Source organism: Herbaspirillum chlorophenolicum, from assembly GCF_001189955.1.
Taxonomy (GTDB): Bacteria; Pseudomonadota; Gammaproteobacteria; order Burkholderiales; family Burkholderiaceae_D; genus Herbaspirillum; species Herbaspirillum chlorophenolicum.
Genome location: NZ_LFLT01000035.1, coordinates 1 through 44,979 on the forward strand (window position 1 = coordinate 1; position 44,979 = coordinate 44,979).

The 44,979-nt window shown below is 61.5% G+C and carries 45 protein-coding genes and 1 pseudogene; 12 read left to right on the plus strand and 34 right to left on the minus strand.

Translation table 11 applies throughout. The features are described from left to right. The 3 genes and pseudogenes from AKL28_RS24580 to AKL28_RS18055 form a co-directional block, all read right to left on the minus strand. Positions 1–108: pseudogene (locus AKL28_RS24580) on the minus strand (branched-chain amino acid ABC transporter permease); the annotation flags it as partial. 577 nt (positions 109–685) lie between these two features. After that, positions 686–1,651, minus strand: coding sequence for a 4-hydroxy-3-methylbut-2-enyl diphosphate reductase (gene ispH, locus AKL28_RS18050; RefSeq protein ID WP_050469546.1), 966 nt, complete (start codon positions 1,649–1,651; stop codon positions 686–688). A 56-nt stretch (positions 1,652–1,707) separates the two neighbouring features. Then, complete coding sequence (locus tag AKL28_RS18055; protein ID WP_050469547.1) at positions 1,708–2,163, minus strand: FKBP-type peptidyl-prolyl cis-trans isomerase; 456 nt, start codon at positions 2,161–2,163, stop codon at positions 1,708–1,710. A gap of 162 nt (positions 2,164–2,325) precedes the next feature. On the opposite strand from AKL28_RS18055, the gene radC reads away from it, so the two are divergent. From radC to rpmG, 3 genes are all read left to right on the plus strand, one after another. Beyond that, a complete protein-coding gene (gene radC / locus AKL28_RS18060; RefSeq protein ID WP_050469548.1) occupies positions 2,326–3,000 on the plus strand; it encodes a RadC family protein in 675 nt (224 codons plus the stop codon). A gap of 208 nt (positions 3,001–3,208) precedes the next feature. After that, positions 3,209–3,445, plus strand: coding sequence for a 50S ribosomal protein L28 (gene rpmB, locus AKL28_RS18065; RefSeq protein WP_006463730.1), 237 nt, complete (start codon positions 3,209–3,211; stop codon positions 3,443–3,445). Between the two features lie 24 nt (positions 3,446–3,469). Beyond that, positions 3,470–3,637, plus strand: a complete 168-nt coding sequence (gene rpmG, locus AKL28_RS18070) for a 50S ribosomal protein L33 (RefSeq protein WP_006463731.1) — start codon at positions 3,470–3,472, stop codon at positions 3,635–3,637. A gap of 273 nt (positions 3,638–3,910) precedes the next feature. Here rpmG and AKL28_RS18075 read toward each other — a convergent pair whose 3' ends face one another. The 16 genes from AKL28_RS18075 to AKL28_RS18150 all read right to left on the minus strand — a co-directional run bounded on the left by AKL28_RS18075 (position 3,911) and on the right by AKL28_RS18150 (position 18,892). Further along, positions 3,911–5,107 carry a DesA family fatty acid desaturase gene (locus AKL28_RS18075; RefSeq protein ID WP_050469549.1) on the minus strand — a complete coding sequence of 399 codons (1,197 nt, stop codon included), beginning with the start codon at positions 5,105–5,107 and terminating at the stop codon, positions 3,911–3,913. 67 nt (positions 5,108–5,174) lie between these two features. Further along, positions 5,175–6,539 (minus strand): mechanosensitive ion channel family protein, encoded by a 1,365-nt coding sequence (locus AKL28_RS18080; RefSeq protein WP_050469550.1) that lies wholly within the window; start codon positions 6,537–6,539, stop codon positions 5,175–5,177. Between the two features lie 56 nt (positions 6,540–6,595). Further along, on the minus strand, positions 6,596–7,153 hold the full coding sequence (locus AKL28_RS18085; RefSeq protein ID WP_050469588.1) for a phospholipase D family nuclease: 558 nt from the start codon (positions 7,151–7,153) through the stop codon (positions 6,596–6,598). Positions 7,154–7,170: 17 nt separating this feature from the next. Beyond that, entirely contained in the window at positions 7,171–8,427 is a 1,257-nt protein-coding gene (locus AKL28_RS18090; protein ID WP_050469551.1) for an RsmB/NOP family class I SAM-dependent RNA methyltransferase, read from the minus strand. Between the two features lie 42 nt (positions 8,428–8,469). Continuing rightward, entirely contained in the window at positions 8,470–9,117 is a 648-nt protein-coding gene (gene purN, locus AKL28_RS18095) for a phosphoribosylglycinamide formyltransferase (protein WP_050469552.1), read from the minus strand. Between the two features lie 89 nt (positions 9,118–9,206). After that, positions 9,207–9,695, minus strand: a complete 489-nt coding sequence (locus AKL28_RS18100) for a barstar family protein (protein WP_414735703.1) — start codon at positions 9,693–9,695, stop codon at positions 9,207–9,209. A 4-nt stretch (positions 9,696–9,699) separates the two neighbouring features. After that, on the minus strand, positions 9,700–10,095 hold the full coding sequence (locus AKL28_RS18105; protein WP_050469554.1) for a guanyl-specific ribonuclease: 396 nt from the start codon (positions 10,093–10,095) through the stop codon (positions 9,700–9,702). A 201-nt stretch (positions 10,096–10,296) separates the two neighbouring features. Next, complete coding sequence (locus AKL28_RS18110) at positions 10,297–11,496, minus strand: patatin-like phospholipase family protein (protein ID WP_050469555.1); 1,200 nt, start codon at positions 11,494–11,496, stop codon at positions 10,297–10,299. Positions 11,497–11,584: 88 nt separating this feature from the next. Continuing rightward, positions 11,585–12,343 (minus strand): SDR family NAD(P)-dependent oxidoreductase, encoded by a 759-nt coding sequence (locus AKL28_RS18115; protein WP_050469556.1) that lies wholly within the window; start codon positions 12,341–12,343, stop codon positions 11,585–11,587. Positions 12,344–12,475: 132 nt separating this feature from the next. Then, positions 12,476–14,518 (minus strand): sodium-translocating pyrophosphatase, encoded by a 2,043-nt coding sequence (locus AKL28_RS18120; protein WP_050469557.1) that lies wholly within the window; start codon positions 14,516–14,518, stop codon positions 12,476–12,478. Positions 14,519–14,804: 286 nt separating this feature from the next. Next, entirely contained in the window at positions 14,805–15,461 is a 657-nt protein-coding gene (adk, locus tag AKL28_RS18125) for an adenylate kinase (protein WP_050469558.1), read from the minus strand. 281 nt (positions 15,462–15,742) lie between these two features. After that, positions 15,743–16,546, minus strand: coding sequence for a 3-deoxy-manno-octulosonate cytidylyltransferase (kdsB, locus tag AKL28_RS18130; RefSeq protein WP_050469559.1), 804 nt, complete (start codon positions 16,544–16,546; stop codon positions 15,743–15,745). Positions 16,547–16,604: 58 nt separating this feature from the next. Next, a complete protein-coding gene (locus AKL28_RS18135) occupies positions 16,605–16,793 on the minus strand; it encodes a Trm112 family protein (RefSeq protein WP_050469560.1) in 189 nt (62 codons plus the stop codon). Beyond that, positions 16,774–17,805 carry a tetraacyldisaccharide 4'-kinase gene (gene lpxK, locus AKL28_RS18140; RefSeq protein WP_050469561.1) on the minus strand — a complete coding sequence of 344 codons (1,032 nt, stop codon included), beginning with the start codon at positions 17,803–17,805 and terminating at the stop codon, positions 16,774–16,776. The genes AKL28_RS18135 and lpxK overlap by 20 nt, the downstream gene beginning before the upstream one ends. A gap of 43 nt (positions 17,806–17,848) precedes the next feature. After that, positions 17,849–18,274 carry an ExbD/TolR family protein gene (locus AKL28_RS18145; protein WP_050469562.1) on the minus strand — a complete coding sequence of 142 codons (426 nt, stop codon included), beginning with the start codon at positions 18,272–18,274 and terminating at the stop codon, positions 17,849–17,851. Between the two features lie 12 nt (positions 18,275–18,286). Further along, the gene (locus AKL28_RS18150; RefSeq protein WP_050469563.1) at positions 18,287–18,892 is read right to left on the minus strand and encodes a MotA/TolQ/ExbB proton channel family protein; all 606 of its coding nucleotides are present in this window, start codon (positions 18,890–18,892) and stop codon (positions 18,287–18,289) included. 148 nt (positions 18,893–19,040) lie between these two features. On the opposite strand from AKL28_RS18150, the gene xseA reads away from it, so the two are divergent. After that, positions 19,041–20,423 carry an exodeoxyribonuclease VII large subunit gene (xseA, locus tag AKL28_RS18155; protein ID WP_050469564.1) on the plus strand — a complete coding sequence of 461 codons (1,383 nt, stop codon included), beginning with the start codon at positions 19,041–19,043 and terminating at the stop codon, positions 20,421–20,423. A 94-nt stretch (positions 20,424–20,517) separates the two neighbouring features. Here the strand turns inward: xseA and AKL28_RS18160 are convergent, their stop codons facing one another. Next, entirely contained in the window at positions 20,518–21,198 is a 681-nt protein-coding gene (locus AKL28_RS18160) for a GntR family transcriptional regulator (protein ID WP_050469565.1), read from the minus strand. A gap of 101 nt (positions 21,199–21,299) precedes the next feature. On the opposite strand from AKL28_RS18160, the gene AKL28_RS18165 reads away from it, so the two are divergent. From AKL28_RS18165 to AKL28_RS18185, 5 genes are all read left to right on the plus strand, one after another. Further along, positions 21,300–22,025, plus strand: a complete 726-nt coding sequence (locus AKL28_RS18165; RefSeq protein WP_050469566.1) for an HAD family hydrolase — start codon at positions 21,300–21,302, stop codon at positions 22,023–22,025. 56 nt (positions 22,026–22,081) lie between these two features. After that, entirely contained in the window at positions 22,082–22,972 is an 891-nt protein-coding gene (locus AKL28_RS18170; RefSeq protein WP_050469567.1) for an amino acid ABC transporter substrate-binding protein, read from the plus strand. Positions 22,973–23,026: 54 nt separating this feature from the next. Next, positions 23,027–24,046: a threonine ammonia-lyase gene (locus AKL28_RS18175; RefSeq protein ID WP_197091066.1), complete on the plus strand. Its 1,020-nt coding sequence runs from the start codon at positions 23,027–23,029 to the stop codon at positions 24,044–24,046. 281 nt (positions 24,047–24,327) lie between these two features. Beyond that, entirely contained in the window at positions 24,328–24,906 is a 579-nt protein-coding gene (gene sodB / locus AKL28_RS18180) for a superoxide dismutase [Fe] (protein WP_050469569.1), read from the plus strand. A 167-nt stretch (positions 24,907–25,073) separates the two neighbouring features. Then, positions 25,074–25,985: a LysR family transcriptional regulator gene (locus AKL28_RS18185; RefSeq protein ID WP_050469570.1), complete on the plus strand. Its 912-nt coding sequence runs from the start codon at positions 25,074–25,076 to the stop codon at positions 25,983–25,985. Positions 25,986–26,059: 74 nt separating this feature from the next. On the opposite strand, the gene AKL28_RS18190 is transcribed toward AKL28_RS18185, so the two are convergent. Further along, positions 26,060–27,361, minus strand: coding sequence for an MFS transporter (locus tag AKL28_RS18190; RefSeq protein WP_050469571.1), 1,302 nt, complete (start codon positions 27,359–27,361; stop codon positions 26,060–26,062). A gap of 150 nt (positions 27,362–27,511) precedes the next feature. Then, positions 27,512–28,354 (minus strand): class II aldolase/adducin family protein, encoded by an 843-nt coding sequence (locus AKL28_RS18195; RefSeq protein ID WP_050469572.1) that lies wholly within the window; start codon positions 28,352–28,354, stop codon positions 27,512–27,514. A 195-nt stretch (positions 28,355–28,549) separates the two neighbouring features. Between AKL28_RS18195 and AKL28_RS18200 the strand changes: the two genes are divergently transcribed. Next, a complete protein-coding gene (locus AKL28_RS18200; protein WP_050469573.1) occupies positions 28,550–28,936 on the plus strand; it encodes an OsmC family protein in 387 nt (128 codons plus the stop codon). Here the strand turns inward: AKL28_RS18200 and AKL28_RS18205 are convergent. From AKL28_RS18205 to AKL28_RS18225, 5 genes are all read right to left on the minus strand, one after another. Then, positions 28,918–29,841: a DedA family protein/thiosulfate sulfurtransferase GlpE gene (locus tag AKL28_RS18205; protein ID WP_050469589.1), complete on the minus strand. Its 924-nt coding sequence runs from the start codon at positions 29,839–29,841 to the stop codon at positions 28,918–28,920. The two genes, AKL28_RS18200 and AKL28_RS18205, sit on opposite strands and share 19 nt — an antisense overlap. Before the next feature lie 263 nt (positions 29,842–30,104). Beyond that, positions 30,105–31,466 carry an MFS transporter gene (locus tag AKL28_RS18210; RefSeq protein ID WP_050469574.1) on the minus strand — a complete coding sequence of 454 codons (1,362 nt, stop codon included), beginning with the start codon at positions 31,464–31,466 and terminating at the stop codon, positions 30,105–30,107. Positions 31,467–31,639: 173 nt separating this feature from the next. Then, a complete protein-coding gene (gudD, locus tag AKL28_RS18215) occupies positions 31,640–32,995 on the minus strand; it encodes a glucarate dehydratase (RefSeq protein ID WP_050469575.1) in 1,356 nt (451 codons plus the stop codon). Between the two features lie 281 nt (positions 32,996–33,276). Next, positions 33,277–34,398: a sterol desaturase family protein gene (locus AKL28_RS18220; RefSeq protein ID WP_050469576.1), complete on the minus strand. Its 1,122-nt coding sequence runs from the start codon at positions 34,396–34,398 to the stop codon at positions 33,277–33,279. A gap of 171 nt (positions 34,399–34,569) precedes the next feature. After that, positions 34,570–35,667: a LacI family DNA-binding transcriptional regulator gene (locus tag AKL28_RS18225; RefSeq protein ID WP_050469577.1), complete on the minus strand. Its 1,098-nt coding sequence runs from the start codon at positions 35,665–35,667 to the stop codon at positions 34,570–34,572. Positions 35,668–35,900: 233 nt separating this feature from the next. Between AKL28_RS18225 and dkgB the strand changes: the two genes are divergently transcribed. Further along, entirely contained in the window at positions 35,901–36,710 is an 810-nt protein-coding gene (dkgB, locus tag AKL28_RS18235) for a 2,5-didehydrogluconate reductase DkgB (protein ID WP_050469579.1), read from the plus strand. A 69-nt stretch (positions 36,711–36,779) separates the two neighbouring features. Here dkgB and AKL28_RS18240 read toward each other — a convergent pair whose 3' ends face one another. The 3 genes from AKL28_RS18240 to AKL28_RS18250 form a co-directional block, all read right to left on the minus strand. Then, positions 36,780–38,072 carry an MFS transporter gene (locus tag AKL28_RS18240; protein ID WP_050469580.1) on the minus strand — a complete coding sequence of 431 codons (1,293 nt, stop codon included), beginning with the start codon at positions 38,070–38,072 and terminating at the stop codon, positions 36,780–36,782. A gap of 76 nt (positions 38,073–38,148) precedes the next feature. Then, positions 38,149–38,586, minus strand: a complete 438-nt coding sequence (locus tag AKL28_RS18245; protein WP_050469581.1) for a MarR family winged helix-turn-helix transcriptional regulator — start codon at positions 38,584–38,586, stop codon at positions 38,149–38,151. Between the two features lie 243 nt (positions 38,587–38,829). Next, positions 38,830–39,477, minus strand: a complete 648-nt coding sequence (locus tag AKL28_RS18250; protein ID WP_050469582.1) for a winged helix-turn-helix transcriptional regulator — start codon at positions 39,475–39,477, stop codon at positions 38,830–38,832. A gap of 105 nt (positions 39,478–39,582) precedes the next feature. On the opposite strand from AKL28_RS18250, the gene AKL28_RS18255 reads away from it, so the two are divergent. After that, positions 39,583–40,023, plus strand: a complete 441-nt coding sequence (locus AKL28_RS18255) for a MaoC family dehydratase (RefSeq protein ID WP_050469583.1) — start codon at positions 39,583–39,585, stop codon at positions 40,021–40,023. Positions 40,024–40,039: 16 nt separating this feature from the next. On the opposite strand, the gene maiA is transcribed toward AKL28_RS18255, so the two are convergent. From maiA to AKL28_RS18275, 4 genes are read right to left on the minus strand one after another with little or no spacing between them, the layout of a single operon-like run. Continuing rightward, positions 40,040–40,687 (minus strand): maleylacetoacetate isomerase, encoded by a 648-nt coding sequence (gene maiA / locus AKL28_RS18260; RefSeq protein WP_050469584.1) that lies wholly within the window; start codon positions 40,685–40,687, stop codon positions 40,040–40,042. Between the two features lie 33 nt (positions 40,688–40,720). Next, positions 40,721–42,067 (minus strand): fumarylacetoacetase, encoded by a 1,347-nt coding sequence (fahA, locus tag AKL28_RS18265; RefSeq protein ID WP_050469585.1) that lies wholly within the window; start codon positions 42,065–42,067, stop codon positions 40,721–40,723. Continuing rightward, complete coding sequence (gene hmgA / locus AKL28_RS18270; protein ID WP_050469586.1) at positions 42,064–43,386, minus strand: homogentisate 1,2-dioxygenase; 1,323 nt, start codon at positions 43,384–43,386, stop codon at positions 42,064–42,066. Before hmgA ends, fahA begins: the two co-directional genes overlap by 4 nt. 20 nt (positions 43,387–43,406) lie before the next feature. Continuing rightward, a complete protein-coding gene (locus AKL28_RS18275; RefSeq protein WP_050469587.1) occupies positions 43,407–44,735 on the minus strand; it encodes an MFS transporter in 1,329 nt (442 codons plus the stop codon). Positions 44,736–44,979 lie beyond the last annotated feature (244 nt).

Below are 44,979 nucleotides of genomic sequence, written 5' to 3' on the forward strand. Positions count from 1 at the left end.
GTTGATCAGGTTCAGTACCCCGTACACCATCGTGTAACCCAAGGCAATCAGCGCGTACATGCTCCCTAGCACCAAACCGTTGATGATCTGCTGGATGAATATGTCCATGAATAACTCTTCAATCTGAAATGACGAAAAACGCAAATGCCCACGAGATTGTCGGCACTTCGCGAAAGCATGCGGATGAGCAAAATCCGTTCCCGCTTGCCGGGTGGAATTCATGCGTCTCTGCACAAGACGATGCGGCCTTCATAAAAACGCCAGCATCAGCCACTGTGCAGGGCACTGAATTCTTTGCGCGGGGGATATTGCGATAGGGTCAGCCGCTGCCGCCTCGGATGCGCGAGCTTCGACTCAGTCTAGAATGCCGGATGTGCCGGCACATGCCGACGGGCATATGGATATGCATGGTGGGGTCTCCCTTGTCTCCTGTTTGCGCCATTGTTTGGCGTCGTGCCCTACCTGTTGGGTGGGCCTTGCGCGAGCCTGCCTGTTGGGTGGCCCGTCGATATTGGTGCGGAATTATACGCAGAAGCTGCGCACAATCCAGTCAAAAAACAGTGCTGTTACATAAGAAATTGCGGTAAGACCAGTGAACCTCATCACTTTGATGCAAGAAATATCCCCAAAATGAAAAAGGCTTGCATCGGCAAGCCTTTTTCCGGTTCTTTCATTGCCGCGCCGCTCAGGCGCTTTCCTCTGCAGGCGTCTTGCGGGCATTCAGCCCCTTGGGCAGCGGGAAGGTGACGTGTTCTTCGATGCCCTCCAGCACGCGCACGCTGCGCGCGCCGATTTCCTTGATGCGCTCGATCACGGCCCGCACCAGCACCTCGGGTGCCGACGCTCCGGCCGTCACGCCGATGCGCAACTTGCCCTCTACCCACTCGGGCTTGATCAGCGCAGCGTTATCGACCATGAAGGCAGGCACGCCCTTCTTCTCCGCCAGTTCGCGCAAGCGGTTGGAGTTGGAGCTGTTGGGGCTGCCGACCACGATCACCACATCGACCTGCGGCGCCATGAATTTCACGGCCTCCTGGCGGTTGGTGGTGGCATAGCAGATGTCGGCCTTCTTGGGTTCGGAAATCGCCGGGAAACGTTCGCGCAGGGCAGCGATGATCTCGGCGGTGTCGTCCACCGACAGCGTAGTTTGCGAGACATAGGCCAGCAATTCCGGATCGGCCACCTGCAGGCGCACCACGTCTTCCACGGTTTCCACCAGATGCATGCCTTCTTCGGTCTGGCCCATGGTGCCTTCCACCTCGGGGTGGCCGGCGTGGCCGATCATGATGATCTCGCGGCCTTCGCGGCGCATCTTGGCCACTTCCATGTGGACCTTGGTGACCAGCGGGCAAGTGGCATCAAACACGGTCAGCCCGCGCTCAGCGGCTTCCGTCTGGACCACCTTGGGCACACCGTGGGCGGAGAAGATCACAGTGCTGCCGGCCGGGACATCGGCCAGCTCTTCAATGAACACGGCGCCCTTGGCGCGCAGGTCCGCCACCACATAGGCGTTGTGGACGATCTCGTGGCGCACGTAGATCGGTGCGCCGAACTGCTGCAATGCGCGTTCGACGATTTCGATCGCACGATCGACGCCGGCGCAAAAACCGCGGGGCTGGGCGAGCAGGATTTCGGATTCCGCTTTATCCATGGTGGCTTCCTTGATTCAAAACTTGTCTACTGCCATGTAGCCGATATTGGCTCGGCTTACAGAATTCCAATGATTTTCACTTCAAACTTCAGCGTTTGGCCGGCCAGCGGATGATTGAAATCGAAGATGGCCCCATCATCGTCAATCGCACGCAGGATGCCGGCAAAACGGCCGCCGCCGGGTGCGGCGAAATCGACCAGGTCGCCGATGCGGTAATCCTCGTCCATCGCCGAGTTTTCTTTCAGCGTAGCGCGCGAGATGCGCTGGATCAGTTCGTCGCTGCGCTCGCCGAAAGCTTGCTCGGGCGCCAGCTCGAAAGTCTGGTGCGCGCCTTCCGGCAGGCCCAGCAGGCAGGCTTCCAGGAATGGCGCCAATTGCCCTTGGCCGAACTGCAGCGTCGCCGGGTTTTCCTTGAAGGTGCTGACGATATCTTCGCCATCCAGCGAAGCCAGGCGGTAATGCAGGGTGAGGTAGGCGTTGTCGGTGACGACCGGGACAGATGGGCTGGACATGAAAGGAAATCAGAGATGCATAAGAACCCGTTATTGTAAGCCACGTTTGCTTCCAGCGCCGCGCCGGACAAAGCGTGTAGCGCTGCCATCGGCCCGATGTCGCGGAAAAGTGCCGATCCGCCTCAAGCGCCGCCCCCTATTCCCTGTTTATTGATTTCAAAGATGGCAATCACTGATTGGCCCGAAGACCAGCGGCCGCGAGAACGGCTGATCCGCCAAGGCGCGGCTGCCCTGTCGGATGCGGAGTTGCTGGCCGTGTTCCTGCGTGTAGGCGTGACCGGCAAAAGTGCCGTAGACCTGGCGCGCGAGATGCTTCAGTGTTTCGGCTCTCTGGACGCATTGTTTGGCGCCGGGCTGAAAGACTTTTCCCGGATCAACGGCCTGGGCCCGGCCAAATATGCCCAGTTGCAGGCGGTCATGGAGCTCGCCAGGCGGGCGCTGGGCGAGGAACTGAAGGATGGCGCCCTGCTGAACTCGACCCAGGCGGTAGGCCAGTATCTGCGGCTCCTGTTCAAGAACAAGGCCCATGAATCCTTCGTGGTGATGTTTGTCGACATCCGCAACCGCCTGATCGCGGTGGAAGAATTGTTTCGCGGCACACTGAGCCAGGCCAGCGTCTACCCCCGCGAAGTGGTGAAGGCGGCGCTTGGACACAATGCGGCCTCAGTGATCCTGGCGCACAACCATCCCTCCGGCGATCCTGAACCCAGCCAGGCCGACCTGGTGCTCACCCGGGCATTGAAAGACGCGCTGGCGCTGGTCGATGTGCGGGTGCTGGACCATTTCGTGGTGGCTGGAACACGCACCCATTCCTTTGCCGAGCATGGGCAGATATGAGTTTTCCAAGCTTATCGGCTTGCACAAACCTTTGCCAATCAAGGGCTTACGGCTGAAAGCGATGTCACTTGTGACGATATACAACCAAATTGTTAAATATTAAAATAAACAATAGACACAATTGTTTTCTGCAAGTCATTGAAAAATCAATGTTTTTTCCCTATACTCACGTTTTTCCCAAATTCGGAAATTTTTAAGGAGCATTAACATGGCACGTGTCTGCCAAGTCACCGGGAAGGGGCCGATGGTCGGCAACAACGTTTCCCATGCAAACAACAAGACTAAGCGTCGCTTCCTGCCCAACCTGCAGAACCGCCGCATTTTCGTCGAATCCGAAAATCGCTGGGTTTCCCTGCGTTTGTCCAACGCTGGCCTGCGCGTGATCGACAAGATCGGCATCGATGCCGTTCTGGCTGATCTGCGTGCTCGCGGCGAAAAAGTCTAACTAGCAGAGTAAAGGAAATCTATCATGGCGAAATCCGGCCGCGACAAAATCAAACTGGAGTCGACCGCAGGTACTGGTCACTTCTACACCACCACCAAGAACAAGCGTACTACGCCCGAAAAGATCTCGATCATGAAGTTCGATCCGAAGGCACGTAAGCACGTCGAGTACAAAGAGACCAAGATCAAGTAATTGATCCGCTCTTGATGAAGAACCCCGCCAAGGCGGGGTTTTTTATTGCCTGCGCGATTCATGCCGCGTCAATGCGGCAAGCTGTCGCTGCACGCATGTATGTGGCGCCACACGTCAAATGACGGCACACTGCATGCCGCTTTCGACAATCGCTCTGCCGCCCTCCTTCGGATTGGACGGAAAGCCGAAAAACAAAACCCCGCGGACTTTCGTCGGCGGGGTTTTGTTGTGAGAGGCAGCAGCCGTCAGGCTTGCCAACCCCTCAGCGTCGGATCACGCGTAGCTGCGCAGGCGCAATGCAAAATCGCGCAGGGCCTTGATGCCGGATGCTTCAGCACGGGCACACCAGTCTTGCAATTGGTGCAGCAGTTGCTCGCGGGTCGAGTGCGAACGCTCCCAGATCGCGCCCAGTTCGATGCGCATTTCATGCATGGTCTGCAGCGCCTTGCTGTGCGTGAACAACTCGGACAGCTGTTGCTTCTGGCCATCTTCCAGCTTGGCCGGCTCGCGCTGCAGCAGCTTCTTGGAAGACTTCAGGAAGCGCGATTCCAGCTTGGCCTTCTCGATCAGGTGATCCAGTTCATCCTTCCAGGCATGCTTGAGCGAGCTGGCGTACTTGGCGGTAACGTCGTAACGGTTGGAAATGACCGATTGCAGCGTATCGAGGTCGACGGCAGCCTTCTTGCTGTCGAACTTGGGCACCGGCGCCACTTTCTTCACCTTGGCCAGGCCAAAGGTTTCGAGGATGCGGATATACATCCAGCCGATGTCGAACTCATACCACTTGGACGAGAACTTGGCCGAGGTGCCGAAGGTGTGGTGGTTGTTGTGCATTTCTTCGCCGCCGATGATGATGCCAATCGGAAACAGGTTGGTCGCGGCGTCGTTGCAGTCGTAATTGCGGTAACCCCAATAATGGCCGATGCCATTGACCACGCCGGCAGCCCAGAACGGGATCCATGCCATCTGGACCGCCCAGATGGCCAGGCCGATGGCGCCGAACAGCAGCACGTCGATGATCAGCATGATGCCCACACCTTGCCAGCCGTACTTGCTGTAGATGTTGTGCTCGATCCAGTCGTCGGGCGTGCCGTGGCCGAATTTCTCCATGGTCTCGGCATTCTTGGACTCGTTACGGTAGAGCTCGGCGCCTTCCCACATCACCTTCTTGATGCCGCGGGTCTGCGGGCTGTGCGGATCCTCTTCGGTTTCGCACTTCGCATGGTGCTTGCGGTGGATGGCGGCCCATTCCTTGGTCACCATGCCGGTGGTCAGCCACAGCCACAAACGGAAGAAGTGGCTGGGGATCGCGTGCAATTCGAGTGCGCGGTGCGCCTGGCAACGATGCAGGTAGAGAGTCACGCCCACAATCGTGATATGCGTCATCACCAATGTGTAAATGACAATCTGCCAACCGCTCGCGTGCAGCAAGCCGTTGGCAACAAAGTCGAGGATCGCATCTAAGGTCATCACTACTCCAAATAAGAAACTACTATCGGATAACGAACTTGTTCCGTGAAAATGTTTTTATTTTCTTTTAATTTCGCTGCATTGTACGCGAATTCTTCTCGTCTGGGCTATCAGGAGATTCCGGAACAACAGTTGCGGCGCTCTGGTTGAAACTGCGCTCGTCCATGATCCGGATGTCGCGCTTGGCGTGCGCAACCGCGATTCCATGCTGCTTGAATGCCTTCCATATTGCCCTGTTGACATCGGAAAGCACATTCAGGCGGCCATTTTCCGGATCGGTGATCCAAAAACCCAATTCCAGCTCCAGGCCGTCCGCCCCGATCTTGATCAGCAAGGCCTGCGGCGCGGTCTGTTGAGATACCCGCTGCACTCCAAGTGCGGCCTGCTCCATGATAGACAAGACTGTTTCCACATCGTCCTGATACAAAATTGTAAGCTGTGTGGACAAACGTACAATGCGGTGGGTCAAGGAATAGTTCTGGACCGGATTGGCCATGAACATTTCGTTGGGCAACACCGACTCGATGCCGTCCAGGCCCTCCAGGATCGTATACCGGGTATTGATCTGGGTGACTTTGCCGAAATATTTATCCACAGCAACCATGTCGCCGATCACCATGCTCCGCTCCAACAGGATGACGAAGCCGGACACGTAGCTGCTGGCGATCTTCTGCAAACCCAAACCGATACCCACGCCAAGCGCACCGCCGAACACCGACAGCACGGTCAGGTCGATGCCCACCAGCGACAGGCTGACCAGGAAGGCGATCAGGATCAGCACCGCCTTGGTCAGGCGCGCCACCACCGTGCGCAGCGAGGAATGCATGGTGCTGACCTTCATCAGCCGGTTTTCCAGCACCGCGCCTATCCACAGGGCGATGATCAGGGTCACCAGTACCGACGCGCCGGCTTGCAAGATCGTCAACAACGATGCCTTATGGCGTCCCAGCGGCAGTTCGGTACGATCCAGATACTCGACGAAATCAGGCCACAGTCCGGTGATATAGAGCAGCACGCAGATCCACACCAGCGCCGCGATGGCCTTTTCCGACAGGTGCAGCAAGGCGCCTACGGTGGCGTCCTTGACGAAGATGCCGCGCAGCACATAGAACACGAAGCGCATCGATACCTGGGCAACGGCCAGCGGGAACATGATTTCCCACAGCGATACCGGATGGCCGATGCGTTTGAGGCAGAAATAGGCAGCTACCAGCAACCCCAGCGCCAGCAGCGGCGACAGCACGCGGGAAAAGCTCTTGACGCCGATCTGCATCATCCGCGACTGCTCGTCGCCGCGGTCCAGTCCAAGGATCTTGCGCAGCCAGCGCGAGAGCGCTATCCCGCCCAGCACGCACAGCAGGATGACTGCCAATTGGCGCAGCAGGTCCAGCGGCTGGTAGTCGGTAAAAAGAGAAAGGAAATGGTCGGTCATGGCTGGCCGGCGCAATCAGGAAAAGACAAGATGAAGCCTGGTCATCATCACCGCACTCATGGCGCCTGCTCCGCATCCTGGCGGTGGCGCTCCCAGTTGGTCGCATAACGCGCCGCCAGCGGTGGATTCTTGCCCAGCACCAGGATGTTCTCGGCGTTCTTGTGCTGCGCCGACCAGGTGAAATTGAAACTGCCGGTAATCACCGTCGCCGATGGCAAGGCGGCATCGATCACGATCACCTTGTTGTGGGCGTTGCGATAACGCGTCTCCAGCCAAACCGGCACGCCGGCATCGCGCAATTGCCTCAAGCGCTCGGTGGAATTCTTGTCGAGCTGGCCGCCATCCATCAGCACGCGCACATCGACGCCGCGCTTGCGGGCCGCCACCAGCGCATCCACGATGGGCCGGTTGGTCAACAGGTAAGCCTGCATCAGCACCTGCTTGCGCGCCCCGGTCAGTTGGTCGACGATCAGGCCTTCGATATCGTCCCAAGGCGCAAAAGCAGCCTGCACCGTACCTTGCGCGGCCACGGCCGGCACCGCCGCCTCTCTGGCCAAGGCGGACGAAGCCGCCACCAGGCACGACAGCAACACCGGCACCGCATGCCGGCACAGGCGATGAGATGCCAGGATCAAGCGCGGCGCTCCAGTACGGCGGCGAAGAAGCCATCGGTCTGATGCAGGTGCGGCAGCAGCTTCAGATAGTCGCCCATCTCCAGCACGACCTTCTGCTCGGCCAGTACCTCGCTCATGGGACGCAGCATGAAATCGGGATGCGCTTGCAGGAAGTCGGCGATCACCTCGTCGTTCTCCTCTTCCAGGAAACTGCAGGTGCCGTACACCAGGCGTCCGCCCGGACGGACCAGACGCGCGGCGCTGGCCAGGATACTGCTCTGCTTGGCACGCATTTCGGTCAGGGTTTCAACGCTCTGGCGCCATTTCATGTCGGGATTGCGGCGCAACGTGCCCAGGCCGCTACACGGTGCATCGACCAGCACGCGGTCGATCTTGCCGGCCAGGCGCTTGACCTTGGCATCGTTCTCGTGGGCGATCACCACCGGATGTACATTGGACAAGCCGCTGCGCGCCAGGCGCGGCTTGAGCTTGGCCAAGCGCTTCTCGGAAACGTCGAAGGCATACAGGCGGCCGGTATTGCGCATCAATGCGCCCAGCGCCAGCGTCTTGCCGCCGGCGCCGGCGCAAAAGTCCACCACCATCTCGCCGCGCTTGGCGCCGACGATCTGGGCCAGCAACTGGCTGCCCTCATCCTGCACTTCGATCGCGCCATCCTTGAACAGCGGCAGGTTCTGCAGCGCCGGCTTTTTCAGCACGCGCAGGCCCAGCGACGAATACGGCGTGGGTTCGCAAGCCACCGGCGCCTTGGCCAGTTCGGCGATCACGGTGTCGCGGTCGGCCTTGAGCGCGTTGACGCGCAAGTCGAGCGGCGCCGGACGGTTCATGGCATCGGCCATTTCCAGCGTGGCGGCTTCGCCCACGCGCGCCACCAGCTTTTCATACAGCCAGGGCGGCAGGTTGCTGCGCATCTGCGGCGCCAGCTGGCTGCGGTCGATCTGCGCCACGCGCGCCAGCCACTCGCCTTCGCCCTCCTGCAAGCCGCCCAGCGACTCGGCGCCGACAGCATCGGCCAGGCCCAGCAGCGCCATGCGGCGCATCATCGGACCCGCGCCGGATTCGGCAAAGTTGGTCAGCACCGTCTTGTTGCGCAACAGGCCATACACTGCCTCGGCGATCACGCCGCGTTCGCGGCTGCCCAGCTTGGGGTGGTCGCGGAAATAGCGCGACAGCGTCACGTCGGCCGGGCCGGTGAAGCGCAATACCTCACGCAGCAGTTCTTCGGTATGGGGGATGATCGCGGGAGGCAATCTCATGCTCGGTCCTTCAGATTCAAAAATGGGTAAGCTTGCAACGGCTCAGATTGCAATAACGGATGCGGCTTCGGTCGCGCCGACAGCGGCTGGCGTCAAACGCACGCGGGCGCCTTCCAGCAAAAGACGCCCTTCGACGAACCAGCGCACGGCGCGCGGGTAGATGACATGTTCCTGTTCCAGCACACGCTCGGACAGCGCTTCTTCGCTGTCGCCTTCCAGCACCGGCACGCAAGCCTGGGCCACGATGGGTCCATGGTCCAGGTCGGGGGTGACGAAATGCACGGTCGCGCCATGCAGCTTCACTCCCACGGCCAACGCCTGGTGATGCGTCGCCAGGCCAGGGAAACTGGGCAGGAGCGACGGATGGATATTCAGCATGCGCCCCCTGTAATGGTCCACAAAAGGCGTGGTCAGGATGCGCATGAAGCCGGCCAGCACCACCAGATCAGGCGCATAGGCGTCGATCTTGGCGCGCAGGGCAGCATCGAACTGGTCGCGTGTGGCGTAATCGCGATTTGGGATGACCTCGGTCGGGATGCCGTGTGCCGCGGCAAACTCCAGGCCGCTGGCGTCGGCGCGGTTACTGATGACGGCGGAAATTCTGGCGGGCCACTGTTCGGCCTGGGCGGCACGGACGATGGCTTCCATATTGCTGCCTCGTCCGGAAATCAGGATGACAATGCTTCTCATGGTGTGCGCATTGTACCTGCTGGCGGCGTCCTGGCCGCCGATTTTCGCGAGGCGGACCGGCGACCGTGGCGGAAATGATTTACCCGGATTTACTGGAAAGAATAAAAAACCCGGAACGCGATTTTCTTGTCGGCCCAGTAGTCGGCCGCGTCGCGGAAGACGTCGAGCAGGGTTTCGCGGGCTTCCTTGTCGAACTTCTGGGTATTGGGAAGTTGTTCCAGCACCACGACAAAACCGGGCTGCTTGCCGGCCTTGTGCGTCAGATCGGTCAGGCAATCAGCGAGCGCATCGAAATTCTTGCCGAAGTGCCTGGGAAAGTGGAATGCGCTGGCGATGGTCGTCAGCACCTGCTGTTTGGTGGTTGCCTCGGCGCAATAGGCATAGAGAAAGTGCTGCTCAAGACGAGCAGCCTCTTCCTGCAACTCGGTCACGCGGAAAGCGCGGATCGACTGCACTATATTTGGCGGCACCGTTTTAAACAAACTCATTCTCCCTTCCCATCCATGACGAGGTAGTGTAGTGGTATCCCTGGCTGGCAGCCGGGCTTGCCTACCCGGCCTGCTTGCGTTGCTTGAAATCCGATCAGTCGCGAATCCGGCGGAACGTCTTGTAGTGGTCGCTCGTGTAATAGTATTCGCCGGATGTTGTCGGATCACCGCCGCTGATGATCCTGCGGGCCCCGCGGTTGCGCGCATGCGGGGTTTTTACCGTGAATTCGTGATAATACCCGCGCTTTTGCTTGGGTAAAACCCCCTCATAATTGCCGAAAACCACACCATCCTTGGCGTACGGGAAAGGGCCGCCCTGACGGATCAGCCCCATGGTCTGCTGGGCTTCGCGCGGCAACTGGTCAAGCGTGACATCGGCCATGCCGCCCGGCTGCGGACCGCGCGCCTGGACCGGCGCAGCCAGCACCAGTGCGGCCAGGAAGACCAGCCAGTACTTCAGGAAAAAGGATGAAATGACTCGGGCTCGCATTTTATTGATTGCAATAATATTAATTTTCAGCAATACGACATCGTAGATTAACGTTTTGCTTTCGGCTAAGCAACCATGACATTCACTACTGTATTGCTCTGGAGCAAAACGGCGACGCAATGCGGCATTGCAACCTGGCCTCAAGCGTTCTTCTCACCAGCAGGTTAAATGGGAACAAACCCGTGATACCTCGACCAAAGCTCAGGCTTGGAGCGCTTGCGCCGTTTCCGGTTCAAAAAAAGCCAGAACTTCATCGCGCTTGCTATAGGTATCGCTCTCGCCCAGCGCAATCAGCTCGCGTGTAAAGCTTTGCTCAAACAGGAGATACGACGCCAGCGCCGAACCGCGCGCCTCGGTGGCGCCGATGCCGCCCAGCAAGGTACGTATCGGCCGGGGCAAACTGTCCACATGGCGGCTGGCGATGCTGTCGATGCGCTGCGACGGCGAAATCACCAGTGTCTCGATCGGCTTGAGCGGCGTGCGGGCGCACTGCTCGGGGGTAAGCACCGACAGCGTCTGGTTGACGCGATGGGTGCGCTCGATATCGGCCGACAAACCGTCGAGGAAGATGCTCGACATCGCATGGCCGGCCACTTGCGCCAGGCTGGGATATTGCGGCGTGTTGGTGGGCGCATTTTCGCCCTCCTCGCCCATGCGCCCGGCGCCGATCACCAGCACCTTGGTAGCGCCCAGGTGGATGGCCGGCGAGATCGGTGCGATCTGGCGCATGGAGCCATCGCCGCAATATTCGCAGCGGCCGTTGATATAGACCGGGATGGCAGGAAAGATGAACGGAATGGCCGACGACGCCAACAGATGATCGATGCCGATCTGGTCGCGGATCGCCAGCCGCTGCGTGCGGCGCCACGGCTCGATTTCGTCCTGGCACTGGTAAAAAGTGATGTGCTGGCCGCTGGTGTAGGAAGACGCCGTCACCGCCAGCGCATGCAGCTTGCCCTCGGCCATCGCCTCGTCCAGCCGCGGCAAATCGAGCAAGCGGTGCAGCATGCTCACCAGAGGCGTGTTGTCCAGCAGCGAGTTAGGCGGATGGGCGCGCCATTTGCGCAACAGCCAGCCGAAAGAAAACAGCGACAGCCAGCGCGCACCCGAACGCAAGATCCCCAGCGAATCGGCGCGGTAGACCTGCTCGACCTTGAAATTAGCCCAGACCGCCATCAGCTCGCGCACCGCTTCCCCGAAATCGTCGGCACGGCAAGCCAGCGCGGTGGCATTGATCGCCCCCGCTGACGTGCCGCAGATAATGGAAAAGGGATTGCGGTGAACCGGCCAGCCGGATTCCAGCAAAATCAAAGAAAGGGCGTTGAGCACACCCACTTGATAGGCCGCCCGCGCCCCCCCTCCGGTCAGGATCAGTCCTGTTTTATGTTCTGTTGACTCCATGCTAACAGCTTAGCAGCAGCCCCCTGCCGGTGGCGAAAAATATTGAGATGCAATGCACAAATGACGGCCCGTATTACCTCCCGCCGCGCTATTTCGGCGGCATGCGGATGGCGCCATCCAGGCGGATGGTTTCGCCGTTGAGCATCACGTTTTCGATGATGCTCTTGGCCAGTTGCGCGTATTCGGTCGCACGGCCCAGGCGCGGCGGAAAAGGCACGGCCTGGCCCAGCGAATCGAGCACCTCCTGCGGCATGGCCAGCATCATCGGCGTTTCGAAAATGCCGGGGGCGATGGTCATCACGCGTATGCCGGTGCGCGACAGGTCGCGCGCCATCGGCAGCGTCATGGCAACGATGGCGCCCTTGGATGCGGAATAGGCGGTCTGGCCGATCTGGCCATCGTAGGCGGCGACCGATGCGGTGTTGATGATCACGCCACGCTCGCCCTCTTCCGCCGGTTCCGTTTTGGACATTGCGTCGGCGGCAAAGCGCGCCATGTTGAAGCTGCCCACCAGATTGATGTTGAGCGTTTTCATGAACAGCGCCATGGTATGCGGCCCGTTCTTGCCGATCAGTTTTTCGGCCGGCGCAATGCCGGCACAGTTGATCAGCCCACGCACGGTGCCCAATTGCTGCGCGGCGGGCACCACTGCCTGCGCATCCTCTTCGGCGCTGACATCGCAGCGCACGAAAACACCCTTCAATTCCTGCGCCAGCTTGCCGCCCACTTCTTCATTCAGGTCGGCCAGCACCGGCTTGCCGCCCGCAGCGGCGATCATGCGTGCGGTAGCCGCGCCCAGTCCTGACGCGGCGCCGGTCACGATGAAAACATTTCCTTCGATACGCATTGTGTCTCCTTGATGGCAGTGCTGATTCAGCACTGCCTTATTTGCCCAGATTGTTGCGTTCGGAGATTATGCAGGAAACGCCGCACGGCGGACTATCCGTGCGGCGACAATCGAGGCAGCGCTGCCTTAGCCTCAAGTCGGTAACGCCGGCAGCACCGGCACCAGCAGCAAGGCCACGATATTGATGATCTTGATCAGCGGATTGATGGCTGGCCCAGCCGTGTCCTTGTATGGATCGCCCACGGTGTCGCCAGTCACGGCCGCCTTGTGCGCGTCCGAGCCCTTGCCGCCGTGATGGCCATCTTCGATGTACTTCTTGGCGTTGTCCCAAGCGCCGCCGCCGGTGGTCATCGAAATCGCCACGAACAAGCCGGTCACGATGGTTCCCATCAGCAGCCCTCCCAGCGCTGCCGCGCCCAGCAGCATGCCGACCACGATCGGCACGATCACAGGCAGCAACGAAGGCAGGATCATTTCGCGGATGGCCGACGAGGTCAGCATGTCCACCGCGCGGTCATATTGCGGCCGGCCGGTGCCATCCATGATCCCCGGGATCTCGTTGAACTGGCGCCGCACTTCGACCACCACGGCGCCGGCCGCACGGCCCACCGCTTCCATTGCCATGGCGCCGAACAGGTAAGGGATCAGGCCGCCGATGAACAGGCCGATGATCACCGCCGGGCTGGACAAGTCGAAGGAAGTGCTCTTGCCGACGCTATCGAGCGCATGGGTATAGTCGGCAAACAGCACCAGTGCCGCCAGTCCGGCCGAACCGATCGCATAGCCTTTGGTGACGGCCTTGGTGGTATTACCCACCGCATCGAGCGGATCGGTGATGGCGCGTACCGAATCCGGCATGCCCGACATCTCCGCAATGCCGCCGGCGTTGTCGGTGATGGGTCCATAAGCATCCAGCGCGACGACGATGCCGGCCATCGACAGCATCGACGTGGCCGCGATGGCGATGCCGTACAAGCCGGCCAGCCAGTAGGCAGCGATGATGGCCACGCACACCGCCAGCACCGGATACGCGGTGGACTTCATCGATACCCCAAGGCCGGCGATGATGTTGGTGCCGTGGCCGGTGGTCGATGCCTGGGCGATGTGGCGCACCGGCTTGAAGTCGGTGCCGGTGTAGTACTCGGTGATGTAGACCATCAGCCCGGTCAGCACGATGCCCACTACTGCCGAGCCGATCAGCGGCAGGCGCAGCTCGGGTGGCAGCATCAGCCAGCTGACGATCACAAAGCCGACCAGCGAAAGCCCGGCCGACCACCATAGCCCGGTATAGAGCGCCGACATGATCTTCTTGCCCGGCGACGCCTTGACCATCGAGCAGCCGACGATGGAAGCCAGGATCGATACGCCGCCCAACACCAGCGGATAAAGGATGGCCAGCACTTCCATGCCTTTCAACATCAGGCTGCCCAGCAGCATGGTCGCCACCAGCGTGACCACATAGGTCTCGAACAAGTCGGCCGCCATGCCGGCGCAGTCGCCTACGTTATCGCCCACGTTGTCGGCAATCACGGCCGGATTGCGAGGGTCATCTTCGGGAATGCCGGCCTCGACCTTCCCCACCAGGTCGGCGCCGACATCCGCGCCTTTGGTGAAGATGCCGCCGCCCAAGCGGGCGAAGATGGAGATGAGCGAAGCGCCGAAGGCCAGCCCGATCAATGGTTTTATGGCGTCATGCAGGCTGGGTGCGCGCCCTTGCCCATATTCGAAGAGGAACCAGAAGAACAGCGTCACGCCCAGCAGGCCCAGCCCCACCACCAGCATGCCGGTGATCGCCCCGCCGCGAAACGCTACATTGAGCGCCTCGTTCATGCCGCGCGTGGCGGCTTGTGCGGTGCGCACGTTGGCCCGCACCGACACGTTCATGCCGATGAAGCCGCAAGCGCCCGAAAGCACCGCGCCCAACAGGAAACCGAGCGCGGTCGGCCAGCCCAGTCCGGGAATGAACGCGATCACGATCAGCAGCACCACCCCGACCATGGCGATGGTGCGGTATTGCCGCGCAAGGTAGGCGGACGCGCCCTGCTGGATCGCGCTGGCGATGTCCTGCATGCGTTCGTTGCCGGGGTCCTGCTTGAGAATCCAACTGCGAGATACGAGGCCATAGATCACTGCGACGACGCCGCAGGCAATGGCAAACCAAAGGGCTGTAGCCATGCATGTCTCCTTTATTATCACGACTCATCAACAATCACGAACATCTGCCGCTGCTGCCGGCACAGGAACATTCCTGTCGCCGTCAGCAGCCACCGATACTGCGCCTGCAAATTGCGTCGCCCTTTTTCTTGGATTTCTTATGGTGTTGCCGGGGCTGCCGCCGCCGTGCATGAACCTGCACGGCGGTGGTTGAAAATTCAGTCCATCACTGACCTTGCCTGCCTTGCCGCTTCGCGATCTCTACGCCGCGCAGGCATGAAAAAAGCGGACCGCAGTCCGCTTTACTTTACTCCGCCAGGGCGGCAAATGCACGATCCCGGATTTCTTCCACCGGTCCCACGCCGGCGATCTTGCGATACTTCGGCGCGCCCGGTTGACCGGACTTGGCCCAATCGCCGTAGTAGCCGAGCAGCACTTCGGTCTGGTCGTGGTACACGGCCAGGCGCTTCTTGACGGTTTCTTCCTTGTCGTCGTCGCGCTGGATCAGGGCTTCGCCAGTAGCGTCGTCACGGCCTTCGGCCTTGGGAGGGTTGAACTTCACATGGTAGGTGCGGCCCGAACCCGGGTGCACGCGGCGGCCGCTCATGCGCTCGACGATGGCGCTGTCGGGCACGTCGATTTCCAGCACGTAGTCGATGGCCACGCCGGCTTCCTTCATGGCGTCAGCCTGGCGCGTGGTGCGCGGGAAACCGTCGAACAGGTAACCGTTGGCGCAGTCGGATTGCTGCAGGCGATCCTTGACCAGGCCGATGATGATGTCATCCGAAACCAATCCGCCTGCGTCCATCACCTTCTTGGCAGCGATGCCCAGTTCAGTTCCCGCAGCCACGGCAGCGCGCAGCATGTCGCCGGTAGAGATTTGCGGGATGTTGAATTTTTCCTTGATAAAAGTGGCTTGCGTACCTTTACCGGCACCAGGCGCTCCTAAAAGGATGAGGCGCATATCGTTTCCTAAATTGAGGTTTCTGAAATATTGAATGCTTGAATTCTTTTGCGATGGGATGGCGATCGATACCAACCGTCTGGGCAGTTGTGTCTCTTTTTGAGGCGCCGTTTGCATCAGCTCTTGACGAAACTTACCACAAAATCTTACCGAACCATGACAAACGCCCGATTTTTAAGCAGTCTCCAGCCTGTGATTGTGTCGCGCAAGTTTGACAAAAAACTTACAAAACGGCCGCCTGCCAAGACTTTCAGCAGCAGTCGTTTTTGACCTCGCGCAAACTACAAGGAAGAAATGGTCTTCACCAGGGGGCTGTCCGGCGGCGCCTCGAAATGTTTGCGCACACGCAACAAATCTTCCGGCGTATCCACGCCCGCTTCCGGCACCACCGAAGTCACATGCACCGCGATCGAATGCCCGTGCCACAGCACGCGCAATTGCTCCAGGGCCTCGATGCGTTCCACCGGCGACGCGGAGAGCGTCGGGTACAACTGCAAGAACTTGTTGCTGTACGCGTACAGGCCGATATGGCGCAGCGGCGCGTAATCATGGGCGTGGTCCTCGGGCAGCACCTCGCGCGACCTGGCGAAGGCATCGCGGTGCCACGGAATCGTGGCGCGCGAGAAATACATGGCGCAGCCGTCCTTGTTCAAGACCACTTTCACCACGTTGGGATTGAATGCATCGGCGGCCGTCTCGATCGCATGGGCGGCAGTGGCCATCGGCACGCCGGCCTTGATATGGCCGGCAGTGGCGGCGATCAGGCCCGGATCGATCAGCGGCTCGTCGCCCTGCACGTTGACCACGACCGCGTCATCGGCCAGATCCAGCGAAGCGGCTACCTCCGCGATGCGGTCGGTCCCGGAGGGATGGTCGGCGCGCGTCATCGCCACTTCCACACCGTGCTGCTGGCAGGCGGCATGGATATCGTGATGGTCGGTGGCGACGATGATGCGCGCAGCGCCCGACAGCGCGGCGCGCTCGGCCACGCGCACGATCATCGGCTTGCCGCCGAGATCGGCCAGCGGCTTGTTGGGCAGGCGCGTCGATGCCAGGCGCGCCGGGATGATGACGGTAAAGGACATGGGCTTGGAACGTGTTGTTTGCTACTTCAAACCCGCACAGGCGGCGGCTTGGATCGGTTCAGGCAGCAGGCGAGATCGGCGCGGCATTGATGTCGCGCGCTTCATCGGCCCACATGATGGGGATGCCATCGCGGATCGGATAAGCCAGCTTGTCGCCTTTGCAGATCAGTTCCTGCGCTTTCTTGTCGTAGTCCAACGGGCCCTTGCAGATTGGGCAAACCAGGATATCAAGCAGTCGGGCGTTCACGGAGTTTCTCCACTATATGTTCAGCCAGCGCGCCGTCGATGCGCGCCGATACGGGCACGACCCAGATGCGCGGGTCGTTTTGGATGGCCTCGATAGCCCTGCATTTTACTGCATCCTTCTCTGTCACCAGGATGACATCGGCCTGCAGGCCGGCGAAAGGATTATCGGAGAAGTCATAATGGTCCGGCAGCGGATGCTCGGCAAACGCCAGGCCGGCGCCACGCAGGGTGGCGAAAAAACGGCCGGGATTGCCGATACCGGCCACTGCAGCAATGCGTGCTCCACCTTCCCCCATGTTCGCCAGCGGACGACGCATGGACGGCGATGCCAACTGAACCGCCTCGCCCGCCTCCAGCCGCATCGCGTAACTGCCGGCCGGAGCCGCGCTGCCGGCAGGCAAATTGGACACGGAAAAATCCCGGCGGCGCGAAGCCGGCTCACGCAGCGGGCCGGCCGGCAACAGCCAGCCATTGCCCACACCGCGCGCATCCGACAGGACGATCTCGATGTCGCGCACCAGCGCATAGTGCTGCAAACCATCGTCGGACACCACCACATCCACCTCCGGGTGCGCTACCAACAATGCCCGGCCCGCCGCCACGCGGCGGCGCCCGACCACCAGCGGCACGCCGGTACGCTGCACGATCAGAAGCGGCTCATCGCCAACCTGCGCCGCGGCCGAACCGGCATGCACTTGCGCCACCGCCTCGGCGCCGCCCGCGCCATAGCCGCGCGATACCACCCCCGGCGTGTAGCCGGCGGCACGCAAGGCCTCGATTAGCCAGATCGAAAACGGCGTCTTGCCGGTGCCCCCGACAAACACGTTGCCCACCACGATGACCGGTACCGGCAGGCGTTCCGCGCGCTTGAATCCCAACGCGAACAGCGCACGCCGCAGCGCCGCCAGCGCGCCGAACAGCAGCGACAGCGGCCACAACAGGCAAGCCAGCGGCCCGCGGCCTTGCCAGGCGCGGGTCAGGATGGCTTCGGCATTGCGGTTGGAGTCGGCCATATTCGATGAGTTTGATGATTGCGGCAGGCGCCGCATCGCACGCTTACTTGCTGCTGGACTGCGCCGTGAACGTCACCTTGGGAAAGCCGGCGATGCGCGCAGCTTCCAGCACATTGATCACGGTCTGGTGCGTCGCCAGTGCATCGGCGTTGATGATGACCACCGGATCGCTCTTGCCGCTGCCCTTGAGCACGGCCTGCATCTCATCGGCCAGGCCTTGCGCGTCGCGTGCGGAAATACGGTTGTTGTTGATGGCGTAACGGCCCTGCGCATCCACCGCGACATTGATCTCGAACGGCTGCTCCAGCGCTTTCTGCGCATCGGCGGTGGGCAGCGTGATCTGCAGCGCGGTGAACTTGCTATAGGTGGTGGTCACCATCAGGAAAATCACGATCACCAGCAGCACGTCGATGAACGGGATCAGGTTGATCTCCAGGTCTTCGCGGGGGCGGCCTTTGCGGAAATTCATGGCAACATCCTCTTAGCGACGCACGTCATGCACGATGTCGACGAACTTGACCGCCTGCTGCTCCATGTCGACCACGAAGCTGTCGACCAGCGCGCGGAAATGGCGGTAGAACACCAGCGCAGGCATGGCGATGGCCAGGCCGAAGCCGGTGTTGTACAGCGCGATGGAAATGCCGTGCGCCAGTTGCGCCGGATTGGTGCCGGCGGCGTTCTGCGACGCGAAAATCTCGATCATGCCGACCACCGTGCCGAACAGGCCCATCAGCGGCGCCAGCGAGGCAATCGTGCCCAGCGTGGTGAGGAAGCGCTCCAGCCGGTGCGCGGCGGCCTGGCCGGCCTCTTCGATGGCTTCCTTCATCACTTCGCGTGGGGAATCGACGTTGCGCAGGCCGGCCGCCAGCACATGGCCGAGCGGGGAATTCTGCTCCAGCTTGTCGATCACGTCGTCGTTGACGCGGCCGCTCTGGTAGACGCGCACCACTTCGCCCAGCAACTCCGGCGGCAAGACCCGGGCGCGGCGCAGATAGACCAGTCTTTCGATGATCAGCGCCAGGCCGATGATGGATGCGATCAGCAAAGGCCAGATCGGCCAGCCGGCGGCGAGGATGATGGCGAGCAAAACGAACTCCTGTAGGGGAAGAAAACGGATACGGGTGCAGAATGTAGCCTGTTGCAGCGCTACGGGCAAGCGCAACCCGGCAGCTGTTGGCTTTACAATGCGGGAGACATTTTATCGCCCTCTATAAGATAGTAGATAGCCGCCCGCCATGCCTGCCGACAAATACCCCCCCTTCCGCACCGCCCAGCCCGCCGCCGGCGACTCCGGCCCGCCGGTGCTGACGGTGTCGGCCCTGAACCAGTCGGTGGCGCGGGTGCTGGAGCGCACCTTTCCGCTGATCTGGGTCTCGGGAGAAATCTCCAACTTCACCCGCGCCGCTTCCGGCCACTGGTATTTCAACCTCAAGGACGACGGCGCCCAGGTACGCGCCGTCATGTTCAAGGGCCGCGCCCAGTACGCCGGCTTCGCGCCGCGCGAAGGCGACAAGGTCGAAGTGCGCACCCTGGTCACACTGTACGCGCCGCGCGGCGACTACCAGCTCAACGTGGAAGCGATCCGCCGATCCGGCGTGGGCGACCTGTACGCGGCCTTCCTGCAACTCAAGGAAAAGCTGGAACGCGAAGGCCTGTTCGACCGCGCAACCAAGCGGCCGCTGCCGGCCTTCCCGCGCCGCATCGGCATCGTCACCAGCCCGCAGGCAGCGGCGCTGCGCGACGTACTGACCACGCTGCGCCGCCGCGCGCCGCATGTGGAAGTCATCCTTTATCCGACCCCGGTGCAAGGCGATGGCTCGGCCCAGCGCATCGCCGCCGCCATCGACACCGCCTCCGCGCGCGCCGAATGCGACGTGCTGCTGGTATGCCGCGGTGGCGGCAGCATCGAAGACCTGTGGTCGTTCAACGAAGAGGTGGTGGCACGCGCCATCGCCGGCTGCTCGATGCCGGTAGTTTCGGGCGTCGGCCACGAAACCGATTTCACCATTGCAGACTTCGCCGCCGACTTGCGCGCCCCCACCCCCACCGCAGCCGCCGAGCTGGCCGCGACGGCGCAGGAAGACTGGCTGGCCGAGCTGCGCGCCCACGCCCAGGACCTGACGCGCGCGCTACGCCGCACGCTCACGGAAAAGGCGCAAACAGTCGACTGGATGTCGCGCCGGCTGGTCAATCCGGCCGCCTACATCCAGCATGAGCGCGTCAAGCTGCAGGCGCTGCAAACCCGCCTCTCGCACGCCACCCGCGTGCCGCTGACGCAAATGCGCCACCGCTTGCAACAGTTGTCCACCCGCCTGGCGCACCAGTTGCCCGATACCGCCCACGCACGGCGCGACGTCTCCGACCTGGCGCGCCGCCTGCATGGCGCACTGGCCGCGCAGCAGCTGCGCCAACGCCAGGCACTGGCCGGCCTGAACACCCAGCTCGAGCTGCTCAACCCGCAGCGCACGCTGGAACGCGGCTACGCCATCGTCACCGACCGCCAAGGCCGGGTGCTGCACTCGCCCGCCGAGTTGTCGGCGCGCAGCCAGATCACGGTCCGGCTGGCGCAAGGCAGCGCTGAGGTCGATATCGCCGGCGTGCAGCCGCGGCTGGACTGACACCGGCCATTCGATTTTTTATAAGCATTTTCTCGCCGGACGCAGGCAGGAGAGGCGATACCGGATTTCCATCATTGTGTCTGAATGACGCCAACTATTTGGATTCTGTACTCTTCAGAACATGCACTATCTCGTTGCCGGTTTCCTCGATATGCGCCCTTAGCAGCTTCTGAACCTCTTCGCTTTTGCGCTGCCGGCACAACTCCAGGATCGCCCTATGATCATCTTGTGATTGCTGCTTGTAAGCAGTCTTGCTCCACAACAGCCGAAGATAAGGTTCCAAGCTTGTTCTGAGACGGTCAAGAATAGCGACGGTACGGGGCATTCCTGCTTTCGCATACAAACATTGATGGAAATTCAAGTTGTTTGTAATCAGCGAATCTATGTCCTGTACTTGCTCCAGCGCTGCTATCGCTGCCTCAGCGGCAGAAAAATCATCTTCCTCAAGCAGTGGTATGGCCGCTGCCAGCAACTTTGCTTCCAAGGTTGCGCGCAGATCTGTAATTTCATCAACATCGTCGGCCGACAATAAATAGACGACGGCCCCGCGGCGAGGAATCACCTCCACCAAGCCTTCGTGTTCAAGCATGCGAAATGCTTCTCGCACTGTCACCTGACTAACCACGAACTGCTTGGCAATCGCATCTTGCCGCAACGGTTCCCCGCCTTTCAGTACGCCTTTCAGGATGGCGTCGCGCAGTGCATCAGCAATTGAAGCTGTCGCGGGCTGACGCTTGGCGATCGATTCTTGCGCAAATGTTTCCAGTATTTCCATATTCACCTCGGTTTCCAACATCTTACCAAAATTGGTTGACGAGATCGATTATCGATAATAGCATTATCAATTATCGATAATCGATTAATTAAAGGAAAACCATGAAACTGAACATGAACAACTTCGATGCCCTGACTTTCGACGTCTATGGAACGTTGATTGACTGGGAGCCCACCATCATCTCCATGTTCCACAGCACCGCAGAGCAACACGGTGTCGAGCTGTCGCGCGATCAGTTGCTGATGGAATTTGACAAGGCACGTGCCGCTCTGCAGCGCATCCGCCCAGCCCTGCTTTATCCCGATGTGCTGCGCGAATCCTATCGCCAGTTCTGCGCCAGCTACGGCATGCCCGTCAATGACCAGGAATGCGAGGTCTATGCAAATTCCGTCATGCTGTGGCCCACATTCGAAGATACCCGTAACGCGATGGCAACACTCCAGAAACGTTACAAGATCGGCTTGTTGAGCAACATCGACAACACGTCTATCCAGTTCTCCGAGCGCAAGCTTGGCATCAAAGCCGACGTGATCGTGACGGCTGAGAACGTCAACGCCTACAAACCCGATCACGCCCATTTCGAGTCCGCCTTTGAGGCGTTTGCTGCGATGGGTATCCCGAAGGAACGCATCCTGCATGTCGGCCAAAGCCTGCGCGCCGATGTCATTCCCGCCAACCAGCTCGGCATTTCCTGCGTATGGATCAAGCGCCCAGGCCGCAGCCTCGGCTCCAGGCCCGAGGACGCACAAGGCGCCAAGGCGGATCTCGAACTCGACACGATGCGTGAGCTGGCGCTGTATCACGTTGCACAGCAGGCGTTGCTGTAAAAAATATCCGTACGAGTTTCGCGGCAACTTAACTGAACTGATACAGGGAGGGCAGTATGAAGATCGCAAGACCCGCAATGAAGAAGTTGTTTATCGCTATCGGCGCACCAATCCTGATGATCGCGGCCGCAAGCGTGGCTCACGCGCAAAGCGCCGATTCGACAATCAACAGAATCAAGTCCACCAACAAGATCAAGATAGGCGTGCGCGACTTCAGCATTCCTTTCTCTTACCTGGATTCCAATCAAAAGCCCATCGGCTATTCGATCGACTTATGTATGGCGGTGGTCGATTCGCTCAAGAAGGAGTTGAATCTCCCGAATCTTGAAGTGGTCACGCAATCGGTTGATCTGTCCACGCGCATACCACTTGTCCAAAACGGCACCATCGACATGGAATGCGGGTCAACGGTCAACACGCTCGCTCGCCAAAAGCAGGTCGATTTTTCCTATGTCACGGCGGTTGCGGCAGATCAGCTTCTGGTGAAAGCCAATTCCCCCGTCAAGGAGCTGGAAGACCTTGCAGGGAAGGTCATCGCTCTTCCAAATGCATCAACCAGCATGGCCATGCTGCTCAGTGCGAACAGCAAGCGCAATCTCAACGTGCGCTTCCTATATGTGCGGGAACAAGCGGAGGGGCTCCTGGCGGTTCAAACGGGACGAGCTGATGCGTACATCACCGACAACACGATCCTCTACGGCCTGAGGAAAAACTCCAAAAACCCGGAGGAATTCCGCATCACCGGCCGGCCGCTCTCGTACCTTCCTTACGGGATCCTTGTGGCCAAGAACAATTCCACTTTGATGGCAATCATCAATCGCACAATTGCCGAGAAATTCCGCAATGGCGAAGGGAAGTCGCTTTATGAAAAGTGGTTCGGGCAGTTAGGCATGCCTCTGTCGCCTGTCACCAAAGCAGCTTTTGAATTGAACTCGATCCCGGATTAAACGTTTAGCCGCCCACCTCACCGTGGGCGGTTCTTTTTGTACAGGTGTATTTATATGACCTTGGAAAAATCCATCCAGCATTCCACCTTGGGCATGCTGCGCATCCCGAACTTTTCGGATATTGAATCCGCTTCCCAAAGAATTGCTCCTTACGTCACGCGTACACCGTTACTGAGATCCCCTATCTTGGACAAGTTGGCTGGAGCACCCGTCTGGTTGAAAGCAGAAAACTTGCAACTCACCGGCGCATTCAAATTGCGCGGCGCATTCAACGCGTTACTCACGCTAGATGAAGAAACACGTAGTCGGGGTGTCATAGCGTACTCAACAGGAAATCATGGCCAAGCGATTGCCTACGCAGCCAATCGATTAGGAATTCAGGCCACAGTGATCATGCCGGCTGACGCTCCCAAGACGAAGATGGATGGCGTCAGACGCTACGGGGCTATCGTGCATCAGTACGATCGGCACACCGAGAGCCGAGAAGAAATAGGCATGCAAATCCTGCAGCGTACTGGCGCAACGCTGATTCCGCCGGGCGACCAGCCCGATGTCATTGCAGGCCAAGGCACCGTCGTTTTCGAAGCCTGGAATCAGCTACAGGAAGAACAGCGCTCCACGATACGCAAGATCCTGGTGCCATGCGGCGGCGGCGGGCTGGCGGCAGGCACTTGCATTGCGATGTCCAGTTTGGCCAAAGAGACAGAGATCTTTGCGGTCGAACCGTTTGGTTTTGACGATACGGTGACGTCATTGGCAAGCGGCAAGCGGGAAAAAATTATTGGGAACAATCAAACGCTGTGCGACGCATTGATGGCCTCCATACCAGCCGAACTCCCTTTCGCCGTCAACTCCGCTTATTTAACCGGCGCCGTCGCAGTAACAGATGACGAAGTCAAACAGGCAATCCGATTCGCTATCGATACACTACGCCTGGTCATCGAGCCCGGCGGTATCGTTGCCCTGGCCGCGATTCTGGCAAGAAAAATCCAATTGAATGGTGAACCTGCATTGGTAGTGCTTTCTGGTGGAAATATTGACACCGACATTCTGTCCAGCATCCTTGCTACTTGACCTTGCCTCAAATTCTCGACGCGTTACATGCGTGACACATCCCAGACCAACGAGTGAATAAGCCGCAAGCTCCGGCCGCATGCGGGCTGCGCCGGATTTTCTCCTGTTCCCGCCAAAGCCCCGCAGATGAGAATAATTCCAATTTACAAAATACCCAGTGCCGGCGCGGCTTGGCGGCCTATTGACCGGATGCAAAGAATCCATATCCGCTTTAGAATCGCAGGTTCAGAACAGACCCTCGGTAATCACCTGATACCTCAACAAGACTGAAAGGATTCACCATGGCACATACCCTTCCGGCACTGCCTTACGCTCTGGACGCGCTGGCGCCCACGATTTCCAAAGAGACCCTGGAATACCACTATGGCAAGCACCACCAGACCTATGTGACCAACCTGAACAACCTGATCCCGGGCACCGAATTCGAAAACCTGTCCCTGGAAGACATCATCAAGAAGTCCTCCGGCGGCGTCTTCAACAACGCGGCCCAAATCTGGAACCACACCTTCTACTGGAACGGCCTGACCCCGAAGGGCCAAGGCGCTCCTAGCGGCGCGCTGGCTGACGCCATCAATGCCAAGTGGGGTACGTTCGACGCCTTCAAGGCCGAGTTCACCAAGCAAGGCCTGGCCAACTTCGGTTCCGGCTGGACCTGGCTGGTCAAGAAGGCTGACGGTTCGCTGGACATCGTCAACACCACCGGCGCCGGCACCCCGCTGACCACCGACAGCAAAGCTCTGCTGACCGTGGACGTGTGGGAACACGCTTACTACATCGACTACCGCAACGCCCGCGCCAAGTACGTGGAAGCGTTCTGGGGCATCATCAACTGGGATTTCGTCGCCAAGAACTTCGCGTAATCGGCGCCGCCTTTCCGGCACATGAAAAGAGCCACGCAATGCGTGGCTCTTTTCTTTTACGGGACGTGCCCGCAGCCACGCCAACGCCTGCCTATCCGGTATGATCACTCCACCCGAGCACCCCGCAAAAAACAAAAGCGCCTCCAAGATCAGACAGAGACACTCCCATGAAAGACGAACGCTTGCTCGAGATGCAAGTCTTCAAGGCCGTGGCCGACCACGGCGGCTTCACCGCCGCTTCGCATGCGCTGGGCGCCAGCCAGCCCTTCGTCAGCCGCACCTTGAACAACCTGGAAAAACGCCTCGGCGTGGCACTCTTGCGGCGCTCCACCCGCCAGGTCAACCTGACGGAAGAAGGCAAGATCTTTCTCGCCTCCTGCAACCGGATCATCGGCGACATCGAGCTGGCCGAAGGCCAGATCTCCTCCACCGGCGCCACGGCCTCGGGCGACCTGCGCATCACCGCCGCGACTTCGTTCGGGATGGACCAGGTCGTGCCGCTGCTGCCCGAATTCATGGAGCTGTACCCCAATGTGCGGGTGCGGCTGTCGCTGTCCGATAACCTGGTGGACATCATCGGCAACGGCGTCGATGTCGCCATCCGCATGGGCCACCTGCAAGACTCCATGCTGCTGTCCCGCAAGCTGTGCCACCTGCAGCGCATCATCGTGGCCGCCCCTTCCTATATCGAACGCCACGGCGCCCCCAGGACGCCGGACGACCTGCGGCAACACAACTGCCTGCAATGGGAAGCGCCGATGGATCACCTCAACAACTGGCCCTTCATCATCGACGGCCAGCGCATGAGCGTGGAAATCAAGGGCAACTTCCAGTTCACCAGCGGCATGTCGTCGGTCGAGATGGTACTGGCCGGCGTGGGCATGACGCGCATGGCCGAACACTTCGCGCTGCCGGCCATCCGCCGCAAGAAACTGGTGCCGCTGCTCACCGAATACCAGGCCCAGGACGACACCGCCATCTACGCCGTCTACGCCAAGGAACGCCACGTGCATCCCCGCGTGCGCGCCTTCGTCAATTACCTGGTCGAGAAATTCAAGGAACCGCCCTGGACGCGCTGACCCCGCAAGAACGGGCATAAAAAAAGCCGCCCCGAAAGGCGGCCAAACACTTGCATGGTCCGATGCGTGCGCCGTTACTTGTCCAGCCGCTTGGGCAGCATCATGGTCACTACCGCGCCGAATACCATGATCGCGCCGATGATGTACATGCCGATGTCGGTACGTCCGGTCGATACGTTGAGCCAGCCCACCAGGTAAGGCGACACGAAACCGGCGATGTTGCCGAAGGAATTGACGAAAGCCAGCGCCGCCGCCACCGAGGCGCCGACGAACATGCTGGTCGGCAGCGCCCAGAACAGGCTGATGCAGGAATACACGCCGGCCGCCGCCAGCGACAGGCAAGCCACCGTCACCATCGGGCCGCCGTTGATGATCATGGCCAGCGCCAGGCCGATGGCGCCGATCGTCAGCATGGAGGCGAAATACAGCCGGCGCTTGCCGCTGATGTCCGCGCCGCGGCCCGAGAGATAGAGCGCGATGGCGGCGACGATATTGGGGATGGCCGAATACAGGCCGATGTGGAACGGGTCGGCCACGCCTGAGCGCTTGATCAGCGAGGGCATCCAGAAACCGACCGCGTACAGCCCCATGATCAGGCAGAAATAAATCAGCACGAATACCCACAACTGGCGGCTGGCCAGGAATTCGCGCACGCTGCCGTGCTCGACCTTGTCGGCGTTCTCGGCACGCAGGTCGGCTTCCATCCGCTCCTTCTCGGCCGGCGTCAGCCACGACACCTTGCGGAAATCGTCATACATGAAAAAGAACACGACGACTCCCAGCACCACCGCCGGAATCGCCTCCACCAGGAACAGCCATTGCCATGCCTGCAGCGGATGCACATTACTGAACGCATCGAGGATCCATCCCGACAGCGGACCGCCGACGATGAACGCCAGCGGCGCGCCCATCACATAGATAGCCATCGCGCGGCCGCGGCGCTGCGCCGGGAACCACAAGGTCAGCAGGTACATGATGCCCGGCGCAAAGCCGGCCTCGGCCACGCCCAGCAGGAAGCGTGCAATGTAGAACTGCATCGGCGTCTGCACAAACAGCATCGCCGCCGAGATGACGCCCCAGGTGATCATGATGCGGGCGATCCATACACGTGCGCCGACGCGGCGCAAGATCATGTTGCTCGGCACCTCGAAGATCAGGTAACCGATGAAGAAGATGCCGGAGCCGAAACCGTAGATGGCGTCGTCGAACCTGAGCGCGTCCAGCATCTGCAATTTGGCGAAGCCGACGTTGACGCGGTCGAGGTAGGCCACCAGGTAGCAGGCGAGGATCAGCGGCAGCAGCCGCCAGTAAGCTTTTTTATAAACGTCGGCGCCGTCAGCGTGCGCCAGCGGGCCGCTGTTGTATGCGGTAGTCATGTTGTTTGTCTCCTGAGTGGCGGTTGGCTGTATTTTTATTGTTGGGACAGATAGCGCAGTTTCCCGGCTGCCGCTCCTGCCCGGCAAGGGCGCTTCGCCGAAACGAGAGCGCCCTGCCAACGCTTGTTGCCTGATTGTAGTGGGTTGTTCTTAGTCGAACAGGTCGGGCTGCAAGTGGGAGATTTCCGCGAACAGCGTCTGGAAGTGCAGCCAGCCGATGAACTCGTTGCCCAGGTGCTCGCGCGAATAGCCGGCGAACTTGGCATCGATTTCCTTGGGACGGATTTCCTGGGCGGCTTCGATCATCAGCTGCATGCGGCAGCAATGGTCGAGCGCGATGAAGTGCCAGCAGGCATCGTCGATGCTGTGGCGGCTGGCCACCAGCAAGCCGTGGTTCTGGTGGATGATGGCCTTGTTGGTAGCGAAAGCGCGCGCCACCGGATGGCCGGATTCCTGCGCCACCGGCACCTTGCCGGCGCCGTCGCCCAGCACCGCGTGGTCGCCATAGAACATGCAGGCGTCCTGCGTGACCGGCGAGAGCGGGCGGCCGAACGCGGCCCAGGCTCCGCCGTGCACGGTGTGCGCATGGCAAGAGGCGACGATGTCGGGGTTCTGCTCATGGATGGCCGAGTGCAGTACGTAGCCGGCCTGGTTGATGGCGTACTTGCCTTCGATCACCTTGCCGCCGTGGTCGACCAGCACCAGCATCGATGCCTTGACCATCGAGAACGGCACCGCCATCGGATTGGTCCAGAACAGGTCCGGATGCTCCGGGTCGCGCACGGTCAGGTGGCCGCCGAAGCCGAAGGAAAAGCCGTGCTTGGCGAACAGGCGGCAAGCCGCGGCAAGCCTTTCCTTGCGGTGCTGGCGCTCTTCGGCGACCGAGTTGAATACCGGCTCCTGCGGAAAGATCAGGCCTTCCTGGTTGGGCTGGTAAACGGATTTTTTATGGGCGCCCGGTTGGGGCTTGGATTGTGCGGCTTCCATCAGCATGGCTGTCTCCTGGGTGATCGAGCAGCCATTATAGGAAGCGCCTTGCGCCGGATTAACCACTTCGCCGGCATAGGACTTATGCAGCGGCGAACGTAAATCGGCCCAGCCGGAACGCCCGCATCAAGGATGCTCCCGCGATGTGACACAATCGAGCCTGTCATCCATCCCTTCACACCGACATCACGGAGAATCGACATGGCCCACGTCACCTTGCATAACGCCGCCGGCTACGCCCAGGAAATCAAGGCGCGCATTCATCAGTTGAAATCCGACGAACCCGAAAACAACGGCGGCAAGGATACCGGTCCGGCACCTTACGAGCTGCTGCTGGCGGCGCTGGCCTCATGCACCTCGCTCACGCTGCGCATGTATGCCGACCGCAAGGGCTGGGATCTGGGAAGCATTTCGGTGGATGCGCATTTCGGCCGCGATGACAGCGGGCTGGAAACCATCAGCCGCAAGATCGCCTTCGGCAATCCCCTGTCGCCGGAACAGCTGGCCCGCCTGGCGGAAATCTGCGAGAAGACCCCGGTCACCAAGACCATCCGCCAGGGCACGGCGATTCAGACGTCGATCGCATAGCCGGCGGCGCGCCAGGCGTCGATGCCGCCGGTCAGCGGCCGCACCTTCTTGTAGCCGCGCTGCATCAGCTGGCGCGCCACCATGGCGGCCGACGCCTCGTTGGGGCAGGCGCAATACACCACGACTTCCTCTTCGATCGGCCCGTCGAAGATGAAGGTCTGGATTTCCTGGTTGGAAATCGTCACCGCTCCCGGAATCTTTCCATCTTGCTGCGACAGCGGCGAGCGCACATCGATGATGGTGGGCGCGATGCCCTCTTCCAGCATGTTGTTCAATTCCTGCACCGAGATGCGCGCCATTTCCAGCGACTTGCGGAAGCGGCGGCGCTGCCACCACTTGTTGGCAATGAAGGCCGCCAGTGCGATCCCGATCAATAGCATGCCGTAATGGCCGAGCTGCGCCAGCACGCTGAGCAGGTCGTCCACCGCCGAGCTGAACAGCGAACCGAGGAAAATCCCCAGCCCGGCCCACAATGCGCTGCCGATGGCGTCGTACAGCAGGAAGCTGGAACGGCGCGTACCCATGGTGCCGGACAAGGCGCTGGCGATCGAGGCAAAGCCGGGAATGAATTTGGCCACCAGCAACGAGCGCGCGCCCCAGCGCAGGTAAATCGACTCGGTCTGGCGCACGCAGGAATCCGGGGAAAGCGAAATGCGGCACAGGCGCGACATGATCTGGCGGCCATAGCGCCTGCCGGCCAGATACCAGAAGTAATCCGCGATCAGCGCCGCAACCACCGCCAGCACCAGCAGCAAGGCGGCCGAATACTGCCCGTTTTGCGCCAGCGCACCGGTAATGATCAGCGTCGGATAAGCGGGCACGGGCGCACCCAGTTGCTCGACCAGCACATTGAAAAAGACGATGAGCAATCCGTACTGCTCGATCAGGTGGTACAGGGTTTCCATTACATTGTCGCCATCATTCTTGCCAAATGACAATCCGGCAAGTACATCCTGGTTGTCCGCCATGGCCAACCGCAGGAGGCCATTATAGGTTTGCCGCCCACACATTGCTTGTACATCGATGGCCGGAATAAAACCGAGATGGGGCTGGAAGTGCAAAAGAAAAGCGCTCCGGCGCCCGCCCGGAAGCGGAACGCGCGGAGCGCGAACGAGGAGATGCCTCGGAGAAAAACTGTACTTACGTCCGCCTGGTCATGCTTGCGGATTCAAGCGCGCCTTGGCAGCGCCCGGCTGCCGCCAACGGTGCCGTTGCCATCCTGCGGCGCCGGCTTGGTGCGCGCCAGGAACACCAGCACTGCTGCCAGCACCGAGGCGATGGAAAGCGCGTACAAGCCGCCCTGGATGGAACCGGTCTTCTGTTCCAGATATCCAAAGGTGGCGGGGGCGAAGAAACCACCCAAATTGCCCAGCGAATTGATCAGCGCCAGCACGGCGGCGGCAATGCGGCCGTCGAGATAGCCCTGTGGAATCGGCCAGAACAGCGAAGATGCCGCCTTGAAGCCGATGCCGGCAAAGCACACTGCAACGAAACCGACCACCGGTCCGCTCTGGGCCGACACCGCCATCCCCACCGCCGAGATCAGCAGCGTCAGGGCCACCCAGAATTGCTGCTTCTTGAAGCGCCCGGCCAGCACTGCGAACAGGTACATCGCGACAATCGAGACGATCCACGGAATGGAATTGAACAGGCCGACCTGGAAGTCGTTGAAATGCCCCATCTTCTTGATGATGGTCGGCAACCAGAACGTGGCGCCATAGATGGTCAACTGGATGGCAAAGTAGATGAAGCAGAACAGGATGATCTGCGGGTCGCGCAGCAGCATGAAGGACGAGACATGCGCCGGTCGGCTGGCCGCGCGCTGTTCCTGTTCGGCGGCGATCACGGCGGTCAGCGCCTGGCGCTGATCGGCGGTGAGCCATTTGGCGTCGCGCGGCGTCGAATCGAGCAGGAACCACACCACGAAGCACAGCGCCATCGATGCGCCGCCTTCGATCAGGAACATCCATTGCCAGCCATGCAGGCCGCCGCCCTGGATGAGCAGCAAGGCGCCGGTGATCGGGCCCGACAGGATGGAAGCGATCGCCGAACCGGAAAGGAATACCGCCATCGCACGGCCGCGCTCATGGTTGGGCAGCCATTGCGTAAAGTAATACACCACGCCCGGGAAGAAACCGGCCTCGGCCACGCCGAGCAGGAAGCGCATGAAATAGAAGCTGCTCTCGTTCTGCACAAAGGCCATGCATGCCGCGACCAGGCCCCAGGTGAACATGATGCGGGTCAGCCAGGCCTTGGCGCCATAGCGCTGCAGCAGCATGTTGGACGGTACCTCGAACACGGCGTAACCGACGAAGAACAGCCCGGCGCCCAGACCGAAGGCGGCAGCGCCGATGCCGAGGTCGGCGGCGAGGTGGGTGCGCACGAAACCGATATTGACGCGGTCGATGTAGTTGACGATGAACATCACCACGAACAAGGGCAGGATGCGCCACTTGATCTTGGCCACCGCAGTGGTGAGCGTCAGATTGGCCGGATCGGGAACTCCGGCCGGCGTTGCGGAAGTATTCACGAGTTTGTCTCCTCTTTCAGGACTCGGTATTGCTCGTTGATGGGAAAACCCTGGCGGCGCGTGAGTCACGCCGGCGCCCGAAATGATCCGGACGGCATGCCTTGCGCTCTTGCTTTTTCTTGTGCTTCTGCTGCGCTTTGCTGCTGTTCTTTTTCCTGCCTTGCCGGTGGCGTTCAGCGCACCAGGCAAGGTTTCTTGTTATCGAACTTCCAGCCCGGAATCAGGTACTGCATGGCCGCCGCGTCGTTGCGCGCCCCCAGCCCCATGTTGCGATACAACTGGTGCGCAGCCTCGACCTGCACCATGTCGATTTCCACGCCCAGGCCCGGCTTGGCGGGCACCTTGACGCGCCCGCCTGCGATCTGCAGCGGCTGCCTGGTCAGGCGCTGGCCGTCCTGCCAGATCCAGTGGGTGTCGATGGCGGTGATCTTGCCGGGCGCGGCCGCGGCCACGTGGGTGAACATTGCCAGCGAAATATCGAAATGGTTGTTGGAGTGCGAACCCCAGGTCAGCCCCCACTCGTTGCACATCTGCGCCACGCGCACCGAACCCTGCATGGTCCAGAAGTGCGGGTCGGCCAGCGGGATGTCGACCGACTGCAGCGAGATCGCATGGCCCATTTCGCGCCAGTCGGTGGCGATCATGTTGGTGGCGGTCTGCAGGCCGGTGGCGCGGCGGAACTCGGCCATCACCTCGCGTCCTGAATAACCGTTCTCGGCGCCGCAAGGATCTTCGGCATAAGCCAGCACGCCGTGCTGGTCGCGGCACAGGCGGATCGCATCCTTCAACAGCCAGCCGCCGTTGGGATCGAGCGTGATGCGTGCCTTGGGAAAACGTTCGGCCAGTGCTGCGACAGCCTCGATCTCTTCCTCGCCGCGCATGACGCCGCCCTTGAGCTTGAAATCGTTGAAGCCATAGCGCGCAAAAGCCGCTTCGGCCAGCTTGACGATGGCTTGCGGCGTCGTCGCCTCTTCATGGCGCAGGCGCATCCAGTCGTCGGCCTCGCCCTCTGCCGCGCGGTATGGCAAGTCGGTCTTCTTGCGGTCGGCCACGTAGAACAGGTAGCCCAGCATTTCCACTTCATCGCGCTGCTGCCCCTGCCCAAGCAGTGCCGCCACCGGCACTTCCAGGAACTGGCCGAGCAAGTCGAGCAGCGCCGCCTCCAGCGCGGTAACCGCATGGATGGCAATGCGCAGGTCGAAGGTCTGCTGGCCGCGGCCGCCGCTGTCGCGGTCGGCGAAAGCGGTGCGCGCACGATTCAGAATCGCCTGGTAGTTGCCGACCGACTGTCCCACCACCAATGTGCGCGCGTCATCCAGAGTCTGGCGGATACCCTCGCCGCCCGGCACCTCGCCCACGCCGGTATTGCCGGCACTGTCGGTCAGGATGACGATGTTGCGGGTGAAATACGGCCCGTGCGCGCCGGAAAGGTTGAGCAGCATGCTGTCGTGCCCGGCTACGGGGACCACGCGCATGTCGACGATCTTGGGGGCGCTGCGGACGGCGGATGCGGTTTGGGTGCTGCTCATACTGACTCCTCGTTGGCGCCGCTGCCGCGGCGTGTCTCTGTGATGCTGGTGCGCGTTCCAATGTGAAAACGAGTTGAAGTACAGATCGGCTTCATCTCTTCAATCGAATTTGGTAGCGCTACCAAATTAATTTTTAATGATGGTAGCGGTACCAAATATAGGTGTCAACTGTTGATTTCAGGCATCGAGAAACGAGGTGGAGTCTGTCCCTGCAGATCAGACGGGGAAATGAAGCAAAGGAGAGCGATACGGGAAAGCAGACAGGTCAAGCCTGGCGGTATTCAAACCAGTGCATACGCGACGATGGCTGTGGCCGCCACATCGATTGCCAGCACCAGTCCCCCGCCCAGACGGCGTTGCATGAACGCACCCAGCGCCCAGAACCCCGCCAGCAAGGCGCCGCTGGCCGCCAGCAGGCGCAGGTAGGACTGTTCGTCGGCAATCCATAGCAGCGCCGCAGCCGCCGCCAGCAAGACCGCGAACTGCACCACGGCCAGCGCGTTGGCGATGCGCGGCAATTGGGTATCGTAGCGCTGGCGCGCAACGTCCAGGTCGAATGGGGGATAGGGGTCGGGCACACCGGCCGGTCGCCAGCCCGGCGGCTTGAGCCATATTTTCAGCTTATCGCTCCAGCGCGGCATCCGGGCTGCGCTGCGCGCCAGTTGCCAGTAGCCGGAAAACACCGCCCACAGCGGGTCCCAGCTTTGCAGCGGCGTGCGGGTACCGTAGACCACCGGCTCCTTTTCTTCAGCGAAGGTACCGAACATGCGGTCCCAGATCACCAGCATGCCGCCGTAATTCTTGTCGAGATATTGGTCGTTCACGGCGTGGTGCACGCGATGGTTGGAAGGCGAGGAAAACACGCGGTCGAACCAGCCCAGCTTGCCGACATGCTCGGTGTGGATCCAGAACTGATAGACCAGCACCACCAGCCCGGCGATGCCGAACTGTTCGGGCGACACGCCCAGCAGCGCCATGGGCAGGTAGAAGATCCAGCCGATGAACACCACCGTGCTCTCCTGGCGCAACGCAGTGGAGAGATTGAAGTCCTGGCTCTGGTGGTGCACCGAGTGCGCCGCCCACATCAGCGCATTCTCGTGGCCCATGCGGTGCAGCCAATAGTCGAAGAAATCGAACAGCAAGATGGCGGCAATCCATCCCAGCGCGCCCTGCCAGAAACGCGCCGCCGGAAAGATCGCGAAGGCCCGGTAGGCCATCGCATACATCCCGACCTGGAACAGCTGCGTCACCAGCGCGACGAGCTGGCTGATCACGCCCTGGCTGAGGCTGCTGATGGCGTCGGCCAGGCGATAGGTATTGCGCCGGCGGACATAGCCATACGCGAATTCCACGCCGATCAGCAGCAGGAATACGGGAATGACATAAACAATAATCTTTTCCATGGGGGATATGGCGGGCAGCGGCGCAGGCGAAGTCTCCATTATGCCGCGAAGCAGCATAAGGTGCAGGAGTAGCTCGCTCACTGTTGCAGAAGCATCGGCACGATGCCGTAGCGCAAATAAGCAACGTGTTTTTTGCGGCGCAACTACGCCCTATGCGGGAACCTGCAGCCCTCAGGCACTCTGCCGCTTGATGATGGAAAAACCCACATCGACAATCGGCTCGTCGATCTCGAGGCCGGCAGCACGGTCGATGATGAACCGCGCCGCACGCTGGCCGATGCCGGTGCCGTCGATGCGCACGGTAGTCAGTTGCGGTTGCAGGTCGCGCGAGAATTCGAGGTCGCCAAAGCCGACCACGGCCAGTTGCTCGGGGATGCGGATGCCGCGGCTTTGGGCTTCGATCATCACGCCCAGCGCCAGCAAGTCGGAACTGCAGAAGATGGCATCCATGGCAGGCTGGCGCTCCAGCAAATCGGCCAGCCCCTTGCGGCCCTGGCCCAGCGTGGTCGGCGCGGTGACATGATGCATCGCCACCGGGGCCTCGCCTGCCACCATGCCGAGCGTCGTGGCTTCCCTGGCAAAGGCATTCATGCGGCGCTGGCTGCGTTCATCCTTGCCGCCCACCACCGCCACCACGCGCCGCCCGGCGCCATGCAGGTAACGCGCGACCTCGCGGCCGATGTCATCGTGCGAAAAACCGACCAGCATGTCGATCGGCGTAGGTGTCAGGTCCCAAGTCTCGACCACCGGGATGCCGCTGGCCAGGAGCCGCTTGCGGGCCTCGGCCGAACGCATGATGCCGGTCAGCACCACGCCGTCGGGACGGCGGCCGATGATGGCTTCCAGCAGCGCATCCTCGCGCGAGTTCTCATAACCGCTCTGCCCCAGCATGACCTGGTAGCCGGCCGCAGCCAGCGATTCAGTAAGCGTATGGACGATCTCCTGGAACACCGGACCGATCACGGTCGGCACCACTACCGCGACCAGCCGGCTCTTGTTGGAAGCGAGTCCGCCGGCCAGCAGATTGGGCACGTAGCCGGTGCGCTCCACCGCTTCCTTCACCTTCTGCAGCACCTTGGGCGACACCGCCGAGGGCGTGTTCAGTGCGCGCGAGGCAGTGATCGGCGCCACCCCGGCCAATTGCGCCACATCGCGCAGCGTGATGCCGCCGGCGCTCTTGCGGCTGGCGCGGCGGCGCGGCTCGGCGCTGTCGTCGTTGCGCGTGTCGGCGCGGCGATCGGGGTGGGCGGGAGGGACATTCTGTGGCATGCGCGCATTCTAGCATCGCCCTTGGTAGCGTTACCAAAAGGACAAGCCTGCGATGCCGGGTTCCATACTCGCCTTCGCCGTCATTCTTGATTGCGGTTCAAGAATGTTTTGCGTACCACACGGTTTTTGCAAAGACGACGATACGCGATACTGCAAGCCTGCCTCGCCGATGCGAGCCGCACCAACCATCCGGTGCGCGGTCATCCCCGCGCCCTTCACCAACAAGGATCTCCATGAGCAAGCACACCATCCCCGCCTTCGGCCTCGGCACCTTCCGCCTCAAGGGCCAGGAAGTCATCGACTCGGTCGCCACCGGCCTGGAGCTCGGTTACCGCCACATCGACACCGCCCAGATCTACGGCAACGAAGCCGAAGTCGGCCAGGCCATCGCCGACAGCCGCGTCGCGCGCGCCGAACTGTTCGTCACCACCAAGGTGTGGACCGAACACCTCTCGCGCGACAAGCTGATCCCAAGCCTCAAGGAAAGCCTGCAGAAACTGCGCATGGAACAGGTCGACCTGGCGCTAATCCACTGGCCCTCGCCCAACGATGAACTGCCGGTGGCCGAATACATGCAAGCGCTGGCCGAAGCAAAGAAGCAGGGTCTGGCGCGCCTGATCGGCATTTCCAACTTCACCATCGCGCACATGCAGCAAGCCATCGAAGCGGTGGGCGCTGATGCAATCGCCACCAACCAGGTGGAGATCCATCCCTTCCTGCAAAATCGCAAGCTGGCCGAATTCGCGCGCAGCCAAGGCATCCACCTGACCGCCTACATGCCGCTGGCCTATGGCAAGGTAATGCAAGACGCCACGCTGCAGGAGATCGCCGGCAAACACGGCGTCTCGGCCGCACAGGTAGCGCTGGCCTGGTCGCTGCAACAGGGCCATGCGGTGATCCCCTCCTCCACCAAACGCGCCAATCTGCAAGGCAACCTGGAAGCGGTGAAGATCAAGCTGTCCGACGCCGAGATGCAAGCCATCGCCAAACTGGACCGCGGCGAGCGCCTGGCCAATCCGGATTTCGCACCGAAGTGGGACTAAGTCTGGATCACATCACAATGAAAAAAACCGGCATGCGCCGGTTTTTTTCTTCCTCGACAATATTGCCGATCATGCGGCAGCCGGCAACGGTGTCGCCTTGTGGCCCTTGATGCGCAACACCATCACCGCACCGACCAGGCAAGCCGAACCCATCAGGATCGACGACAGCGTGTAGTTGCCCAGCGTGGCGCGCATGTAGCCGGCCAGTGTGGTGGCGGTAGCCGCGCCCAACTGGTGGCCGGCGACGATCCAGCCGAACACGACAGGGGCAGCCAGGCGGCCGAACACGTCGTTGGCCAGACGCACGGTGGGCGGCACGGTGGCGATCCAGTCCAGGCCGTAGAAGATGGCGAAGATGGCCAGGCCGTAGTACTGCAGGCCAAAGGCATAAGGCAGGAAAATCAGCGCCACGCCGCGCAGGCCGTAGTACCAGAACAGCAGCACGCGCGGGTTGTAGCGGTCCGACAGCCAGCCCGAGAGCGTGGTGCCGACCAGGTCCAGCATCCCCATCGCCGCCAGGATGGAAGCGCCGCCGACTTCGTTGATGCCGTAGTCGTTGCACATGGCGATGAACTGGGTGCCGATATAACCGTTGGTCGACAAGCCGCAGACGAAGAAGCTGAAGAACAGCAGCCAGAAATCGGGCATGCGCACCGAACTGCGCAATGCGCCGAAGGCGATTGCCAGCGGGTTCTTCTTGCTGGCGGCGTCCTCATTGATCTCGCTGGTTTGCCCAACCATCTTCTGGCCGATGGCCGCCGGACTTTCCGGCAACAGCAGCCACACCAGCGGAATCGCCAGGAGCGCCACGGCAGACACCAGGAACGCCACCGAACGCCAGCCGTAAGCGCCCACCATGGATGCCATCAGCGGCAGGAACACCATCTGCCCGGTAGCCGCGCTGGCAGTCAGCAAGCCCATGGCAAAACCGCGCCTCGCTTCGAACCAGCGGCTGACGATGGTGGCGCCCAGCGTGTTGGCAGCCACGCCGGTACCGGCGCCGACCAGCAGGCCCCAGGACAGCAGCATGTGCCAAGGCATATGCATCAAGGTGGACAGCGCCGTGCCGCTGGCCAGCAATACCAGCGCGCCGAGCACCACGCGGCGGATGCCGAAGCGCTGCATGGCGGCCGCCGAGAACGGGCCGATCAGGCCATACAGCGCGATGTTGACCGAGATCACCACCGAGATGGTGGAACGGTTCCAGCCGAACTCCTGCTCCAGCGGCAGGATCATGACCGAGGGTGTGGCGCGGATGCCTGCCGAGCACAGCAGCACGAGGAAGGTCACGCCGACCACGACCCAGGCGTAATGGAAGCGCGGCGTGACGGCATTGGCGAGCGATTGGGTGAGCTTGTTCATGTTGTATTTCTGAAGGAGGTTTGGCGGTAGTTTGTCTTGGTCTTTTATCGGCTTGTCGCCCGGCAAACGCTAGCGGCTAGATGTCCTGCAGCTTGCCGTAGGCGTCATTGATCATCTGGGTCAGCTCGCCTGCCAATCCAGGGCCGAGCTGGCGGTCGATTTCATCCTGGGCGCGGCGCCAGTTGGGGCGCGCCTCATCGAGTTTCTTGCGGCCGGCGGCGGTCAGCTGCAGCGCGAAGGAACGCTTGTCCAGATGCGCCTCTTCCGGCAGGTCGACCGTCTCTATCCAGCCCGCGGCGATCAACGGCTTGAGCGCCCGGCTCAGGGTGCTGCGGTCCATGCCCATATCGGCGGCGAGCCCGATATTGGCGATCGGCCCACTGCGGCCGATGCGGCTGATCAGCGAATACTGGGTAATGGTGAGTTCGTTGGGCTGCAGATGGTGGTCGTAAATGACCGTGATCTTCCGCGTCAGGCGGCGCAGCGGGGAGCAGGTACAGGTGTCGTTACTCATGGGCGGTCCTTGGGCAAGAATGATCCTGCGATTGGCGCCTGATCACATAAATGCATATACATCGATGTGTATGCATCATATTTTCCAAACCAAGGACTGTCAAGGCATCTATCAGCCGACCGTATTGCCGGCCATATGCCGTTGCCGCTGGGCCACGGATAGGCGAAAGAAAACGGGGCACGCAGCCCGATGAGGTAAAGGGGATGTGGAAAAACAGGAACGAAGGCGAACCGACGTAGCGCCTCAAGCGCGCTTGGCGACCTTGCCCGCCTTGGCGGCCGGTTTGTCCTTGGCCGGCTTATCCTTGCCTTTGGGCTCGGCCGCTTTCTTCGATTTCTTGAGCTTGCCCTTCGGCCCGTCACCGGCCGCCCCTTCTTGCAGGCTCGCCTCGTTGGCGGCCTCGCGGCGGCGCGCCATCGACTCCAAGCGCTCGCGCGTGGCATCGTCGGCCTGCGGACCGGGCACGATGGCGTAATCGCGCGAATTGATTTCGCGGCCGGTGTTGCGGTCTACCAGAATCAGGTCGACCTGCTCGCCGGTCTTGGCGTCGACCAGCATCACGCTCGGGCCTTCCGGCGCGAAATGCTTGTTGCCCCAGGAATTGAGCGCAATGATGATGGTGCGGAAATCGCGGCCGAGGTCGGTCAGCACATATTCGAAGCGCGGCGGGCGGTCGTTGTACTGGCGGCGCTCCAGCATGCCGGCCTCGACCAGGGTATGCAGCCGGCGCGTGAGCATGTTGGGCGCGATGTCCAGGCTCTTCTGGAACTGGTCGAAACGGGTCAGCCCCTGCAGCGCGTCGCGCAGGATCAGGATGCTCCACCATTCGCCCACGCGCTCCAGCGTGCGCGCCACCGGGCATTGCATGTTGCCAAAACTCTTGCGTTCCATATCGGCTCCTTGGCGGCGTTTTTTCCGCTATCATCAGTTACTATCATTTTGCAATGATGATGGAAGTATATCTCAATCCAAACGGGAGACGCCGTGAAAGAACCGATGTTCCTTGAAGACTTTGAGGTGGGACAAGTTTTCCGCCACCCGGGCGGCGAGGCCGTGACGGCCGATGCCATCAAGCAATTCGCCGGGCAGTTCGATCCCCAGCCGTTCCACCTGGACGAGGCTGCCGCGCAACAGTCCTTCTTCCGCGGCCTGGCCGCCAGCGGCTGGCATACCGCCGGGCTGACCATGCGCATGCTGGTCGATACGCTGCACATCCACGGCGGGCTGATCGGCGCCGGTTTTGAGGAATTCCGCTGGCCGCGCCCTACCCGGCCGGGCGATGTGCTGCGGCTGGAAGTGGAGGTGCTGGGCATCAAATTATCGCAGTCCAAGCCACTGCAGGGCTTCCTCTACCATCGCGTGACCACCTACAACCAGCACGACGAGGCGGTGCTGGTCATGACCGGCAACCTGCTGGCACCGCGCCGGCCGCAATAGGCAGACCGGAGCCCCGTTAAGCCGCGTCCGGCTGCTGCGAAGGATGCGCCTGCTGGAACGCCGGCAAGGCATTACAGGCATCCTCGATGGCGCACAGCGTCGGGTACGGCTGCATGTCGACCTCGAAGCGACGGGCGTTGAACATCTGGGGCACCAGGCAGCAATCGGCCATGGTGGGCATGTCGCCCACGCAGAAATGGCCGCGCGTGTTATCCGCGGCCAGTTGCTTTTCCAGCGCGGCGAAGCCGAGCTTGATCCAGTGCTGGATCCATTCGTTCTTCTTGTCGTCGTCCACCCCGAGCTGGTGCTTGAGATAGCGCAGCACCCGCAGGTTGTTCAGCGGATGGATCTCGCAGGCGATGGCCAGTGACAGTTCTCGAATATGCGCGCGCTGCACCGGGTCGCCCGGCAGCAGCGACGGCATCGGGAAACGCTCTTCCAGATATTCCAGCACCGCCAGCGATTGCGTCATGTGGTGGCCTTCATGCGCCAGCACCGGCACCAGCGAATGCGGATTCATCTCCGCAAAGGCAGGCAGGAACTGCTCGCCACCCTGATTGAGCAGGTGTACCGGCACCGTGTCGTAGACCTGGCCTTTCAGGTTCAGGGCGATGCGTACACGGTAAGAAGCCGAACTGCGGAAATAGCCGTAAAGGGTTGTCATCCTCGTTCTTCCTTAGGGAAATTTTTATCGAACTCAGGCCAGGCTGCGCGCCGGCAACACGGTTCCGGCCACCTCGCCGAAACCGATGCGCGGCAGGCCGTCGCGTTGCGCCGATGCGCGCATCACGATGGTATCGCCATCCTCGATGAAAATGCGCTTCTCGCCGCCGGGCAACGTGATCGCCTGCTTGCCGCCGCCCGTCAGCTCCAGCAGCGAACCGGCCTGTTCCGGCTGCGGGCCGGATTGGGTGCCCGAACCCAGAAAATCGCCGGGGCGCAGGTTGCACCCGTTGACGGTATGGTGCGCCACCAGTTGCGACACGCTCCAGTACGAATCGCGGAAGTTCGACAGCGATAGCCGATGCGGCGGCTGCCCCGCTTCGCGCATGGCGCGCGTCTGGATCAGCACTTCCAGTTGCAGGTCGAAGGCGCCGGTCTCGCGCAAGGTGGCCGAGTCCAGATAGGGCAGCGGCTGCGGATCGCCGTCGGCGCGCGTCCAGGCGCAGCGGTAAGGCGCCAGCGCTTCCAGCGTGACGATCCAGGGCGAGATGGTGGAGGCGAAACTCTTGGACAGGAACGGCCCCAGCGGCTGGTATTCCCAGGCTTGCACGTCGCGCGCCGACCAGTCGTTCAACAGGCACAGGCCGAATACCTTGCCCTCGGCCTCATCCATCGTCACCGCCTCGCCCAGCGCGTTGCCGCCGCCGATGAAGATGCCCACTTCCAGCTCGTAGTCCAGCCGCTTGCAGGGGCCGAAGGATGGCGCCTCGGCATCCGGCGCCTTGGTCTGCCCGACCGGGCGGCGGAACTGCTGGCCCGAGACGGCGATGGAAGATACCCGGCCGTGGTAGCCGATCGGCACCCATTTGTAGTTGGGCAGCAGCGGATTGTCGGGACGGAACAGCTTGCCCACCGCGGTGGCGTGGTGGATCGAGGTATAGAAATCGGTGTAGTCGCCGATGGCAGCAGGCAAGGCGTACTCGGCCTGCGCCTGCGGCACCAGGCAAGCGGCCAGCTCGCTCTGGTGCGCCGAGCCGGTGCGCAGCACATGCGACAGCGCCAGCCGCAGTTCGGACCAGGCCGCCGCGTCCAGCGCCATCAGGGCGTTGAGCGTGGCACCTTCAGCAGCGGCATGCGCCGCCTTGCGCGCCAATTCGTCGAAGCCGGAAAAGGCGCCTGCCGCATGCGCCGCCTGCAGGTCGAGGATCTGGTCGCCGATGGCCACGCCGGCGCGGAAAACTTCATCGCCGCCGGCGCGGCGGAACACGCCGTAAGGCAGGTTCTGAATCGGGAATGGGCAGCCGTCGGCATTGGCGCTTTCGACCCAGCTACGCAGATCGGTGTCGTGGGTTTCGTTCAGTCTTACGCTTGGCAGGCTCATGCTTGCTCCGGGTTGAAGTTCTTTTGGATGCCCAGCCAGCAGTTCTGGTAATCGCGCTGCAGCGTCGGCGATTCCAGTGCGTAGCGGGTAGGACGGATGATGTTGCGCGTCTCGAACATGAAGGCCATGGTGCGGTCGACCTTGTTGGGCTTGCCGGTGTCGGCGCGGCTGGCCTTCTCGAAGGTGGCGGCGTCGGGGCCGTGGCCGCTCATGCAATTATGCAGGCTGGCGCCGCCGGGGACAAAACCGCCGGCCTTGGCGTCGTATTCGCCGGTCACCAGGCCCATGAATTCGCTGGCCACATTGCGATGGAACCAGGGCGGGCGGAAGGTATCCTCGGCCGCCAGCCAGCGCGGCGGGAAGATCACGAAATCGAGCGTGTCCACGCCCGGCGTATCGCTTTGCGACTGCAGCACCAGGAAAATCGACGGGTCGGGATGGTCGTAGCTGATCGAACCGATGGTATTGAAATGGCGCAGGTCGTATTTGTACGGCGCATAGTTGCCGTGCCAGGCCACCACGTCCAGCGGCGAATGGCCGATCTTCGCTTCCCACAGGTTGCCGCCGAACTTGGCGACCAGGCGGAAATCGCCTTCGCGGTCTTCGTACCAGGCGTGCGGCGTGAGGAAGTCGCGCGGGTTGGCCAGGCCGTTGGAACCCAGCGGGCCGAGGTCGGGCAGGCGCAGCAGCGCGCCGAAGTTCTCGCAGACATAGCCGCTGGCCTGGCCGTCCGGCAGGCGCACCTGGAAACGCACGCCGCGCGGGATCACGGCGATCTCCTGCGGCTCGATGTCGACCACGCCCATCTCGGTAAGCAACTGCAAACGGCCGGCCTGCGGCACGATCAGCAGTTCGCCATCGGCCGAATAAAAGAAACGGTCGGTCATCGGCCGGTTGGCCGCATAGATGTGGATGGCGCAGCCGCTCTGCGCCTCCGGCGAACCGTTGCCGGCCATGGTCACCAGGCCGTCGATGAAATCGGTCGGCGCGGTGGGCATGGGTTGCGGGTCCCAACGCAACTGGTTGGGTGGCGTAGGCACGCCGTCGAAATGGCTCAGGAGCTTGCCGCCGTCGATCGGTACAAATGCCTCATGCACGGCGGCCGGGCGGATGCGGTACAGCCACGAGCGGCGGTTGTGGCCGCGCGGCGCGGTGAAGGCGGTGCCGGAAACCTGCTCGGCATACAGGCCATAAGCGACCTGCTGCGGCGAATTCCGGTGCGCCGGCAAGGCGCCCGGCAAGGCCTCGGTAGCGAATTCGTTGCCGAAGCCGGACTGGTAGCCGGCCAGTGCGAGGTGTGATGCTGCGATGGCATTCATGCGGTATCTCCTTGAAACATTTAACGCACGCGGTGCAGGCGCGCCACCGTCAGTGCCGATATCAGCGCCGGCACGGCGGCCGCAACGAACAGCGAGGCATTGCTCCACTGCATGGCGATCAACTGGCCGCCGATGACCGGCCCCACGACCGAGCCGATGCGGCCGATGCCCAGCGCCCAGCCGATGCCGGTCGAGCGCAGCGTGGTCGGGTAATAGGTGCCGGCCAGCGCGTTGACGGCCGGTTGCCCGCCGACGATGCAAAAGCCGGCCACCACCACCGCGATGAACAGGAAGGCCGGCACCGCCGCCACCTTGCCGATCAGCGCGATGGCCACGCAGGCGATCACGAAGCAGGTGCCCAGCACCTTGGTGAAGCCGTAACGGTTGATGAACCAGCCCAGGGTCAGCGTGCCGACCACGCCGCCTACTTGCAGCGAAGTACCGATCAGCACCGCCATGCCGGTCGAATAGCCGGCGTCGTGGATCAGCGTGGGCAGCCAGTTGGACAGGAAATACAGGTTGATCAGGTTCATGAAGCTGATCAGCCACAGCAGCAGCGTGATGCCGGCGCGGCCTTCGCGGAACAGCTCGGCCACCGGCATGCCTTCAGCCTTGGTTTCCTTGACGATGATGCGGGTCGACGCATCAATGGCGAGGGCCGGCGCCAGCTTGTTCAGCCAGCGCGCGATCTTGTCCACCGGACGGCGGCGCAATACCAGGAACTGGATCGACTCCGGCAGCCAGAACAGCATGGCGATGCCCAGCAGCAGCGGCACCGCGCCGCCCACCCAGAACACCGCGTGCCAGCCGTAGGCCGGGATCAGCGCGGCGCTGACAAACCCGCCGACGGCCGCGCCCACGGTGAAGCCGCAAGACACCAGCATCATGCGCGTCACGCGTGAGGAAGAGGGGCTGAATTCGCCCACCAGCGCCATCGCATTGGGCATGATGCTGCCCAGGCCAAAACCGGTAATGAAACGCAGCGCCAGCAATTGGTCGATGCTGGTGACCAGCGGCGTGGCCAGCATGCACACGGCGAAGAACAAGGTGGAAACGATCAGCACCGGACGGCGGCCGTAGCGGTCACCCACCGGCGTCAGCACCAGCGAACCCAGCAGCATGCCGAACAGGCCGGCGCCGAATACCGGCCCCAGGCTGGCTTTGCTCACGCCCCAGTCGCCGATGATGGCCGGCGCCACATACCCCATGGCCTGGACGTCGAAACCGTCGATGATCAGGCACAGGCCGCACAGCAGCAGCAAGCCGAACTGGAAGGCGCCGAAATGCCCCTGCTCCACCACCTGATCGACATTGATCGTAGGCGCGGCTGCGCCCGGCTGAACACTCATGGTCTTGCTCCTCTGTCTCTTTGTATTTTGCAGTCCGTCTTGTCTCGTTGCCTGCCAGCGCAGCGGATGCTGTGATTGCTTGGCGCGGCGGCAACAATCGGCCTTGATTGCCGGCAGGACATCGTTGATTGTTCTTATTGCGTTGACACTGTAGTGCAATCGACTCTCTTTTACGATATAAATACAGGAATGTGATTCATTGATTTTATGAATAAAGGTCTTAGAGCGTGTTGATGATCTCGTC

Bases quoted from the DNA above. Each gene is read 5' to 3' on its own strand.
- AKL28_RS18245 (WP_050469581.1), bottom strand. From the start codon at position 38,586: ATGAGTAACGACACCTGTACCTGCTCCCCGCTGCGCCGCCTGACGCGG.
- dkgB (WP_050469579.1), top strand. From the start codon at position 35,901: ATGAGCAAGCACACCATCCCCGCCTTCGGCCTCGGCACCTTCCGCCTC.
- AKL28_RS18255 (WP_050469583.1), top strand. From the start codon at position 39,583: ATGTTCCTTGAAGACTTTGAGGTGGGACAAGTTTTCCGCCACCCGGGC.
- AKL28_RS18145 (WP_050469562.1), bottom strand. From the start codon at position 18,274: ATGAATTTCCGCAAAGGCCGCCCCCGCGAAGACCTGGAGATCAACCTG.
- AKL28_RS18110 (WP_050469555.1), bottom strand. From the start codon at position 11,496: ATGGAGTCAACAGAACATAAAACAGGACTGATCCTGACCGGAGGGGGG.
- AKL28_RS18225 (WP_050469577.1), bottom strand. From the start codon at position 35,667: ATGCCACAGAATGTCCCTCCCGCCCACCCCGATCGCCGCGCCGACACG.
- AKL28_RS18205 (WP_050469589.1), bottom strand. From the start codon at position 29,841: ATGGAAACCCTGTACCACCTGATCGAGCAGTACGGATTGCTCATCGTC.
- adk (WP_050469558.1), bottom strand. From the start codon at position 15,461: ATGCGCCTCATCCTTTTAGGAGCGCCTGGTGCCGGTAAAGGTACGCAA.
- AKL28_RS18115 (WP_050469556.1), bottom strand. From the start codon at position 12,343: ATGCGTATCGAAGGAAATGTTTTCATCGTGACCGGCGCCGCGTCAGGA.
- purN (WP_050469552.1), bottom strand. From the start codon at position 9,117: ATGAGAAGCATTGTCATCCTGATTTCCGGACGAGGCAGCAATATGGAA.
- AKL28_RS18170 (WP_050469567.1), top strand. From the start codon at position 22,082: ATGAAGATCGCAAGACCCGCAATGAAGAAGTTGTTTATCGCTATCGGC.
- kdsB (WP_050469559.1), bottom strand. From the start codon at position 16,546: ATGTCCTTTACCGTCATCATCCCGGCGCGCCTGGCATCGACGCGCCTG.
- gudD (WP_050469575.1), bottom strand. From the start codon at position 32,995: ATGAGCAGCACCCAAACCGCATCCGCCGTCCGCAGCGCCCCCAAGATC.
- rpmG (WP_006463731.1), top strand. From the start codon at position 3,470: ATGGCGAAATCCGGCCGCGACAAAATCAAACTGGAGTCGACCGCAGGT.
- AKL28_RS18080 (WP_050469550.1), bottom strand. From the start codon at position 6,539: ATGACCGACCATTTCCTTTCTCTTTTTACCGACTACCAGCCGCTGGAC.
- ispH (WP_050469546.1), bottom strand. From the start codon at position 1,651: ATGGATAAAGCGGAATCCGAAATCCTGCTCGCCCAGCCCCGCGGTTTT.
- AKL28_RS18250 (WP_050469582.1), bottom strand. From the start codon at position 39,477: ATGGAACGCAAGAGTTTTGGCAACATGCAATGCCCGGTGGCGCGCACG.
- AKL28_RS18240 (WP_050469580.1), bottom strand. From the start codon at position 38,072: ATGAACAAGCTCACCCAATCGCTCGCCAATGCCGTCACGCCGCGCTTC.
- fahA (WP_050469585.1), bottom strand. From the start codon at position 42,067: ATGAGCCTGCCAAGCGTAAGACTGAACGAAACCCACGACACCGATCTG.
- AKL28_RS18185 (WP_050469570.1), top strand. From the start codon at position 25,074: ATGAAAGACGAACGCTTGCTCGAGATGCAAGTCTTCAAGGCCGTGGCC.
- AKL28_RS18105 (WP_050469554.1), bottom strand. From the start codon at position 10,095: ATGCGAGCCCGAGTCATTTCATCCTTTTTCCTGAAGTACTGGCTGGTC.
- AKL28_RS18165 (WP_050469566.1), top strand. From the start codon at position 21,300: ATGAAACTGAACATGAACAACTTCGATGCCCTGACTTTCGACGTCTAT.
- lpxK (WP_050469561.1), bottom strand. From the start codon at position 17,805: ATGGCCGACTCCAACCGCAATGCCGAAGCCATCCTGACCCGCGCCTGG.
- AKL28_RS18120 (WP_050469557.1), bottom strand. From the start codon at position 14,518: ATGGCTACAGCCCTTTGGTTTGCCATTGCCTGCGGCGTCGTCGCAGTG.
- xseA (WP_050469564.1), top strand. From the start codon at position 19,041: ATGCCTGCCGACAAATACCCCCCCTTCCGCACCGCCCAGCCCGCCGCC.
- AKL28_RS18175 (WP_197091066.1), top strand. From the start codon at position 23,027: ATGACCTTGGAAAAATCCATCCAGCATTCCACCTTGGGCATGCTGCGC.
- AKL28_RS18200 (WP_050469573.1), top strand. From the start codon at position 28,550: ATGGCCCACGTCACCTTGCATAACGCCGCCGGCTACGCCCAGGAAATC.
- rpmB (WP_006463730.1), top strand. From the start codon at position 3,209: ATGGCACGTGTCTGCCAAGTCACCGGGAAGGGGCCGATGGTCGGCAAC.
- AKL28_RS18220 (WP_050469576.1), bottom strand. From the start codon at position 34,398: ATGGAAAAGATTATTGTTTATGTCATTCCCGTATTCCTGCTGCTGATC.
- sodB (WP_050469569.1), top strand. From the start codon at position 24,328: ATGGCACATACCCTTCCGGCACTGCCTTACGCTCTGGACGCGCTGGCG.
- AKL28_RS18275 (WP_050469587.1), bottom strand. From the start codon at position 44,735: ATGAGTGTTCAGCCGGGCGCAGCCGCGCCTACGATCAATGTCGATCAG.
- AKL28_RS18195 (WP_050469572.1), bottom strand. From the start codon at position 28,354: ATGCTGATGGAAGCCGCACAATCCAAGCCCCAACCGGGCGCCCATAAA.
- maiA (WP_050469584.1), bottom strand. From the start codon at position 40,687: ATGACAACCCTTTACGGCTATTTCCGCAGTTCGGCTTCTTACCGTGTA.
- hmgA (WP_050469586.1), bottom strand. From the start codon at position 43,386: ATGAATGCCATCGCAGCATCACACCTCGCACTGGCCGGCTACCAGTCC.
- AKL28_RS18055 (WP_050469547.1), bottom strand. From the start codon at position 2,163: ATGTCCAGCCCATCTGTCCCGGTCGTCACCGACAACGCCTACCTCACC.
- AKL28_RS18160 (WP_050469565.1), bottom strand. From the start codon at position 21,198: ATGGAAATACTGGAAACATTTGCGCAAGAATCGATCGCCAAGCGTCAG.
- AKL28_RS18190 (WP_050469571.1), bottom strand. From the start codon at position 27,361: ATGACTACCGCATACAACAGCGGCCCGCTGGCGCACGCTGACGGCGCC.
- AKL28_RS18090 (WP_050469551.1), bottom strand. From the start codon at position 8,427: ATGAGATTGCCTCCCGCGATCATCCCCCATACCGAAGAACTGCTGCGT.
- radC (WP_050469548.1), top strand. From the start codon at position 2,326: ATGGCAATCACTGATTGGCCCGAAGACCAGCGGCCGCGAGAACGGCTG.
- AKL28_RS18075 (WP_050469549.1), bottom strand. From the start codon at position 5,107: ATGACCTTAGATGCGATCCTCGACTTTGTTGCCAACGGCTTGCTGCAC.